The sequence below is a fragment of the Burkholderia sp. SRS-W-2-2016 genome, from assembly GCF_001931485.1.
GTDB lineage: Bacteria > Pseudomonadota > Gammaproteobacteria > Burkholderiales > Burkholderiaceae > Paraburkholderia.
The window spans coordinates 113,341-171,011 of the sequence record NZ_MSDV01000028.1 but is presented as its reverse complement, the minus strand read 5'-3'; the positions used below and the strand labels follow the sequence as shown (position 1 = coordinate 171,011).

Sequence of the window (57,671 nt, the reverse complement as noted above, 5' to 3'; positions counted from 1 at the left end):
TCCTTCACGTGGATCGCGAGCTTCACCACGTGATCGAGCGTCGCGCCGCCGGCGGCGAGAAAGCGTTGCAGGTTCTCGAACGCGAGCCGGACCTGTTCGGCCGGCGTCGCGGCCAGCTGGCCGCTTGCCGGATCCTTGCCGGCCAGCGCCGACGAGCACAGCAGATTGCCCATCCGCGCGCCGACCGGGATCGGGACCTTGTGCGCGAGACCGGGGACGTCGATGGATTCAGGCATGAGTTCTCCGTGGGAAAGCGTGAGCGCGGCTCAGTCCGCGCTGACGTCGAAAAAGTGGCGCGGCACCGACGCGAGGAATTCGGAAAAGCCGGTGGTGCCGGCCGGCACGTGCTGCAGCATCGCGGCGGCGGCCTTCGCTTCGTCGCCGCTCTGGATCGCGCGGGCGATCTCGAAGTGCTCCTGCAGCGAGCGCGCGATCTGGCCGCGGCTGCGCAGATCGGCGATCCGGTAGCGCTCCGAGCGGCGGCGCGCGAGGCGGATCTGTCCGGCCAGATACTGATTGCGGCTGCCTTCGTAGATCAGTTCGTGAAACGCCGCGTTGGCGAGCGCGTATTGCTCGGGGTCGCCGGCCACGGCCGCCTGCTGGCAGGTCATCAGCGATTGGTCGAGCTGTTCGCGCAGTTCGTCGCTCGCACGGCGCGCGGCGAAGCGCGCGCACAGCGCCTCGAGTTCGCCGATGTATTCGAGCATCGCGCGCACATTGGCGATCGACAGCCGCGCGACCGTGATCCCCTGGCGCGGCGAGATCACCACCAGTTCGCGCGCGGCCAGGTGTTGCAGCGCTTCGCGCACCGGCGTACGCGATACGTTGAAGCGCGCCGCGAGCGCGCGCTCGTCGATCAGCGCGCCCGGCGCCAACTTGCCCTGCTCGATCTCGGCCTGCAGCGTGGCGCGGATATCGCTCGCAAGACTCGCCCGGCCGGGAGCCGGCGCATCGGCCACGGGGGCCGGTGCCGCAGCGCTCGTGACAGGGAGGGCGGTTGCAGATTTCATCGCGAAGACCGGTCCGGTATGTGATTGGATGATAAAAATATACCAATGTGATTCGGTGGCATGCAACATAGGGTTTTTATTCAAGCCTAAATAGGTCACTGGTTTTTGTTGATGTGGGTCGCCTTGAGTCCATATGGATCAACGGTTTAGCGCGTTTTGCTGGCGCCGCAACGCGTTCGCCTGGGGAAAGTACTAGGGTGGTTTTGAGGGGGCTGGTGTATTGAGAAGCCGATTTGTGTATGCCAGAATGCAACGCATGTGCCCCGGAACGGGTGTATCGCTTCAGGGCTTCCGATCCACTCCATCGAGTCAGGCAAGATGAGCAAGACCTTTACCGAGATGGCTGGCGTGCGCTCCGTCGAGCGCGTGCTGAGGCCGAAGTCGATTGCGATCGTCGGTGCGTCCGCCGATCCGCGCGCGTTTGGCAACTTCGTACTGCAAAACCTCGAGCGCTTCGGCTATGCGGGCGAGATTCATCTGGTGTCGCGCAGCAGCACGGAGATCAACGGCCGCGCATGCGTGAGCAGCGCCGACGCGCTGCCGCAAGGCGTCGATCTGGCGGTGCTGTGTATTCCCGAAGCGGGCGTGCTCGACACGGTGCGCACGCTCGGCACGCTGGGCGCCGGCGCTGCGGTGATCTTCGCGTCCGGTTACGCGGAAGCGGGCGAGGCCGGCCGCGTCAAACAGGAAGAGCTGGCGCGTGTCGCCGCGGCCGGCGGGGTCGCGCTGATCGGCCCGAACTGCATGGGCTTTACCAATTTCGCGGACGGCGTGCCGGTCACCTTCGAAGCGGTCGCGCCGTATTCGAACGATGGCCGCCGCGGCGTCGGCGTGGTCGCGCAAAGCGGCGCGATGGCCGCCAATCTGCGCGATGCGTTCATGGGCCGCGGCCAGCCGCTGACCGCGACGGTCTCGACCGGCAACGAAGCGAACCTCGGCATCGAAGACTATCTGGCGTGGTTCATCGCCGATCCGCAGACCAGCGCGATCGCGATCTACGCGGAGCAGATCCGCCGTCCGCAACTGTTCCTGCAACTGGCGCGCGACGCGCGCGCGGCCGGCAAGCCGATCGTGATGCTGATGCCGGGCAAGAGCGCGCGGGCCCGCGAAGCCGCGCAATCGCATACCGGCGCGCTGGCCGGCGATCACGCGACCGCGAGCGTGCTGCTGGCGCGCGAAGGCGTGGTGGTGGTCGATTCGCTCGACGAACTGTTCGACACCACGACGATCCTCGCGCGCTTCCCGGTCCCGCCGGCGGCCGGCACCGCGGTGATGACGGCGTCGGGCGCGGTCAAGAACATCACGCTCGACTTCGCCGACGATATCGGCCTGACGCTGCCGCCGCTGAGCGAGGCGACGATCGCTAAGCTCACCGAACTGTTGCCCGACTACGCGGTGGCCGACAACCCGATCGACTACACGACGATCGGCGTGCGCAACCCCGGTCTGATCGGCGAGCTGATCGACACGGTGCTGGCCGATCCGAATATCGGCTCTCTGGTGCTGTCGATCATGGCTGGCCCGGCGATCGCGCAGCGCGACAAGGCCGAACACCTGGTGCCGGCGCTGGCGCGCGCAACCAAGCCGGCGGTGTTGACGGTGATGGGCGACGACAAGCCGCTCGAAGAGTTCTTCTCCGAGGCGATCGCCGCGAGCGGCGTGCCGCTGTTCCGTTCGCCGGACCGCGCGCTGCGCGCGTGTGCCCGGGTCGCCGCTTACGGCGAAGCGCTGGCGCGCGCCGGCCGCGCCCGCACCGATCAGCCGGTGGCGTTGCCGCTGCCCGGCGCGGTGCCGGCCAACGGCATCTTCGCGGAATACCAGGGCAAGGGCTGGCTCGCGCGCGCCGGACTGCCGGTGCCGGCGGGCGATCTTGCGAAGTCGCTCGAACAGGCGCTGACGATTGCCGAACAGATCGGCTACCCGGTCGTGCTGAAGGCGCAGGCGAGCGAGCTGCCGCACAAGAGCGACGTCGGCGGCGTGGTGGTGGGTCTGGCCGATGCGGCCACGCTGCGCGCCGGCTGGGACAAGCTGCATACCAGCGTCGCCGCGCAGCGTCCCGACCTGCAACTCGACGGCGTGCTGGTCGAGGCGATGGGCCCGCGCGGTCTGGAGCTGGTGGTCGGCGCGAAGCGCGACGCGGACTGGGGACCGGTGGTGCTGGTCGGACTCGGCGGCATCTTTATCGAAGTGCTGAAGGACGTGCGTCTGCTGCCGGCCGATCTCGCCGAGCAGGACATCGTCGTGGAACTGGGCCGTTTGAAGGCCGCCGCGATGCTGCACGGCGTGCGCGGCTCAGCAGCGGTCGACGTGCAGGCGGTGGCGCGCGCGGTCGCCGCGATCGGCGAGCAGATGCGCGCGAACCCCGTGCTCACCGAGATCGACGTGAACCCGCTGGTCGCCTATCCGGACCGCGTGCTGGCGCTCGACGCGCTGGTCGTGTGCGGCGCTGATGGTTCGGCTCACGGTTCCGCTCAAGCTCCCGCGCATCACTAAAGCACCCCAGACAGAGGAGACACAATCTGATGAAGCTCGAATTCTCTGCCGAGGATCAGGCCTTTCGCGCCGAAGTGCGCGAGTTCGTCAAACAGAACCTGGCGCCGCGTCTGAAACGCAAGGCCGAACTCGGTCTGCGTCTCGAACGCGACGACTATGTCGAGTGGTACACGCTGCTGTACGAGAAGGGCTGGATCGCGCCGTCGTGGAAGAAGGAAGACGGCGGCCCCGGCTGGACCCATGTGCAGCGCTATATCTTCGACGAAGAAACGCTGCTCGGCGGCGCGCCGCGGATCGTCGCGAGCGGCATCAACATGCTCGGCCCGGTGCTCAACGCATTTGGCACACCTGAACAGAAAGCCGCGTATATCCCGAAGATTTTGCGCAGCGAAACCTGGTGGGCGCAGGGCTTTTCGGAGCCGGGCGCCGGTTCCGATCTGGCCGCGGTGCGCACCACCGCGGTACTCGACGGCGATCATTTCGTCGTCAACGGTCACAAGGTGTGGACCTCGTACGCGCACTGGTGCGACATGATGTTTGCGCTGGTGCGCACCGACCCGGACGCGAAGCCGCAGGAAGGCATTTCGTTCCTGCTGATCGACATGCACGCGCCCGGCGTCGAAACCCGGCCGATCAGGATGCTCGAAGGCGGCACCGACCTGAACGAGGTGTATCTCGACAACGTGCGGGTGCCGAAGCAGAACCTCGTCGGCGAGCTGAACAAGGGCTGGACCTACGGCAAGTTTTTGCTGGGCCACGAGCGGACCGGCATTGCCGGTATCGGTTCGTGCAAGCAGCAACTGGAGCGGGCCAAACAGCTCGCGAAGCAGCAGGGTTTGGACAACGATCCGCTGCTGCAAGCGCGCATCAGCCGCTTCGAGACCGAGCTGATGGCGCTGGAATTCACCGGCCTGCGCATGCTCAGCGCGCATCAGTCGAGCCGCGTGCCGATGGTCGAGGCGCCGATGCTGAAGGTGCGCGGCACCGAATTGCGCCAGGGCATCTACGCACTGCTCGCCGATATCGCCGGCCCCTACGCGCTGCCGTTCGACGAGCACGCGCTGCTTGATGAAGCCGGCCACACAGGTCCGAGTCCCGATGAACTGATCGCGGTGGCGGCGAACTATTTCGACGCGCGCAAGGTGTCGATCTACGGCGGAACCAACGAAGTGCAGCGCAACCTGATCAGCCGCGCGTTCTTCAATGCTTGAGGCGAAAGACGAATATGGATTTTTCTCTGACTGAAGATCACGTCGCGCTGCAGGACGCAGTGCGACGCTTCTGCGACGGCGAGTATCCCGCCCATCGGCGCGGCGATGCGCAATCGCGCGAACTTGCGGCGAGCCGCCGCCAGGGTCTGGCCGAACTGGGCGCGACCGGTCTCGTGATCGGCGAGCAGCACGGCGGCAGCGGCTACGGCGCGGTCGAAACGATGCTGGTCGCGCAGGAACTGGGCCGCGCGCTCGGCGGCGCGGGCTGGCTCGCGAGCGGGCTGCCGGCCGCCGCGCTGCTCGGCGCGGCCGGCAGCGCCGCGCAGCAGGACCGCTGGCTCGCGCCGGCGGCGTGCGGCGACAAGCTGCTGGCGTTCGCGGTCGGCGAGGTCGAGTCGCGCTACGACGTCGCGCGCATCGCGGTGCATGCGAGCGAAACCGGCGACGGCTGGCGGATCGACGGCACCAAGACGATCGTGTTCGATGCCGCGGAAGCGGATGCGTTCGTGGTCGCCGTGCGGACCTCGGGGCAGCGCGGCGACCGGCACGGCCTGTCGTTGTTCGTGGTCGATGCGAAAGCCGCCGGCCTGCACCTGCGCCCGTTCGAAACGATCGATGCGCGCGAAGCCGCGCACGTGAGCTTCGATCAGGTTGCGGTCGGCAGGCAGGACCTGCTCGGCAAAGTTGGTGAGGCCTACGAACTGATCGAAGCCGCGCTCGACCGCGCCAATGCCGCGCTGGTCGCGGAATCGGTCGGCGCGCTCGAAGCGCTGCTCGATCACACCGCCGAACATCTGCGCACCCGCACGCAGTTCGGCGCGCCGCTCGCGAAATTCCAGGCGCTCCAGCACCGGATCGCCGACATGCTGATCGCGCTCGAACAGAGCAAGTCGATGGCCTGCGCGGCGGCGATGGCGGTCGACGGCACCGATGCCGACCAGCGCCGCCGTTTCGTGTCGGCCGCCAAGGCCTATGTCGGCGATGCGTGCCGCGCGGCCGGCGAATGGGGGATCCAGTTGCACGGCGGGATGGGCATGACCGAAGAGTGCCGCGCCGGCCACTACGCGAAGCGGATGTTCGCGATCAACCAGACCTACGGCGATGCGAGCTGGCATCTGCAGCGCTTCACCGAACTGCGCGTCGCGCGGGAGGCGGCATGAGCCTGAACGGAGCCGCTTATATCGTCGGCGCGTACGAGCATCCGACCCGCAAGGCCGATGATTTGTCGGTGCTGCGCCTGCATGCGGACGTCGCCAAAGGCGCGCTCGAAGACGCGGGCCTGACGAAAGACGACATCGACGGCTATTTCTGCGCTGGCGATGCGCCGGGTCTCGGCGCCAACACGGTGGCCGAATATCTGGGCCTCGAATTGCGCCACGTCGATTCGACCGAATGCGGCGGCTCGGCGCCGATCCTGCACGTCGCGCACGCGGCCGAGGCGATCAAGGCGGGCCGCTGCAACGTCGCGTTGATTACGCTCGCGGGCCGGCCGCGCGCGGCGGGCGCCGCGTTGTCGCTGAAGGCGCCGGACCCGGACGCGCCGGAAGTGCAGTTCGAACTGCCGTTCGGCCCGGCCACGCAGAACCTGTACGGGATGGTCGCAAAGCGTCATATGCACGAGTTCGGCACCACCAGCGAGCAGCTCGCGTGGATCAAGGTGGCCGCGTCGCATCACGCGCAGCACAACCCGCACGCGATGCTGCGCAACGTCGTCACGGTCGACGACGTAGTCAACTCGCCGATGGTCGCCGATCCGCTGCATCGTCTGGACTGCTGCGTAATGAGCGACGGCGGCGGCGCGCTGATCGTCGCGCGTCCGGAAATCGCGAAGCAGCTGAAGCGCCCGCTCGTCAAGGTGCGCGGCACCGGCGAAGCGCCGAAGCACGCGGCCGGCGGCAACATCGATCTGACCTGGTCGGCGGCTCGCTGGTCCGGCGCGGCGGCGTTCGCCGAGGCCGGTGTCGGCCCGAACGACATCAAATACGCGTCGCTGTACGACAGCTTCACGATCACCGTGCTGATGCAGCTCGAAGATCTCGGCTTCTGCAAGAAAGGCGAGGGCGGCCGCTTCGTGATGGACGGCAACCTGATTTCGGGCATCGGCAAGCTGCCGTTCAATACCGACGGCGGCGGCCTGTGCAACAACCATCCGGCCAATCGCGGCGGCGTGACCAAGGTGATCGAGGCGGTGCGCCAGTTGCGCGGCGAAGCGCATCCGGCCGTGCAGGTCCGCAATTGCGACATCGCGCTCGCGAACGGTATCGGCGGCGCGCTCGCGTCGCGCCATACCGCGGCGACGTTGATTCTCGAACGGGAGTAATAGATGAGCACCAATCAGCCGACAGCCGGCATACTCGATTCGGACCCCGAACGAATGGACAAGCCAGCCGATAAGCCCGCTGCGAAGAACCCCGCTGCGAAGAACCCCGCTGCGAACAACCCCGCCAAACCGCCCGCCGGTCCGCGCCGCATTCCCGCGCCGCGCGCGCTGCCCGAAGCGCTGCCGTTCTGGGAAGCGGCCAACGAAGGGCGGCTGTTGGTCAAGCGCTGCGTGGACTGCGGCGAAACCCATTACTACCCGCGCGACATCTGTCCGCACTGCCTGAGCGCGAACACCGAATGGCTCGACGCGACGGGTCTCGGCACGATCTATTCGTTCAGCCCGATGGGCAAGGACGAAGCGCGCTACACGCTGGCCTACGTGACGCTCGACGAAGGCGTGACGATGCTGACCAATCTGGTCGACTGCGATTTCGCGGCGCTCACGATCGGCCAGCGCGTCAGGCTGGTGTTCAAGCCGAGCGACGGCGGCTATCCGGTGCCGATGTTTACGCCGGCCTGAACCACAAGCAGGAGACGAACTGGTATGCCTACCGACTTCAAAGAACAGCACCAGCGACACGACCCGAAAAAAGGCCCGCTGTCGCGCTTCACGATCATCGACGCGTCGCGTGTGCGCGCCGGCCCGGCGGCGATGCGCGTGTTCGCCGACATGGGCGCGCGCGTGATCAAGCTGGAGATTCCGCCCGGCGCGCCCGGCGGCGACGACATGATCGGCGGGCGCAACCATAACCTCGCCGACTACGAGAACCTGCATCGCAACAAGGAAAGCCTGACGCTGAACATGAAGGACCCGGCCGGTCTCGCGATCCTGCACGACCTCGTCAAGCGCGCGGACGTGTTCATCGAGAACTTCCGCCCGGACGTGAAAGACCGCCTGGGCATCGGCTACGACGCCCTGCGCGAGCTGAACCCGCGGCTCGTCTACGCAAGCATCTCCGGCTTCGGCCAGGACGGCCCGTACGCGCGCTGGCCCGGCTTCGATTCGATCGCGCAGGGGATGGGCGGTCTGATGAGCGTGACCGGCAAGCCGGGCGAAGGGCCGATGCGGGTCGGCATTCCGATCGCCGATCTGTGCGCGGGGCACTTCTGCGCGCAGGCGATCATGACCGCGCTGCTCGAACGCGAAGCGTCGGGCGAAGGCCAGTGGGTGCAGACCTCGCTGCTCGAAGCGCAGATCGCGATGCTCGACTTCCAGGCCGCGCAATGGCTGGTGGATCGCAAGCTGCCGGAACAGGTCGGCAACGAGCATCCGCTGACGGTGCCGACCGGCGTGTTCGCGACGAAGGACGGCTATCTGAACCTCGCCGCGATCGGCAACGCGATGTTCGCGCGGCTGTGCGAAGCGATGAACCTGCAGCACCTGGTCGGTCAGCCCGGCTATGAATCGGACCCGGCGCGCGTGCAGAACCGCGACACGATCAACAAGGCGGTCGGCGAAGTGTTCCTCACGCGCAGCACCCGCGAATGGACCGAACTGCTGCTGAAGGTCGGCGTGCCGTGCGGGCCGATCTATCAGATCAACGAAGTATTCGACGATCCGCAGGTCCGCCACCTGGGCATCGCATGGCCGGCGACGGTGCCGGGCCGCGGCGAGGTGGCGTTCGTCGGCCAGCCGTTCCGGCTGTCGCGCTACCCGCGCGCGCAGTCGCCGCGGCTCGCGCCCGAACAGGGCGCGCAGACCCAGGCAATCCTGAACGAACTCGGCTACCCGGACGAGCAGATTGCCCAGTGGCGCGAGACCTTCGTGGTCTGACGCGCGGGCCGCAACACTACAAGGAGACAGACTCATGGCACGACTGGTCGCCGGATTCGGTTCATCGCACAGCATCATGCTGGTTTGCCAGCGCGAAGACTGGCAGCACGGTTTCAAGCAGGTCGACCCGAAGAATCCGCATTACTTCGACCGGCAGGGCAATCCCACCACCTACGCTCAACTGCTCGACAGCGCGCCGGCCGAGGCCGAGGCGATGGTCACGGACGAGAAGATGGGCGAGCGCTACGACCGCGTCGAGGCCGCGATGGACGAGCTGCGCGAACGGATTCGCGCGGCGCGCCTGGACGTCCTGCTGGTGGTCGGCGACGACCAGACCGAACTCTTTCGGACCACCAACAATCCGGCGTTCGCGATCTACTACGGCGACACGATCCGCAACGCGAAGCGCGACGAGGGCGCGTCGGACGGCTGGTACAAGAAGGCGCGGATGGCGCGTCAGGAACCGGACGCGGACCGCGACTATCCGGTCGACAGCCAGCTCGCGCGCTGGCTGATCCGCGGGCTGTGCGACCGCGATTTCGACATCGCCGCGATGGACGGTCTGGAGCGCGGCCAGTTCGAGGGCCACGCGTTCTCGTTCATTCACCGCCGCTATCTGCAGGACCTCGAACTGCCGATCGTGCCGGTCATCATCAACACGTTCGATCCGCCGAACCAGCCCACTCCGCGCCGCTGCGTGCAACTGGGCGCCGCGCTGCGCGAGCTGGTCGACAGCTATCCGGCCGATCTGCGCGTCGGCGTGTTGGCGTCGGGCGGGCTCAGCCATTTCGTCGTCGACGAAGCGCTCGACGAGTCGATCATCGACGCGATCCGCGCGAAGGACACCGCGTATCTGGCCGGACTCGATCCGCGCCAGTTGCAGGCGGGCAGCTCGGAAATCCGCAACTGGCTGATCGCGGTCGAGGCGTTGCAGGCGCTCGATCTGGAGTGGGTGTCGTACACGCCGGGCTATCGCAGCCCGGCGCTGACCGGCACCGGACTTTGCTTCGCGGCATGGAAGACGTTGGCCTGACGCGTAGCGAACACGCAGCGATCGCGCAACAACGCGCAATCAACGCCACCCGCCAAAGCACCCAACCTGATTCTTAAGGATAACTGTATGTCCGATAACAACGTACGGCGTCTGCGCCGGCTCGACTGCTGCGCGGTCTCCGATGCGCTCGACAAGCTCAAGCTCGCGGGTGTCGTCACCGGCCTGCCGCAGCGCTCGGGCGAAGGCCGCATCGCCGGCCGCGCGGTGACCGTCAAGCTCGGCGTCGGCGAACCGCCGCCGGGTCCACCCGTGCATCTGGGCTGCACCGCGGTGCTCGCCGCGGGCGCCGACGACGTGATCGTCGTCGAACAGCGCAGCGGCGTCGAAGCGGGCTGCTGGGGCGGTCTGCTGTCGCTCGGCGCGAAGGTGCGCGGCGTCGCCGGGATCGTCGCGGACGGCCCGGTGCGCGATATCGACGAAGCACGTGGCTATGGCTTGCCGGTGTTCTGCCGCAGCGTGACCGCGTTCACCGCGCGGGCCCGGGTGGTCGAGAAAGGCACCCAGGTGCCGGTGCAGATCGGCAACGCGACGGTCAATGCGGGCGACTACGTGCTCGCCGATCGCAGCGCGGTGATCTTTATCGGCGCGAACGACATCGAGCGCGTGCTGGACACGGCCGAGGCGATCGTCGCGAAAGAGGCGGCGATGGCCAAGGCGATTCTGGCCGGCACACCGATCAACGAAGTAATGGGCGGCAACTACGAGCACATGCTCAGGGACTGACACGACATGGAACACATCAATGACGCGAACGTCGAGCGGGCAGCCGCGCTCGACACCGCGACGCTCAGCGACGCGCTCGACAAACTCGGCATCGCCGGCCAGTGCTACCGGATCAAGCCGCGCAGCGGCGAATTCCGCATGAGCGGGCGCGCGTACACGCTGCAATACGGACCGGCCGCGAATCCGCCCGGCACGGTCGGCGACTATATCGACGACGTGCCGCCGGGCAGCGTGATCGTGCTCGACAACGGCGGGCGCGAGAACGCCACGGTATGGGGCGACATCCTGACCGAGATCGCGTACCGGCGCGGCGTGGCCGGCACCGTGATCGACGGCGTCTGTCGCGACGTCGCGCTGTGCACCGAACTCGGCTATCCGGTGTTCAGCAAGGATCACTGGATGCGCACCGGCAAGGACCGCGTGCAGGTCGAAGCGGTCAACGTGCCGGTCAATATCGGCGATGCGCGCGTGCAACCGGGCGACATCGTGCGCGGCGACGCCGACGGCGTGATCGTGATTCCGCGTCAGCACGAAGCGGCGGTGCTCGACGCGGCCGAGGCGATCGGTCATGCGGAAGAAGCGATTCGCGCGGCGGTGCGCGACGGCATGCGTCTGGACGAAGCGCGCAAGCAGTTCCGTTATCACCAGTTGCAAACGCGGGAAGCCCAGTCATGAAAGAACACGATGCAGCGAGCACGACGCGTCGCGAGTTCGCGCGGGTCGGCGGTGACGTAGTGGCGGCCGCGCGCGCGTTGCCGGCCGCGACCCTTCATGAGGCCGCGGGCAAGACCGGCGCGTTGCCGCCGGCGATCAAGCCGGTCGCGCCGGGCTTTCGCATTTGCGGGCCGGCGCTGACCGTGCATTCGCCCGGCGGCGACAACCTGTGGCTGCATCGCGCGCTCGATCTCGCGCAGCCCGGCGACGTGCTGGTCGTGCACACGAGCGGCGTGTACGAACACGGCTACTGGGGCGAAATCATGACCACCGCCGCGAAGTGCGCGGGTCTGGCCGGCCTCGTGATCGACGGTTGCGTGCGCGACGGCGACCTGCTGGAGCAGATCGGCTTTCCGGTGTTCGCGCGCGGCCTGTGCATTCGCGGCACCGGTAAGGACTACGGCGCAATCGGCTGGCTCAACGAAGCGGTGCTGATCGGCGACGTCGCGGTGCGCGCGGGCGACCTGATCGTCGGTGACCGCGACGGCGTGGTCGCGATCGAACGCGAACGCGCGGCCGCGGTGGTCGACAGCGCGCGGCAACGAGAAGCCGACGAGGCCCGCATCCTGACGCGCATCGAAGCCGGCGAAACCACGATGCAGGTCTACCACTTCCACTGAGCGACGACCATGACGCAGCCTGCTGAACATCCCACCGGCGACGCGCCGGAACTGACGATCGACGGCGCGATCGCGACCATCACGCTGCGCCGCCCCGGCGTCGCGAACCGGCTCGAACCCGCCGATCTCGACCTGATGCGCGGCTTCGTGCGCGACGTGAACGCGATGCGCGGCGTGCTGGTGCTGCGGATTCGCGCGCAAGGCAAGCACTTTTGCGCGGGCTTCAATATCGGCAGTCTCGCCGACAGCGGCGCGGGCGCGCGCTTCGAGGCATTCGTCGACGAACTGGAAGCGGCGCGGCCGGTGACGATCGCGCAGATCAACGGCGGCGTGTACGGCGGCGCGACCGACCTCGCGCTCGCCTGCGATTTCCGTCTCGGCGTGCCGTCCTGCCAGATGTTCGTGCCGGCCGCGCGGCTCGGTCTGCTGTTCTATCGCGGCGGGCTGCAACGGTACGTGTCGCGGCTCGGGCTGAACGTCGCGAAGAGGCTGCTGCTGAGCGCGGCCACCTTCGACGCGCAGCAGATGCTCGCATGCGGTTTTCTGGATCGCGTGATCGACAGCGAAGCTTTGCAGAGCGAAGCAAATCTGCTGAGCGCCGAACTCGCGACGATGGCGCCGCTCGCGCTGCTCGGCATGAAGAAACATCTGAACCAGATCGCGCGCGGCACGCTCGACGCGGCGCAATTCGCGCGTGACGTCGCGCAGGCCGACGCGTCGGACGATCTGCGCGAAGGTTCGCTCGCGTGGCAACAGAAGCGCCGGCCGGTGTTTACCGGCAACTGACGCAAACAACGCAATGCAGGTCGCGCAAAACAACCCCGCCGGCCAGTTGGGCCGATAACAGGAGACGGCATGCAGGAAGCGGATTACGTGGTGGTCGGCGCGGGTTCGGCCGGCTGTGTGGTGGCGAACCGGCTGAGCGAGGACCGCGAGGTGTCGGTTGCGTTGCTCGAAGCGGGCGGCGGCGACCATCATCCGCTCGTGCGGATGCCGGTCGGTTTCATGAGCGCGCTGCGCAAGCCCGAACTGACGTGGCAGTACGAGAGCGAGCCCGAGCCGTTTCTGAACGGCCGGCGCATTCCGATTCCGCGCGGCCGGTTGCTCGGCGGGTCGTCGTCGATCAACGGGATGTTTCATATTCGCGGCCATAGTCTGGACTTCGACGAATGGCGCGATCTCGGCTGCACCGGCTGGGGCTATGACGATGTGCTGCCGTATTTTCTGCGCTCGGAAAGCAACTGGCGTGGCAACGGTCAGTTTCATAGCGGCGACGGACCGTTGCAGATTCGCGCGATCGACGGCGAGCATCTGCTCGATGCGCCGCTGCGCGAAGCGGCCGCGCGCGCCGGGCATCGGGTGCTCGACGACTACGACGGCGAGCACGGCGAAGGGATCGCGCGCGGCGATGTCGCGATCGATGCGCGTGGGCGCCGTTCGAGCACCGCGCGCGCGTATCTGCATCCGGTACTGGCGCGCTCCAATTTGCAGCTTTTGAAGCACACGCTCGTGCATCGGATCGTCGTCGAGGGCGGTCGCGCAACGGGTGTCGAATTCAGCATCGGCGGCGGGCCGCTGCAATTTTTGCGCGCGCGGCGCGAGGTGATCGTTTGCGGCGGCGCGTATAACTCGCCGCAATTGCTGATGCTGTCGGGCATCGGCCGCGGCGCCGAGCTGCGCGAGCATGGGATCGGCGTGGTCGCCGATCTGCCGGGCGTCGGCCGCAACCTGGTCGAGCATCCGCGCATGATGCTGCAATACCGCGCGAGCCGGCCGGTCACGTTCACGAATCAGCTGCGCTTCGATCGCGCGAGCGCGTCGGTGCTGAAGTGGGCGCTGTTCGGCAAGGGCACGTTCGCGACGCAGATTTGCAGCGGCACCGTGCTGCTGCGTACCGATCCGGCGCTGCGGCGCCCCGACATCCAGCTGCTGTGCAATCCGGTGCGGCTCGACGCGAACCTGTGGTTTCCCGGCATCGTCAAGCCGAAGGAGCACAGCTTCTACATCACCGTGTGTCAGTTGCACGCGGCGAGCCGCGGTCACGTGAGTCTGCGCAGCGCCGATCCGCGCGACAAGCCGCGCATCGCGCTGAATCTGTTTTCCGATCCTGCGGACTTCGAAACAATGCGCAACGGCGTGCGGGCCGCGCGCGACATCTACCGGATGTCGCCGCAGGCCGAGCTGATCGACAAGGAAACGATCCCCGGCGCCGACGTGCTCAGCGACGATGCGCTCGACGCGGCGATCCGCGAATTCGGCGGCATTACCCACCATCCGGTCGGCACCTGCGCGATGGGTGGCGGCGCGGACGCGGTGCTGGATCCGCAACTGCGGGTGCGCGGCGTCGACCGGCTGCGGGTTGTCGACGCGTCGGTGATGCCGACGATTCCGGGCGGCAACACCAACGCGGCGACCGTGATGATCGGCGAGAAAGCCGCGGACCTGATTCGCGGCCGGACGCTGCGCGCGGCCGCACAACCCACCTCACTCGAAGCGACACTATGACTGCACATTCGAACGACCAGAACTTCGCGCAGGTGCGCGCGAGCGTGGACGCGTGGCTCGCGCGGCCATTGCAGATGCTGATCGACGGCCGCTGGCAGGCCGCGCATCAGGAAACACATCACGACGTGATCGATCCGTCGAACGGTCGCGTGATCGCGCGCGCCGCGGCGGGCACCGCGCACGACGTCGATCTGGCCGTACGTGCCGCGCGCCGCGCATTCGACAGCGGCCCGTGGTCCACCACGCGACCGGCCGAGCGCGCGAAGCTGCTGTGGCGGCTCGCCGATCTGCTCGATCAGCACGCGGACGAACTCGCGCTGCTGGAGACGCTGAACACCGGCAAGCCGTTGAGGATCGCGCGCGCGTTCGACGTCGCGCACGCGGCCGAATGCCTGCGCTACAACGCCGGCTGGGCGACCAAGTTCAACGGCGAAACGCGGCCGGTGTCGTTGCCGGGCGAATGGCACGCGTACACGCTGCGCGAACCGATCGGCGTCGCCGGGCTGATCGTGCCGTGGAACGTGCCGCTGCCGATGGCCGTCAGCAAGATCGCGCCGGCCCTCGCGGTCGGCTGCACGGTGGTGCTCAAGCCCGCCGAATTGACGCCGCTGACCGCATTGCGGCTCGCGGAGCTGGTCGAGCAGGCGGGTTTTCCGCCGGGCGTCGTCAATGTGGTGACCGGGCTCGGCGGCGAAGCGGGCCAGGCGCTGGTCGATCATCCGGGCGTCGACAAGATTTCGTTTACCGGCTCGACCGCGGTGGGCAAGAAGATTCTCGCGTCGGCCGCCGGCAATCTGAAGCGGGTGTCGCTGGAACTGGGCGGCAAGTCGCCGGTATTCGTGTTCGCCGATGCGGACCTCGAGCGCGCGATCGATGCGGTCGCGCGCGGCATCTTCGCCAATAGCGGCCAGGTGTGCGCGGCGGGCTCGCGGCTATTCGTGCAGCGCGCGGTATTCGATCGCGTGATCAGCGGCGTGGCCGAACGCGCGCGCAAACTGAAAGTGGGCGCCGGGATCGAACAGGACACCGAAATGGGTCCGCTGATTTCGGCGCAACAGCAACGCCGCGTGCTCGACTATATCGACGGCGCCGGCAGCGAAGGCGCGCAAATCGCGGCGGGCGGCCGTGCGTTGCCGCGCGACGGCTACTTCGTTGAACCGACCGTGCTGGTCGACACGACGCCCGCGATGCGCGCGGTCCGCGAGGAAATCTTCGGACCGGTGCTGACCACGCAGATCTTCGACGACGACACGCTCGAACAACTCGCGACCCGCGCGAACGACACCGATTACGGCCTGTCGTCGAGCATCTGGACCCGCGACATCTCGAACGCGCACAAGCTGGCGCGGCGCATTCGCGCGGGCAACGTGCGGATCAACGCGGCCGGCGCGCTCGATTTCGCGATGCCGTTCGGCGGCTACAAGCAATCGGGCTGGGGACGCGAGAACGGCCGCGAAGGGCTCGAAGCGTATACCGAGCTGAAATCCGTCGCCGTCGATCTGAGCGTTTAAGAGGACTAACCGGTGAAAAACGAACTCAATCCGTATGTGCGGCGCGTGCAACTGGGCGAAGTAGCGCCGCCGCCGATCTCGACCACGCTGGGCGGCCGGATCGTTTCGCTGGCCGCCGACGGCAGCCGGATCGAATGCGAGTACACAGCGGACGAACGTTTTCTGAATCCGGCCGGCCAGGTGCAGGGCGGCATGCTCGCGGCGATGCTCGACGACGTGACCGCGTGGCTCGTCACGGCGGCGCTCGCCGAACACGAACATTGCGCGACGCTGAATCTGAACACGTCGTTTCTGCGCGCGGCCGGACCCGGTCCGCTGCGCGGCACGGCGACGCTCGTGCGCAGAGGCAGAAATGTCTGCAACGTGGACGGGCAATTGTGGCAAGGGGACAAGCTGGTCGCGACTGCGTCGGCGGTATGCATGGTCGCGCGCGGCGGCGCCTAGCAGCATTTATTTCGTCGCAGGACGAAGCAACGCCGGCGTCGTGCGTATTTATCGGCGACGCCGGCACTCATGTTGAAAACCACTCCGGAGGAGACTCATGAACGTAGCGCGCGCAGGGAAACGGGTTGTACTGGCGGGATCGATCGCATTGGCTATCGGCGTGAGCGGCGGTGCGTTCGCGCAAACGCCGGCGGGCGGCGAGGCGGGTGCGAATGCGACGAATGCCGCGGTGCAGCCGGCGCCGTCCGCGTCGGCGCCGCTCAGCAAGGCGGAGCGTAAAGCGCAACGCAAGGCGGTGCGCAAGGAGGCGAAAGCGAAGAATGCCGCGGAACTGAAGCGGCTGAAGGATGCCGGTTATCAGCCGGGCCAGAACGATCCGAACTATCCGGAGAATCTGCAGAAGGCCGAGCGCAAGGCCGCGACTGCGCAGGGCGCGAGTCAGTAAAGTCGCCAAGTCAGTAAGTCGGTGAAGCGGGCGTCGGCGCGCGGGTGCGCGCGCCGCGCAATCGAATACCGCTAGCGAAAAAACTGAAGAAAGTACTGCCGGAAACTAGCAAGCCGCGTCCGCGGTTCTTGCCTCCGACGACATGGGCGCGGACGTCGTCACGCCCGCCGGCATTCTCGCTTCGGCGAGAACCCATGACCTGAATGCCATCGCATCGGCTCTATCCGTCACTGTGCGCGGATAAACGAGCCAGTAACTGTAGTCGTTCGGTATGACGATATCGAACGGCTGCACCAGACGTCCGGCTTGCAGATCGCTGGCCGCCAGCGTGAGTCTGCCCAGCGCGACACCTTGTCCGTCCAGCGCTGCCTGCAGAACGAACGACGCATCGTCGAATTTCAATCCGTAATCGAGATCCGCACCGACCACACCCGCGTGTTCGAACCAGACCCGCCATGCGGCTTTGGGCTCATCGTGCAGCAGGCGCACGCCGAGAAGATCGGCGGGATGCTTGAGAGGCGGGGCGCTGCGCGCGAATGCCGGACTGCACAGCGGGCTCAGCGTCTCGCGCGCGATCAGATCCGATTTCACCCCGGGCCAGCGTCCGAGTCCCGAGCGGATCCCCATGTCGAAGTTGTCGCCCGAACCATCCCAGAGCGAGAAGGAACTGGTCAATCGCAAGTCGACTTCCGGGTGAAGTGCGAGAAAGCGTCCCAGTCTCGGCACGAGCCAGCGCGAAGCGAACGACGGCAGCACGGTAATGCGCAGCGGACCGTCGGTACGCCGGCGCACCCGCTCGGTCGCCGCCAGCATCAGATCCAGCGCGCTGCCCAGGTCGCGCACATACGCCTTTGCCTGCGCAGTCAATTTCAGCGAGTGGCCTTTGCGCTCGAATAATCGAATTCCGAGCCATTGCTCCAGCAACCGGACCTGGTGACTAATGGCCGCCTGCGTCACGCATAACTCTTCAGCGGCGTGAGTAAAGCTCAGATGACGTGCGGCTGCTTCAAATGCTCGCAGCGCACCGAGGGGAGGAAGACGGCGCATGTCTCGATTATCCCAGCTTATCGAGTCCGTGAGAACACTTTGCAATGCACCGCAATGGAATTAGATCTAATAGCTGCTCCAGAAAGAGGGGCCACTATCTATTTTGTTTTCATTTTGCTCGATTGAAATTTGGAGACCTGCGTGACTGCTATTTCAAGAATCGTTAACGATCGCAATTTCGTCAAAGTCGAGCACCTCGGTTTCGATGCGTTATACATGAAACTCGAGGCATTCAATGCGGCCGGGTCCATCAAGATGAAGACTGCTCTCGGGATGGTGGACGATCTCGAGACGCAAGGGCGCATCGGGCCGCAGACGGTCCTGATCGAATCGTCGTCGGGCAGTCTGGGCGTGGCGTTGAGTGTGATCTGCGCGGAACGTGGTTACCGCTTCGTCTGTGTCGTCGATCCGAATGCGTCGCCCAGCAATGTGAAGGTCATGAAGGCGCTGGGCGCGGAGGTCGTCGTGGTCGATCGGCGCGATGCCAACGGCGGCTTTCTCGGTACTCGGATCGCATATATTCACGACGCGATTTCGCGAAATGCTAATTATCTGTGGCTGAATCAATACGCGAATCCGCAGAATCCCCGCGCGCACTTTCACGCGACAGCTCCTGCTATAGCAGAGGCTTTTGAATCCATTGATTATTTATTTGTCGGCGCGGGTACGACGGGCACGCTGATGGGTTGTGTGGAGTATTTCACGCAGTATCGGCCCGCCACAAAAATCATTGCCGTCGATGCGGTGGGATCAGTCACGTTCGGCGGCAATTCGGGGCCGCGGCATATTCCCGGACTCGGAACCAGCCGCCGTCCGGAGATCTTCTGCGCGGACGGTATTCACGCGCTCGAAATGGTTCGCGAGATCGACACGATTGCGATGTGCCGGTTCCTCGCGCGCTCGAACGGCATTCTTGCCGGCGGATCGACCGGCACCGTGCTGGCCGGCGTAATCGCCTGGCAAGACCGTATCCCCGCCGACGCGGTCGTGGTCGCGATCTCGCCCGATATGGGCGAACGCTATCTCGACACCGTCTACGACGACGAATGGGTGGCCAGCCGTTTCGGCGCCATACCCCAATGGTCGCTGCCTCTGAACCATAGCGCGCCGAGTAGAGCGCTTGCATGAGTTCACCGAGGCCAATCTTTCACTGATATACGGGGTAGTCATGTTTGACTTCAAGGTCATTCCGGGAACCGCTGTCAAAGCGGTATTGGCGGAGCACGCCGCGGCGGCGCTCGACGATGTTCAGGCCGCCTATCTGGCGCATCACGATCGACAGACGGTCAATCCGGACAGCTATTTTCTGCGGTTCCCGGACGCGCCGCGCGATCGCATCATCGCGCTGCCGGCGTCGATCGGTGCGGATATTCGGGTGGCGGGCATCAAGTGGATCGCCAGCTTTCCGCAAAACGTCGACAGGGGATTGCCGCGCGCTTCCGCGGTATTGCTGCTGAACGATCCGGCAACCGGCTATCCGTTTGCCTGCATCGAGGGAGCAATAATCAGCGCGGTGCGTACCGCGGCCTCCGCGGTGCTGGGTGCGTACTGGCTCAACGGATGCCGGCGTACCGCTGGAACCGTTGCGTTCGTCGGGGCCGGCGTGATCGCACGCAATATCTATGACATGTTCGAGGCGGACGGGTGGACGTTCGACGAAGTCCTCGTCCACGATACGGACTCGGCTTCGGCTGTCGCGCTGGGCGCACACGTGAGGATGCGGGTGCGCAATACGAAGGTTGCGATTGCGGACAGCCTGGAGGACGCACTGAACGCGGACGTGGTTGTGTTCGCGACGAACGCGTCATCGCCGTATGTTCATAGGCCGCAGGGTTTCTCGCCGCGGCAGACGATTCTCAACATCTCGCTGCGCGATCTCGCACCGGAACTCATTCTTTCGGCCTTCAACGTGTTCGACGATGTCGATCATTGTCTGAAGGCGGAAACGTCGCCGCATCTCGCGGAAAAATTGTGCGGCGACCGCCGCTTCGTCGGCGGCACGCTTGCCGCACTGATACGAGGCGAGATCAAGCGCGATTCGACGAGGCCAGCGGTGTTTTCGCCGTTCGGAATGGGCATTCTCGATCTGGCGTTGGGCCGGCGCGTCTACGACAAGGCATGCGCGCGTGGTCTCGCGATCGACGTTCCGGGCTTTTTCGGGGAGACGTCGCGATGGTAGCTGTCGCTCAATTCGGCAAGCGGGTGCCGCGTTTGAACGTCGGCATTATCGGTCTCGGTTCGCGTGGTCTGAGCGTGCTCGAACGTCTGATTACGCTCTCGCGTCATCTGCGAGGGCGCGAGGTCCGGGTCTGCATTTTCGAGCCCGGCGAATTGGGCACAGGTGCGCACGGAACTTGCCAGCCCGACTATCTGCTGCTCAATACCATTGCGGGGCAATTGAGCATGTTCCCCGACACCGCCGCGATCAACGCGCCCGATGAGCGCACCGGCCCGAATCTGTATGAATGGTGCCGCGACCGCGGGCTTCGGATTGGCACGGATGGATTGCCATGCAGCGCTGGCGGCCGGCCGGTCGAGCCGACCGATTTTCTGCCGCGGCGAATTCTGGGCGAGTACTTGAGCTGGTTCTACAGCGAAATCGCGAAAGATCTGCCGTCGAATCTGACGCTGGTCTTTTATCGTCAGCCGGTGGTCAGCGTCACGCGTGACGCCGTAAACGACGGCTTCGTGCTGCGTACTTCCGCGGGCGCGACGGAGCACGCAGACCGTGTGTTTCTGACCGTCGGTCACGCAGCACGTTTGCGCGACCGCGACACCAGCGACCGGACAGTCGTCGATCCCTATCCGCTGCCGTCCGCACTAAAGAACGTTGGGCCGAACGAGACGGTCGGCGTGGAAGGTCTCGGGCTGGCGGCGATGGATGTCGTTGCGGCGCTCACGCAGGGGCGAGGCGGACGATTCGAGCGCGGCGCCGACAACGCGGTCCGTTATCAAGTCTCGGGCCGTGAGCCTCACGTTGTCCTCTTCTCCAGGAGCGGGATCCCGTTTCGCGTGCGTCCGGTCGCCGCAACCAACACGCGTCGGCATCGGCCGATATTCATCGGCGCGCAAACGCTGGGCGAACTCCGCGCCCACGCGCCCGCCGGTCAATTGGATTTCGAGCGCGATCTGCTGCCGTTGATGCGCGACGAGATGCGTGCGGCGTTTTATCTCGCCTGCGTGACGCGTGACGATGAGCGGCGAGCACAAGCCGTTGCCGATGCACTGGCCGTGGCGTATTCGCTCGGCACCGTTGAAGGCGCATTCGCCGCGCTCGCGGCACGCTACGGCGCGTACGACCCGGACGAATATCTGCTGACCGAGGTGCCGGAGTCGCTGTCCGGCGCGGACTATGTGCGTTGGGTTCGCGCGTTTATCGAGGCGGACCTTGAGGAAGGGCGGCTGGGTGTGCCGGCGAGCCCGCTGAAGGCGGCACTCGAAGTCTGGCGCGATTTGCGCGATGTGCTTCGCGCGGCTGTCGATCATGGCGGCCTGACGCGTTCATCCCGACAGGTCTTTTACGGCCGGTATGCGGCGCTCGTGAATCGCCTGGTCGCGGGACCGCAGAAAGAGCGTCATGAAGAACTTCTGGCGTTGATGGATGCCGGCATTGTGGAGATCGTGCGGGTCGACGGTAGCGGACCGGTATGGCGAGAGAACACCGAACGCTTCGAGCTGGCATCCGGTCAGCCGGGCGAGAAGCCGGTGTGGCTGGACCGGCACATCGTCGCGCGGATCGCCGCAAGCGGTCTCGACGAACCGGGCCGGCAACCCATTGCTTCGATGGCCGACGCGGGACTGCTGCAACCGGTCGATCCTGAAGCGGCGCTGTCCGGCATCGCGATCGACGCAGGCGGTCATCCACTCGATGCGCACGGCGCGCCCGTTGGCGGTCTCTGGATTCTGGGGCCGGCCGTGGAGGGCGCCACTTACTACAACCATTACGTGCCTTCGGGCGGCGCCTATTCGCGCGCGTTGTCTGACGCGCATCAGGCGGTGTGGGAATGCCTCGGTCTCGATCGGACGCAGGCCGCCGCGTGTGGCGAGGCGGCATGAGAGTGCGCCGATTGAAAGAACTGCTTGACGGGATACACGAGGCGGCGCGCTGACGTTTCCGCTGCACGGTATTTCGATACATCACACGACAAAACTTTTACGACGAGAGGCCAATAAGAAATGCTGATTCTTTCATTCAAGGGCGGTCACGACGGTACGCTCGCCGCAATCGATAACGGCAAACTCCTGTTTTCACTGGAGGCGGAAAAGGATTCTTTTCCACGCTACGACCGCATCACGCCCGAACTCGTCACGTTGGCGGCGCAGCGGCTCGACCGGATTCCGGACGCAATCGCGATCAGCGGCTGGGTGAAGGGCTTTCACTCGGTCGAGCGGCAGACCGAGGCCGGGTACTACGGATGGGACAAGTCCGGCGTTCGGCATCGAAGCCAGAACTTCATGGGCAAGGAGGTCACGGTATTTTCGTCGACTCACGAGCGCTCGCACATTCTCGGCGCATATGGGATGTCGCCCTATTCGCAGGGCGAACCGGTTTACTGCCTCGTGTGGGAAGGCAATATCGGCGATTTCTACGAGATCGATGCCGACGTCGTGGTTCATCACATTGGCCGGGTGCTGACCGATCCGGGCAATAAGTACTCGTCGCTATTCATGATCGGCGACCCGGGTTTTCCGCCTATCAAGGGGCATTTCCGCTACGAGGACGCCGGCAAGCTGATGGCGCTGGCCGCCTATTCCGACCGGGCGCCGGCGAGCGCGGACGAGAAGAAGCTGATCGACACGATCCTCGGCGCCGATGGTCTGCTGCTCGGGCGGCCGAAGGACTCTTATGACTGGAGTCCGTTCTATAACGTCGGGGTGGCATCGACCGCATTCAAGAATCTTGCGGGCAAGTTCAGCGACGAGTTGTTCGAGCGCTTTCATACCTTCGCGCGGCAACACCTGACCAAGGGATATCCGTTGCTGATTTCCGGCGGCTGCGGACTGAATTGCGACTGGAACACGAGTTGGGAGGAGTCGGGTCTGTTCGAGAGCGTATTCGTGCCGCCGTGTCCGAACGATTCGGGTTCGGCGATCGGCACGGCGATCGACGCACAGCACTTTCTGACCGGCGACGCGAAGATCGAATGGAGCGTCTATGCCGGAGACGAGTTTCAGGAAGACGTCGCCGGCGTTCCGGACGGCTTCTCCGAGTATCCGCTCGACCTGGGCGCGCTCGCGCAGTTTATCGAGTCCGGCAACGTCGTTGCATGGGTACAGGGGCGCTACGAAATCGGTCCGCGCGCGCTTGGGCACCGCTCGATTCTCGCCGCGCCGTTCAGCGTCGAGACGACAACGCGACTGAACCGGATCAAGAATCGCGAAGACTACCGTCCGATCGCACCGCTGTGCCTCGAAGAAGACGCGGCCGCGCTGTTCGGCCGCGAGCGTCCGTCCCCCTACATGCTGCATTTCAGCCGCGTGCGTGACGAGTCGCTGAAGGCGATTACTCATGTCGACGGCAGCGCGCGCGTGCAGACGGTTTCGCGTGGATCGACGCCGGAGCTTTACGACCTGCTGAAGGCATTCAAGCAGCAGACCGGTTATGGCGTGCTGTGCAATACGTCGCTGAACTTCAACGGGCGGGGATTCATCAATCGCACGAGCGATCTTGCGGAGTACTGCCGGGATCGTGAGCTGGATGGCTTCGTGGTCAATGACCGCTTCTATCTGGCGCAGGGGCGTGCGTTCGGTACGCTGCGCAGCACGGCGCTGGACGCGACTGCGGCGGTTGCGGCGTAGGTAGGGATCGGAGACATCGGACGCCACGGTTCGGGTTGAGATCGTGGTGTCCGGCGGCGCATATTTAAACACGCTTGATTAAACACGCGTGACACACAGAGAAAACAATGATAGCGCTTGAAGTGTGGATGCTCATTCTGGGCTTTTCCGTACCAATGATTATCAGCCCGGGACCGGGCAACACCGTACTTGCGACCGCGGGCGGGAAGTTCGGCGTACGCGGCACGCTGCCGTTTCTGGCCGGCTTCGAACTGGCGAATCTGTTCTGGTGCCTCGTATATGGCTTCGGGTTGAGCCGCGTACTGATCGAGTATCCGCATCTGCGCATGGTGCTGAAGTGGGCGGGCATTCTCTACACGCTGTACCTCGCGTACGGATTTTTCAGATCTTCGTCGCTGAAAGAGCAGCAGGACATCAGGAAACTGACCGCGCTGGATGGCTTCCTGTCGGTGTCGCTGAACCCGAAGATCCACTCGATGATCTTCGTGCTGTTCTCCCAGTTCCTGACGCCCACCGTGCCGCTTTATGTGCAGGTCTTACAGATATCGGTCGTATTCACGATCCTGTGCGTGCTGTGCCATCTGCCGTGGATTTATGGCGGGCAAGTCATTTTCGATCGCGTCAAAAGCGAGCAGTCGATGAAGATTCAGGGCATTGTCTTCGGCGTCTGCATGGTGCTGGTGGCGGTGCTGCTGGCGATTTCGGAGTAGCGCTGTTTCCGCTGGAGAAAGGGTAGCGAAACGCGGCTCGATGCCGCGTTTCGCTGACTCTTCAAACTTTCACGGCAACTTCCACATCTCCGGCGGGCAGAGTAACGCTGACCCCCAGTTCACTTTCTTCCACCGCCAACCTGCTCGCATCGCGCAAGCTCCGCCATTGCCGCAACACCAGCCGCAACGGACCCTGTATGCGCTCGCCGCTAATACGCAGAGTGCTACCTTGACGACTTACGCTCACTTGCGTAACGGCGGCTCCGCTCAAATCCCGCAACGTCGCCATAGCCGTTTCGCCGTCGCCGAGTTCGAACAGATGCAGTTCGCTGCCGGTCGTGTAGTCGTAATCCGGTCGCTGATTTTCAGTGCCGAGCGCCATTAGCGTATTAGGCCGCACATAGAGCGGCAGGCTCATGAAATCGTGCCGCTCGCGCAGCCAGCGTCCACCGTCGCGCACTTCACCGCTGAATAGATGCGTCCAGCGTCCCGGCGGCAGATAGAAATCCACCTCACCGATCGCATTGAACACCGGCGCGACCAGCAGCGCGTCGCCGAGCAGATACTGCCGGTCCAGATAATCGCAGGCGGGGTCGTCCGGAAACTCCAGCAGCATCGCGCGCAGCATCGGCGTACCGGATTCGGTCGCGTCGAACGCGGCGTCGAACAGATACGGCATCAGGCGCGATTTCCATTCGGTGAAGTGGCGCACCACGTCGACCGCTTCATCGTCGAACAGCCAGGGCACCCGATACGACTTGCTGCCATGCAGCCGGCTATGGCTCGACAACAGGCCGAACGCGCACCAGCGCTTATACACGTCCGCCGGCGCGGTATGTTCGAAGCCGCCGATATCGTGACTCCAGAAACCGAACCCGCTCAGCCCCAGCGATAGCCCGCCGCGCAGCGTCTCCGCCATCGATTCGTAAGTCGCGCTGCAATCGCCGCCCCAATGCACCGGCAACTGCTGGCTGCCGACCGTGCCGGAGCGCGCGAACACGACCGCTTCGCCTTCGCCGCGCGCTTCGCGCAACACGTCGAACACTACCTTGTTGTACTGGTAGCTGTAGAAGTTGTGCATCTTCTGCGGATCGGAGCCGTCGTGATAGACGACGTCGGTCGGAATCCGCTCGCCGAAATCGGTCTTGAAGCAGTCCACGCCCATGTCCAGCAGACGCCGTAAGTGCCCCGCGTACCATTGCGCGGCGGCCGGATTGGTGAAGTCGACGATCCCTTGCCCCGGTTGCCAGCGGTTCCATTGCCACACGTCGCCGTTCGGCTTGCGCAGCAGATAGCCTTTCTCCATCCCCTCGGCAAAGAGCGGCGACGGTTGCGCGATATACGGATTGATCCACAGACAGATCTTCAGGCCGCGCGCTTTCAGTCGCGCGAGCATCCCGCGTGGATCGGGAAAGGTCTCGCGGTTCCATTCGAAGTCGCACCAGTGGAAAGCCTTCATCCAGAAGCAGTCGAAATGGAAGACGTGCAACGGAATACCGCGCTCCGCCATCCCGTCGATGAAATGATTGACTGTCGCTTCGTCGTAACTGGTCGTGAACGACGTGGTCAGCCACAGACCGAACGACCACGCGGGCGGCAAAGCGGGGCGGCCGGTCAGACGCGTGAAGCGGTCGAGTACCTGTTTCGGCGTGGGGCCGTCGATCACGTAGTACTCGAGCTTTTCTCCGGCGACGCTGAATTGCACCTTCGCGACTTTCTCGCTCGCCACCTCGAACGAAACGTTCTCCGGGTGATTGACCAGCACGCCATAACCGCGATTGGTCAGATAGAACGGCACGTTCTTGTATGCCTGTTCGGTGCCGGTGCCGCCGTCGCGATTCCAGCTTTCGACCACCTGGCCGTTCTTGACGAACGCGGTGAAGCGCTCGCCGAGTCCATAAACGTTTTCGCCGACGCCGAGATCGAGCCGCTCGAACATGAACGGCGCGTCGCGCTGATTCGCATCGTTCAGATGACCGGCGGCGCGAAAACCGCTGCCGGTGATGCGTTGGCCGTCGCGCAGAAAATCGACCGCGAAGTCGCCGCTTCTGGCGATCCGCACGGTGAGCGAACCGCTGGTCAGGCTTGCTTCGTCGGCCGTGTTGCTGATCTGTACCTGCACGTTCTCGCGGGTCAGCGCGAAATGCGGGCCGATCTCGCGGGTGCCGCGAAAATGCTCGAGGGTCACGCCGATCACGCCGCTTTGCGGCGAAAAGAACCGCCATGTCAGCAGTCCCGTATCGAGCTGGCGTTCGCGGCTCGATACGTCGCGCGGCGCCGCATGCACGAGCAGTTCGTCGCCGCGCGCCTCGACGCTATGCAGGGCCGCCGAGTACAGCACGTCCAGGCCGTCGCGGATCAACCAGTTGCCGTCGCTGATTTTCATACCAGGGTTCTCATCGCGGGGTGGGTTCGCTTATCTCGAAGCGAACGACAAAGAAATCCCCGCACGCGGCACGCAGGATGCGCGGCGTGGTGCGGGTTCGGTTGCTGTTTGAAGCGCCGGGTAGGCCAGCGCCGTTCTAACGGTGCCTAACGTTACGAAATAGCTTCTATAGCGCTCGCTCGCTGGTGCGGTCGAACACGTGGACATGCTCGGCGGCGATCTCGACGCGCACCGCGTCGCCGCTGCGCAGATCGGACACGCCACCGTGCGAGACCAGCACCGTCGCATCGACGCCATCGAGCCGCAGCGACGCGAAGCTCATCGAACCCGTGGTCTCGACGCCGTCGACCAGCGCGCGCAAACCGCGTGCATCGTGCTCATCGCGTTGCAAACGCAGATGTTCGGGCCGCAGACCGAGCCACACCGCGGTGCCCGGCTGCAACGTGCGGCCCAGCGCGAGCGTTTGCTTCAGGGCGCCACCGAACTGCGCGCTGCACCCGTCGGCAGCAATCTCAGCTTCGATGAAATTCATCGACGGCGAGCCGATAAAGCCCGCGACGAACTTATTCGCAGGCCGGTGATACAGGCTCAGCGGCGCGCCCTGTTGTTCGACCTGGCCCGCGCGCAGCACGACGATGTGATCGGCCATCGTCATCGCCTCGATCTGATCGTGCGTCACGTACACCGAGGTCGCGTGGAGCCGCTCGTGCAGCTTGCGGATTTCGGAGCGCATATGCACGCGCAGCGCGGCATCGAGATTCGACAGCGGCTCGTCGAACAGAAACACCTTCGGATTGCGTACGATCGCGCGCCCCATCGCGACGCGCTGCCGCTGGCCGCCGGACAACTGCCGCGGCATCCGCTCCAGCAGATGCGCTAAGCCGAGCGTATGGGCGACGCCGTCGATGCATTCGCGGATCGCTTGCGGCGCACTGCGCCGCAGGCGCAACGAATACGACATGTTCTTCTCGATGTTCATATGCGGATACAGCGCATAGCTCTGGAACACCATCGCGACGTCGCGCTTGCGCGGCGGCACGTCGTTGACGACCTGGCCGTCGATGCGCAGCGTGCCGCCGGTGCTCCGTTCGAGACCGGCGATGGTGCGCAGCAAGGTCGACTTGCCGCAGCCCGACGGCCCGATCAGCGCGACGAACGCGCCTTCGGGCACGCGGATGTCGATGTCCTTCAACACCTGCACGGGTCCGTAACTCTTGCTCAGACGCTCGATCTGAATACGATCCACAGCGGTTCTCCGGCCGGCGTGCGCCGGCAAAAACGGTTGCGTTACTTGAGCGCGCCGGCGGTGAGACCGGCGACGATCCTGCGTTGCAGCAGCATGAAAGCGATCAGCACCGGCGTGACGAAGATCGCCGAGTAACTCATGATCCCGATCCAGTCGATCTTGGTTGCGCCGACGAACGCGGACAAACCGACGGTCGCGGTCTGATACTGGTCGTCGAGAATCAGCGAGCGGGCGTACACGTATTCGCCGAACGATTGCAGGAACACGAGGATCGCCGACACCAGAATGCCGTTGACCGCGAGCGGCAGAATCACGCTGAAAAAAGCCCGCATCGGCGACGCGCCATCGACGAGCGCCGCGTCGCGCAACTCGCGCGGCACCTGCACGAAGCTCGGCCGGCACAGCACGATATAGAACGGCAGCGTTTTGGTGATCTGCGCGATCACCACCGCGAGACGCGGCGTTTCGAGCAGGCCGAGGCTTTTGAACGCGGTGAAGATCGGCGTAACCATCAGGCTCGACGGCAATGCCTGCAAGATCAGCACCGCGAAGATCGCGCCGCTGGTCCAGCGGTTCTGCACGAACGCGAGCGCGTAGGCCGCGCCGGTGCCGACGAATACCGTGACCGCGACGGTGCCGCTCGCGGTCACCAGCGAATTCCACAGGAAGTTGCCCATCCCGCGTTCGGTGAATACCTGCCACAGCTGCGAGGCTGGATGCTGCGGCCAGAACGTCGGCGGATACTGGAACATCTCGCTCGCGCTCTTGAATACGGTGATGTACATCCAGTACAGCGGAAACATATAAAGCGCCGTCGCGCACAGCGCGATCACGAACAGCACGTAGCGCTTCATGTCAGACCATCCTTTCGTTGCGTGTGGAGCGCACGTAGATCACCGCGACGATCAGCACGAGGATCAGCATCAGCGTCGCGACCGCGGAGCCCGCCGACACCTCGAAGGTTTGCAGCGACAACTGCCACGACCAGAACTGCGCGACCTGCGATGAATTCGCGGGACCGCCCTGAGTCAATGCGGCGATCAGATCGAACTGCTGCATCGTCATGATCGCGCCGAGAGCGATCACCGCGCCGAGCGTCGCTTTCATCATCGGCAGGGTGATGCCGGTGAAGCGTTGCAGCGGATTCGCGCCGTCGAGTTCGGCCGCTTCATACAGGTCCTTCGGAATCGCCGCGAGTCCGACCGACAGCAACAGCATGTTGAACGGAACGCCGAGCCAGACGTTCGCGAGGATCACCGCATACAGCGACCACGCCGGGTCCGACAGCCAGAAAATCTTGTCGTGCAGCAGATGCAGCCGCATCAGCACATGATTGAGCACACCGTAATCGCCCGCGAAAATCAGCTTCCAGATCACGCCGACTACCAGCCCCGGCATGATCCAGCCGGCGAGAAACAGGCCGCGCATCACGCTCGCGAACGGAAAATCCTGCGCGAACAGCAGCGCGAGCAGAAAGCCGATCACCACCTGGAACGTCAGCGAAAGGCCGACGAACAACACCGTATTGACGAGTACCTGACGCGCTTCCGGCCGGCCGAATACATCGCGGTAATTGGCGAGCCCGACGAACGGCCGCAGCAATGTGGCCGGCGCCATCAGATCGACCTGCTGGAACGACAGCACGATGTTGTAGATCAGCGGCAAGCCCGCGAATACCAGCAGATACAGCAGCGCGAAGACGGCCAGCGAAACCTCGAAGGCATGCGCGCGCGGCAGGCGGCTCAGTAGTGTGTTCATGGCGTTTGATCCGGCGGGGACGACAGCGGCCGGCCGGACCCTCCGAGAGGCTCCGGCGCAGCCGCGCGCGGCGAGGTGCGTGCTGAAACGGTGGCTAGTGGGCGATGCCCTGCACGGTCTGACCGGCGGTGTTCATCGCCTGGGCCGGGGCGGCCTGATGCGTGAGCACCGATTGCATCGCGTCGGAAATGGCCTTCGAGACTTTCGGCCATTGCGGGTTCGGACCGCGTGCGCGCGCGTATTCCATCTGCTCGTTGAAGGCCTTATACGCTTGCGGCCATTTCGGATTCTGCGTGTCGGTGTCTTTCGACGGCGGCAGCATCCCGAACTCGTTCCAGTCGCGCCCGCGTTGCGAGTACATGTATTCGAGGAACTGGAATGCGGTATCCGGATTTTTCGCGCTGCGCAGAATCGCGTGGTTCTGCTCGCCGAGTGCGGACGCGCGTGCGCCGCCGGCCTTTTCGGTCGGCAGCAGCGCGACGCGCCACTTGAACTTCGCGCCTTTTTCGACCGCGTTCAGTTCCCACGGGCCGTCGATATTCATCGCCGCATTGCCGTTGACAAAAGTCGCCGCCGCTTCGGACTGGGTGTGCGTGAGCGTATCGGGCGACGCAACCTTCGCGTCCATCAGCTTCTGCCAGAACGCCGCCGCGCGCGCCGCGCCCGGATCGTTCAGACGATCCCAGTCGGCGCCGGTCGCCTGAATGAACGGCAGGAACTGGAACACGCCTTCTTCGTTATTGATCGCGGAAAACGCGAGACCGTAGACGTTGTGCTGCGCGTCGGTCAGCTTCTTCGCGTCCGCGTACAACTCGTCCCAGGTTTGCGGCGGACGGTTCGGATCGAGCCCGGCCGCCTTGAACATGTCCTCGTTGTAGTACAGCGCGAGCGTGTTGGTGCCGCGCGGAATCGCGTACACCTTGCCGTTCCAGCTCGCGTTCTTCAGCGGGCCGGGGAAGATCTGCTTCGTGTCGATTACTTTCGACTTCGCCAGGTACGGCGAAAGATCGAGCAGCGCGTTCTTCGATGCGAACATCGCGGTATTCGGGTTGTCGATCGGCACGACGTCCGGCGTGCTGCCGGACATGACCGCGCGCATCGTTTCGTCGTTGAGCGCCGCGAAGCCGACCTTGCGGATCTGCAGATGAACGTCCGGATGAAGTTTGGCGAACTCCTGCGCCATCTTCTCGGTGTAGTTGTCCGGCTCGTCGACGGCCCACACGGACAGCGTGGCCGCGTGCAATACGGTGCAGGAAAGCGACAGGGCCAGGCCGAATGCCGCGGACGCGGCGCGTAGCTTCTTCATGCTGTCTCCGTTTTCGCGCGATGCCGCCACGCTTGTCTCAGGTTTGTTCGGGTTATTTATCGGGCCGGCGTTGGAACTGTCGTTGAGCGTTTTTGCATCGGTGAACACCGTGCAGCGCAGTCATCCGGCGAGTTTCCGGAAACGTTTCCGGAACGGGGTGATATTTGCTTGCGGCGAATGGCGTGTCAAGGCGCCGGCAAATATCGCAATGCGTGTTGCCGGATTCCGCAATGGGGTTAATGCGGGGGGAGGGAGCTGGTCGTGTGTAGAGGACGGTGCGGGGCGTGACGCTCAGCCGTCGCCAGCCTCGAACACCGCGGCATCGCTGTCGCGCTCACGCAGCGTCAGCGGCCACAGCCCCGGTTCGAGCGCGGCGCGATAGGTGTCGGCCAGATCGGGGAATTGCGCGAGCAACGCTTTCGCGAGGTGCTGACCGAGTGCATAAGCATCGAACGTGAAGCCGGTCAGACGGGGCGCGAGGTATTCCGACAGTTCGCCGGCCAGCACGCCGCCCGAGATCGCCAGATCGCGCCCGGGCGTCTTGCCGAGTTCGTACAGCTTGCGGTACGCGCCGTTCGCCATGCAGTCGCTCTGGAACATCAGCGCGCTCGGCGCTTGCGCGAGTTGCAGCAGTTCTTCGGTGATCAGATAGCCGCCGCGCTCGGACAACTGGTTGCGCCGCACGTAGTCGTCGGGCGCGGCGAGGCCGTGGCGCGACATCGCCCGGCGCCATGCGCGCAGATAGACGTGCGCCTGCATCGCATCGTTATCGGGAATGCCGAGACCAATGCGCCGATGGCCGAGCGCCGCCAGCCGCGCGACGCCCGCTTCGGCGGCCGATTCGAAATCGAGGTCGAGCCACGGATGCTGGCCGCCCGATTCGCTGCGGCCCAACGCGACGAACGGGAAATTGCGGCTCGCCACATAGTAGAGCCGCTCGTCGTGATGGCGGGTGCCGGCGAGGATCACGCCGTCCACGTGACGCCGGTCGACGATGCGCCGCAAGCGCGCGAATTCGTCGTCCCATGACTCGCTCGCATACATGACGAGGTCCATCCCATGCTGCGCGAGCACCGATTGCAGGCCGTCGGCGAGCTTCATGAACACGCCGAGCGTGTACTTCTCCTCTTCGCGGCGCATCGGCAGCATCAGTCCGACGATGTCGAGCCGCCCCTTGCGCAGGCTCTCGGCCGATTTGCTCGGCGCGTAGCCGTGCCGCAACGCGGCGGCGCGCACCCGCTCGCGGGTTTCGGCGCTGACTTCGTCGCTGTCGTTCAGCGCGCGCGAGATGGTCGAGACGGAAAGATTGAGTTCGCTCGCGAGTTGTCGGATACCCATGCGCTGGTCTGGCCGGAAATGAAATCCGGCCAAGCTTATCAAACTGGCGCGCGGATGCTGGGGGTGATTGCGGATATTCGCGGCACCGATTTCACGACGGTCAATCCCGTGCGGCCGGGCGCGGTTGCCAGCCGGTCAGGATCGCGCGACCGGTGTTGCCGCTCAGTAGCCGGTTCGACGGTGCATGGATCTGGCTGCACAGCACGTTGCGATGGTGCCGCTCCAGCGCATTGGCCCGTGCGAGTCCATGATTGCCCGCTAGTTCCAGTGCAATATCGACCGCTTTGATTGCATTGTCGATCACCGTCTGCTTGACGGTGCCGGCAAGCGAATCCGGCGCGCTGCCGTGGTCCAGCGCGGCGCTCGAACTCTTCAGCAGCCAGTCGCTGGTTTGCAGCAGCAGTTCCAGCTCGCCGACGCTCTGCTGGATCGTCGGCAGACCGGCGAGCGGGACGCCGCCGAGCGAATTGGGCCGCCTCTCGTTGAGAAACCGTACCAGCCAGTCCCGCGCCGCGCGCGCGGCGCCATCGTAGACGCCGGCGATCAGCGTGAAATACCAGGCCGTGCTATGCGGATTGCGCTGCAAGCCGAGTGCCGCCGGCTTCAGCGCCACCACGTCGGCTAGCGGCACGGCGACGTCGCTCAATAGCACGTCGTGGCTGATGCTGGCGCGCATGCCGAGCGGATCCCATGTCTCGACGATGCGCACGCCGGGCGCATCTCGCGGAATCAGGAACTGGCCGAGGCGCGGTTCGGCTTCGTCGGTGCGGGCCAGCACGCTGATCCATGACAGCAGTGTCGAGCCGGTCACATACAGCTTGTGGCCCGACACGCGCCAGTAGTCGCCATCGCGCCGCGCGATCGTATCCGGCAGCCCGCCGTGCGACGGCGAGCCGAGCCCGGGTTCGACCTGCGCGGCGTTCAGGAGCGCCGGACCGGTCGCGGCGGAGCGGGAAAGCCGGCGCGCGAGATGCGACGGCCACTCGTCGCGCCCCTCGCGCTCGGCATGAACGATCGCCGCGTGCTGGCTGTAGTGCATTGCGAGGATCAGCGCCACAGACGGATCGCCATAGGCGATCTCGCGCACCACCGCGCTGGCGGCGGCGAGCCCGGCGCCGTGGCCGCCGTCCGCCGTCGCGACCACCAGCCTGAGCAGATCCGCGTTCTGCAATGCGTCGAACTGCGCGGCCGGCGCCTCGCCGGTGCGATCGTGATGTGGGGCGAGTTGCTCGAACTCGCGAGCGAGCGCGGCAGCCCGCTGGCTCCATGCGGTAATCCGCGACGCGTCGTGCGTCGCTTCGAATGTTTGAACTGTCGTCATCACGCGCTCACCGAGGCGGCAAAGGCCGGCGGCGCGACGAAGCCGCCATAGGCGGTTTCGAACGCATGCGCGAACGCGATCGTGGTGCGATCTTCCAGATACGCGCCGACCGCTTGCGCGCTGACCGGCAGACCGTCGTCGCCGAGGCCGAGCGGGAAGCTCGTCGCGGGCAGGCCAGGCAATACCGGCAGGCCGGCCCAATAAAACAGCTCGAAAAACGGTACGTCGCGCACACCGTCCGCATAAGCGACCGGATAGCTGCGTTCGTCTTTCGGTACCTGATGGCCATGTTCGAACGCGGGCGTCGGCGCGACCGGGGTCACCACCACGTCGAATTCGGCGAACAGCTTTTCCCACGCGTGACGCAGCACGTAGCGCTGTTCGTTGGCCTTGAGCCATTCGCGATGGGACAAGGCCGGCGCGCGCAGATGCGCGGCTCGCGCGCTGTGGTCGTCGGGATGCAGTGCGTCGAGCTGCTTGAGCGACCGCGGGCTCAACGGCGGCGGCTCCGCCAGCGAGGAGCCGGAGAGTGTTCTGAACAACGCGTGCGAGACGCTCAGGTCCGGCAACAGGCCCTCCGGCAAATCGGCTGCGCGGGTAACCCGGGTGCCCTGCGCGCGCAGCCGTTCGACCAGGCGTTCGACCACCCAGCGTTCCGACAGACTCGCTTCGGTGCCCGGCCATGCGTCGAGCACCAGTACGCGGAACGCTCGCAGCGCGGTTTGCCGCGCCGGCGGCAGCGTCAGACGCCACCCTTTGGCGGCGAGCGGTTCGCGATTGACGAGCAGATCCAGCGCGAGTTCGAGATCGAGCGCGCTGCGGGCGAGCGGCCCGGCGACGCTCAGGTCGCGGTCGGCGATCCGGCCGCCCGGTGCGCCGGTGCCGCGCATCGGGACGATTCCATAGCTCGGCTTGTGTCCGAATACGCCGGTGAAATGCGCAGGGATCCGAATCGATCCGCCGATGTCCGAGCCGAGTTCGAGTGCGACGTAGCCTGCCGCCAGCGCCGCGGCCGAACCGCCGGACGAGCCGCCCGGCGAGCGCGCCGGATCCCACGGATTGCGGGTCACGCCGTACACGTCGTTGTAGCTCTCCAGATCGGCGTTGGCGAGCGGCACGTTCGATTTGCCGACGATCACCGCGCCCGCCTCGCGTAACGCGGCGACCGCGAGTGCATCGCTGGTGGCGCGGTTCTGCGCGTGGCGCGGATCGCCGCCGCTCGTCACCAGTCCGGCGACATCGAACGATTCCTTGACCGTGATCGGTACGCCGAGCAGCGGCTTGCGCTGACCGCGCGCGAGCGCCGCGTCGGCCTCGCGCGCGGCGCGGCGTGCGCCCTCGACGTCGCGCACCGCGAGCGCGTTCAGCGCGCCATCGAAGTGATTTATCCGCGCCAGCAGATGTTCGAGCAGATCGACCGCCGAGACGCGGCCATTGGCGAGCGCGCGGGCTTGCTCCCGGGCGCTCGCGAACGTGAGCGTGTCGAGTAGGGCTGGCGCGTCTGTGGCAATCGCAGTGTCGGTGGCAGTGGCAGTGTCGGGAATGGCGGTCATAGGAGCGATAGCGAGGGAGTCAGGAAACGCCGGAGTTGTGGCGGCAATGCGCCGGCCGTCGGTCGATGCGCTGAGTCAGCTTGCACATGCCGTTGTGGAGATCGAGTAGATCACGGCGCTATCCGGATCGCCAACCAACGAATCATGCTAAGTAATTCGCTTCGAGCAGCCAGCTGCATGACGGTGCGAGCGCAAACGATTGAAATGGATTCCTGACTATTCGCGAATGCCCGCCGACGCGCATTTCAGAATCACGCATATAAATAGCTCGATTCACTGGTTTTGCGTGCGCGAGCCGGTCCCTATACTGATCCGTCACTTCGGCACGCGCGCTGCGCGCCTGCCGGTTCGATTTTCCGAACTGCCGGATCCGCGACGATCCGCGCGTATTTACAAGGACTCGATGCATGCAGGTCTCACAACACAATCCGGTGCGCGCACAACTGGACGCGGCGCTCGCCGCGCTGCCGGCGCTCGCGCAGGCCATCGGCGAAGACGCCGCGCAGCGTGAAGTGCGGCGCGAGTTGCCGTTCGACCGTTTTGGCCTGTTTCGCGAATCGCGCCTGAGCGTGCTGCGCTTTCCGCTCGAATGGGGAGGCCTTGGCGGTTCGCTCGAAGATCTGTTTCAGGTGATCGCCACGCTCGCCGCGCATGAATCGAATGTCGCGCACGCATTGCGGATTCACTACGACCTGACCGAGCAATTGTTGTTGTCGCCGCGTTCCGCGTTCAATGACCGGCAGATCGAACGGATTCGCGACGGCGCGATTTTCGGCGGCGCGTCGACCGAACTCGGTACGTCGCGCCCGGGCGAGATCGTCACGAAGCTGGTGCGCGACGGCGAGCACTTTCGCGTGACGGGCAGGAAATACTATTCGACCGGCACTGCGTTTTCCGACTATGCGCGCATCAACGTGCAGGACGAGAACGACGAAAAAGTGTCGATCGTGATTCCGGTGTCGCGCGCAGGCCTGAGCGTGCTCGACGACTGGGACGGGATGGGCCAGCGCATGACGGCGAGCGGCAGCCTCGTGCTGGAAAACGTCCAGGTGTTCGCCGACGAAGTCGCCACGCGCGGCTATACGAGCCTCGCCGGCCGCCATGGCAGCGCGGTGCGGCAATTGCATCTGGTGTCGGTGGCGGCGGGGATCGTGCGCAACATCGTCGCCGATGCGCGCCGCTACGTCACGCAATACGGCCGGCCGGTGCTGCACAGTCCCGCGCCGTCCGCGCGCGAAGACGGCTTCGTGCAGCAGGTGGTCGGCGAGCTGGCCGCGCACAGCCTCTCCATCGATGCGCTGATCGCCAGCAACGCGCGCACCCTCGACCGCTCGGCGCAGGCGATCCACAGCGGCGCGGCGGACGCCGAGAACCGCGTGCTCGAAGGCGCGCTGACAACGGCCAAGACGCAGCTGGTGGTCAGCAAGCTCGCGCTGCACGCGGGCGAGCGTCTGTTCGAGATCGGCGGCGCGTCGGCAACCGGGCGCGCGCATAACTTCGACCGTCACTGGCGCAATCTGCGCACGATCTTCAGCCACAATCCGTTGCTGCACAAAGCGCGGGTGATCGGCGATTACGAGTTGAACGGTGTGACCACGCATCTGACCGAAGGGCGCGTGTTCTGAACGGCGGGCGGCTGCTCTGAAGCGTCGTAGCGTGTGCGGCAAAAGACATCCCGATCCGTCGCCGGATCGGGATGTTTCGTTTTAGAACGTGTGCTTGATGCCCGCCGACACGGCGACCTGCCGGTTCGTCGCGGACGGCGTCAGGTAGCCGATCGCCGCGACCGCCGGACGCCCGAGTGAATCGGTGCCGCTCGCGTGCTGGAACGCGCCGGTCACATAAAGGTCGGTCGCTTTCGACAGCGAATACGCGGCGCCGAGATTGACCTGCTCGTACTTCGCGCCTTCCTTGCCGTTCACGCTGCCGCCCGACGTGTAGTCGAACGAAGTGCCGAAGCGCAGGAACGCCGTCGCCTGATAACGCAGGCTCGCGCTGATCGTGCCGAGCACCGCGGTGCCGCTGTAGTTCAGCGTATTGAGCGCCGGATTCGCGCCGAGCCCGCGGTATTGGGTATTCGAATACGCGAGGCCGAAGACCGCGCTGCCCGCCGTATAGGTGCCTGCGACCGACACGGTCTGCTGCGTATTGGCCGACGCGAAGCCCGCGATCGCCGGATTCGATTCGGCGGCGCTGGCCGAGCCGGCGGAGCCGAGGTTATTGCCGGTGCTGCTCGCATTCGGGTTGGTGCCGTACAGCGACGTATTCGGATTGCGCGCATTCAGAATCGATGCGGCGAGCGCGAACGATCCGCCGGTATAACTCGCGCCGAGTGACCAGTACTGGTTCTGCGTGACATTGCCGGCCACGCCGCCGAGGCTGTATAGGCCGGCGAAGCGCAAGCCCCCGTAGGTGTCGGACAGATACTTGAGCGAGTTGTTGATACGGTGCGTGAAGTTCAGATTGTTGTAGTCGGCGGGGTGGATCGACAGATTGCCCCAATACCATGCGTAGATCAGCGGCGACACGAGTTCTATCTGCGCGTCGCCCTGGCGGCCTAACGTGAAGGTGCCGTATCGCGGTGCGGTGACACCGACGTACGCCTGGCGGCCGAATAGCGCGCCGCCTTGCCCGAGCGAGCCATTGGCAATGCTGAAGCCGCCTTCGAGCGCGAAGATCGCGTTGACCTGATTGCCCAGATCCTCGGTGCCTTTCAGGCCCCATCGGCTCGACGAAAGCCCCGACGTGCCGTTGTCGAACACGCCCACCTGCGCGCCGCCGCGCGGCCGGCCGGATGCGGAGGTCGCAGCGGTTTGCGCATTGTTCACGTAAGTGACGTTGCCGGTCACGATCCCATACAGCGTGACGCTGCTTTGAGCGCTTGCCGTGCCGATCATCAGGGAAGAAATGCTGAAAGCGAAAAGCAGTTTTTTCATAGGTGTTCGAATCTTTGCCGGTATGAGTCCGGAGAAGTGACGGAGGGAATGGAGCGATATCTGTCGCAGCCGGCGTGAACGATAAGCAGATCCGAATGGCGAAACAAACAATCAAAACCGATATCGATTTCGGCGATTTATTGCGAAGAAACGCTGTCGCGCCAATCGATTGGCAATAGTGGCGAGTACCGGCAATACATTTTCAATCCTTAATTGATTCGTACTGGCGGTGCCGTCGGATCAGTCGTCGTGGTGGCTGTCACAACGCGTGAAATCGCGCTGTTCGTATGCATTGGTAAGGCGCTCGGCGTGCGCCGCGTGGGAAATGTCGTGCGTGTGCAACAGATGAAATACGCAACGGGCGTTTGCGTTGCGTGAAAAGAAATCGCCTTCGTCCGCCACATGCTTTGCATATGCCTAACCATTGGTTCTATTAGCGCAGTTGCGCCTTTATCGTAAGCGCTGCACGGGCGACGCCGCGTGCCCGACAACTCTTCTCGCAGGCCGCCGCGTTGCGGCCGAAGCACAGATACAAGGATCTGACTCACATGGCAGGGCTCAATCGCCGCGACTTTCTGCTTTCCTCCGGCGCCGCGCTTGCGGCCGCCGGCCTGCCGGCGCTCGCCTTCGCGCAAGGCAGCACCGGCACCCGCGCGGCGCCCAAGCGCGGCGGCACGCTGAATATGCTGATCAATCCCGAGCCGCCGGTGCTCGTGTCGATCTTTCAGACCACCGGGCCCGCGCTCGTCGCGAGTTCGAAGGTACTCGAAGGGCTGCTCGCGTACGACTTCGATCTGCGCCCGAAGCCGCAACTGGCGACAGCCTGGTCGACCAGCGCCGACGGGCTGCAATACCGCTTCACGTTGCGCGAGAACGTTCGCTGGCATGACGGCCAGCCGTTCACGTCCGCGGACGTCGCGTTCTCGATCGATTTGCTGAAGTCGATTCATCCGCGTGGCCGCAGCACCTTCGCGAACGTCACGCGGGTGTCGACGCCGGACGCTCGCACCGCGGTGATCGAATTGTCGAAGCCGGCGCCGTATCTGCTGAAGGCGCTATCGGCCGGCGAGTCGCCGATCGTGCCGAAGCATCTGTACGCATCGGGCGATCCGCTCAGCAATCCGCACAACAACGCGCCGGTCGGCACCGGGCCGTTTCGCTTCAAGTCGTGGACGCGCGGCGCGAATATCGTCTACGAACGCAATCCGGACTACTGGGACGCCGGCAAGCCGTATATCGACGCGCTGGTGCTGAAGGTGATTCCCGATGCCGCCGCGCGCTCCGCGGCATTCGAAACCGGCGCGCTCGATCTGGGCGGCGAAAATCCGGTGCCGCTCACCGATCTGCCGCGGCTCACGCAATTGCCGCAACTGACGGTCGAAACGCGCGGCTACCGCTTTCTCGAACCGCTGTCGGAGATCGACTTCAATTTGCAGCATCCGATCCTGAAAGACCTGCGGGTGCGTCAGGCGATCGCGCACGCGATCAATCCGCAGGTGGTGCTGCGCACGGTCGCATACGGCTATGCGGACCTGTCGCCGACGCCGATCACGCCGGGCTCGCCGTATCACGACGCGAAGCTCGCCCCGTACGCATTCGATACCGCCGCCGCCGAACAACTGCTCGACGCGGCCGGCTATCCGCGCAAGGCGGGCGGCGTGCGCTTCAGTCTCACGCACGACTTTCTGCCGTACGGCGACATGTATCGCCGCCAGGCGGACTACGTGAAATCGGCGCTCGCGCGCGTGGGCATCGACGTGACGGTGCGCTCGCAGGACTTGCCCGCGTTCCTCAAGCGCGTCTATGCGGACCGCCAGTTCGACTTCAGCAGCATCGGCGTGAATACGCTGTTCGATCCGAGCGTCGGCGTGCAGCGGCTGTACTGGTCGCGCAACATCCGCCCCGGCGTGCCGTTCTCGAACGCGCCGCATTACAGCAATGCCGAGGTGGACCGCCTGCTCGAAAGCGCCGCGATCGAAACCGATGAGAACAAACGCGTCGTGCTCTATCAGCAATTCCAGCAGATCGTCTATCGCGATCTGCCGATTCTGAATCTCGTCGCCCCGCGCATGGTCACGCTCGCGAACCGGCGGGTGCATGACCACACGGTGTCCGCGCAAGGCCTCGAAGGCAATCTGGCAGACGTTTATCTGAGCGCATGAGTGAGCGCATAACCGAGTGCATAACGGAGCGAGACGATGAGCCGAAGTTTGCGTTTTGCCGCGATTGCGCGGCGTACCGCGTGGCAGGCGTTGCCGACCGTAATCGGCATCGTGATCCTGAACTTCTTTCTGCTGAAGCTGATGCCGGGCGACGCGGCCGACGTGCTGGCCGGCGAGTCCGGTTCGGCGACCGTCGAAACGATGCAGGTGTTGCGCGCGAAGTTCGGTCTCGATCAGCCGGTGCTGCAGCAGTTGTGGTCGTATCTCGCGCATCTGACGCATTTCAGTCTCGGCTATTCGCCGCGCTACGACATGCCGGTAATGCAGCTGATTCTGTCGCGGCTGCCCAATACGTTGTTGCTGATGGGCGTCGCGCTGTCGTTCGCGATCGTCGCGGGCGTGGCGCTCGGCGCGGTGATGGCGCATTGGGCCGGCAAGTGGCCGGACCGCGTGCTGTCGGTGTTGGCGTTGCTGTTCTACTCGACGCCGGGCTTCTGGATCGGCCTGCTCGCGATCGTGCTGTTCTCGGTGCATCTGGGCTGGTTGCCGAGCGGCGGCAATCTCACGCTCGGCGTACAACTGCACGGCTTCGCGTACTTCGTCGACGCGCTCAGGCACGTGCTGCTGCCCGCCGCGACCCTGTCGACCTTCTTCGTCGCGATCTACGCGCGGCTCACGCGCGCGGCGATGCTCGAAGTGCAGCGCCAGGATTTCGTGCGCACCGCGCAGGCGAAGGGCCTGCATCCATGGCGCGTGACGGTGCGTCATGTGCTGCGTAACGCGTTGATCCCGCTGACGACGATCGTCGGCATTCATTTCGGCACGCTGCTGGGCGGCGCGGCCGTCACCGAAACGGTGTTCAGCTGGCCGGGGCTCGGCCGGCTCGCACTCGATGCGGTGATGGCGCGCGACTTCAGCGTGCTGCTCGGCGTGCTGCTGCTGTCGTCGATGCTGGTGATCGTCGCCAATCTGCTCGTCGATCTGGTGCAGGCGTGGCTCGATCCGCGCATCGCGTAGGCGGTATAGGTGGCGTAGCGGCATAGGTGGCATAGCGGCTGATCGAAGCGCGCATCGCGCGTCGCGCCACGCGTTTTTTCACAGAGAGATCACATGGCTTCCGACTCTTCGAATCTGATTTCGCCGCAGGGCGAGCCTCGCGCATCGAGCTGGCGCCGCCAGTTGGGCGGCACGCTGTTCGGCTCACGCTTCGGCACGCGCCGTGGCACAGCTGCGGGCGAGCCCGCACACCCGTCACAGCGGCCGGCCGGACGCGGCGTGTGGCGCGCACTGGTGCGCAATCCATCCGCGCTCGCGGGGCTGGTGTTGCTCGCGGCCTTCATCGTGCTGGCGCTCGCCGCCGGCCATCTGTTTCCGGACGACCCGCTCGACATGGTGGCGGCGCCGTTCGAATGGCCGGGCAGCGATCCGCAATACCGGCTCGGCACCGATTCGCTCGGGCGCGACGTGGCGGCGGGCATCGCGCACGGCACCCGCGTGTCGCTGCTGATCGGCGCGAGCGCGGCCGGCATCGGCCTCGTGATCGGCACGCTGGTCGGCGCGATTGGCGGCTTCTTCGGCGGCCTGGTCGATGATGTGCTGGTGCGGATCACCGAACTGTTCCAGACCGTACCGTCGTTTTTGCTGGTGATCGTGATCGTTGCGATCGGCCATCCGAGTGTGACGATCATCGCGCTCGCGATCGGCATCGCGTCATGGCCCACCGTCGCGCGAATCGTGCGGGCGGAATTTCGCAGCCTGCGCCGCTCGGACTTCGTGCTGGCCGCGCGCAGCCAGGGCTTCGGCAACACGCGGATCATCTTCGGCGAGATCCTGCCGAACGCATTGCCGCCGGTGATCGTCACCGCGTCGGTGATGGTTGCGAGCGCGATCCTGATCGAATCGTCGCTGTCGTTTCTCGGCATGGGCGACCCGAACGTGGTCAGTTGGGGCGCGATGATCGGCGCGGGCCGCGATTCGCTGCGCACTGCCTGGTATCTGACCGCGGTGCCCGGTGCTGCGATCGTGCTGGCGGTGCTCGCGCTGAACCTGCTCGGCGACGGTCTGAACGACGCGCTCAATCCGCGCCTGCGCGAACGAAGCTGACAGCAACCCGAAAGCGGCCGCGCTGCTCGCGCGGCCGGCAACGTAATCGAGGAGTCCCCTTTGGCCAATCTGCTTGAAGTACGCGATCTGCGCGTGAGTTTCGGCGCGCACGAAGCGGTGCGCGGCCTGAGTTTCGATATCGCGCAAGGCGAGACGCTCGCGCTCGTCGGCGAATCGGGGTGCGGTAAATCGGCGACCGCGCTCTCGCTGATGCGTCTCGTGCCGGCGCCGGGCCGCGTGAGCGGCAGCCTGCGCTTCGACGGCCGCGAACTGCTCGACCTGTCGCCGCGTGAGGTGCGTGAGATGCGCGGCCAGCACATCTCGATGATCTTTCAGGAGCCGATGACCTCGCTCAATCCGGTGTTGTCGATCGGCGCGCAGATCGTCGAGACGTTGCGCCAGCACGAGGGTCTGTCGAAAGCGGCGGCGTTCCAGCGCGCGGTCGAACTGCTCGATCTCGTGCAGATTCCGGAGCCGCACCGGCGCGTGCACGACTATCCGCACGAGTTGTCGGGCGGTCAGCGGCAGCGCGTGATGATTGCGATGGCGGTGGCCTGCCGCCCGCGTCTGTTGATCGCCGACGAGCCGACCACCGCGCTCGACGTGACGATCCAGGCGCGCATTCTGGAATTGCTCGACGGCTTGCGGCGCGAACTGTCGATGTCCTTACTGTTGATCACGCACGACCTCGGCGTGGTCGCGCAGCACGCCGACCGGGTCGCGGTGATGCTGGCGGGCGAGAAGGTCGAGGAGGCGCCGGTGGCGCGGCTCTTCACGCAGCCGCAGCATCCGTATACGCGCGGCTTGCTGGGCGCGTCGCTGAATCTGGCGGACGATCTGCACTATCGCGGCTGGAAGCTGCCGGAGATTCGCCATGGATTCGGGGCGGACGGCCGGCCGTCGTTTACCGTGCTGCCGCGCTCGGCGCGCACCGAGCCTCCAGTAGCGGCGGCCGTTCCCGCGGCGCCGGCGCACGCCGGCGCACCGTTGCTCGAATTGCGCGACCTGCGCGTCGAGTATCCGCGGCGGCGCGGCCACGCGGCGTTGCCGGCGGTCGAGCGCGTGTCGCTGAGCATCGCGCGCGGCGAGACGGTCGGCCTTGTCGGCGAATCGGGCTGCGGAAAATCGACGCTGTCGAAAGCGATCCTGCGGCTGGTGCCGGCGGCGGCCGGCGCAATCCGCCTGCGCGGCACCGATCTCGTAGCGCTCGGCGAACGCGAATTGCGGCCGTTGCGACGCCATGTGCAAATGGTCTTTCAGGATCCCTATGCGTCGCTCAATCCGCGCCGCACGGTGGCCGAGATTCTCGATACCGTGCTGGTGGTCAACCGGATCGGCAACGCGCAGCAGCGGCGCGCGCGGATCGCCGCGATGCTGGACCGCGTCGGCTTGCCGAACAGCGCGCTGGGCCGCTATCCGCACGAGTTCTCCGGCGGCCAGCGGCAGCGCATCGGGATTGCGCGGGCACTGGTGCTCGAACCGGATCTGCTGATCTGCGACGAACCGGTGTCCGCGCTCGACGTGTCGATCCAGGCGCAGATTCTGAATCTGCTGGTCGATCTGAAGCGCGACCTCGGGCTCGCGTATCTGTTCATCTCGCACGACCTGTCGGTGGTGCGCTATATCGCGGACCGCGTGCATGTGATGCAGGCGGGGCGGATCGTCGAGACCGGCGACCATCGCGAGATCTGGCGCGCGCCGCGGCATCCGTACACGCGCACGCTGCTCGACGCGATTCCGGGCCGCACGTTCGACGACGCACGGGCGGCGTGATCGCCCCAAGCCGGATGCGCTGCCGCCGGGCGTTCCCGGCGCAGCGCATCGAGCCGGGCACGCGCAGCTAGCGCGGTGTCATAGCGCGCGTTATAGACAAGCAAATCCAGAACAAGCGCCGCCCGATCCAACCGGCGGCGCTCGCCCAACAATCAGCCCTTCGGTTCGATCCAGGTGTCGGAGAAATCGCCGGCGGTCAGATCGATGCTGTTGTTCAGGTTATGCACGCGGCTGTGATACACCTGCAACGCCGGCACGGTGACGAGCGGCAGCACCGGCAGCTCGCGGCCGACGATCTGCTGAATCTGCCGGAACGCGGCCGCGCGGCGGGCCTCGTCGACGTCGATCGCGGCGGTGCGGAACAGCTCGTCGACTTGCGGATTCTGGTAATGCGATGCGTTGATCCAGATCAGCGGATGCTTGACGCCGTCGGACCAGTAGATGCGCTGCACGCCGACGGTCGGGTCGTACAGGCGCCCAAGGCCATTCAGATTCAGATCGAACTCGCGCGCCGTGTAAGCGCGGCGCAGATAGGTCGGCAGATCGCCGTCGAGGATCGTCGCCTTGATGCCGATGCGCGCCAACGCCGCGCGCAGATACTCGGCCGCGCGCCGGAAATCCGCGCCAGTGATGTAATTGATCTTCACTGCGAAGCGTTGGCCGTCGGCCTGCTTCGGATAGCCGGCGGCATCGAGCTGGCGATTCGCGGCGTCCACGTCGAACGGGTAGTGGAACGTGCTGTCGTCGTAATAGCTCGACAGCACCTTCGGCACCGGCGAGTCCACCAGGCTCGAGCGCCGGTAGAACACGTTGTCGCGGATGAAGTTGCGATCGATCGCCTGGGCGATCGCCTTGCGCACTTCGGCTTTCGCGAGCACCGGGTTGTCCAGGTTGAATTCGAGGAAGGCCGCGTTGTTCAGATACGCGTCGTAGCTGTCGTCGATCTTCAGGTGCGGCAGCTTCGCGAGGCGGCCGAGATCGGCGAGACCGATATTGGTGGCGGCATCGACCTCGCCGGTTTCCAGTGCGGCGGATATCGCGCCCTGGTCGGGAACGATCCGGTAGATCACCCGGTCCAGATACGGCGCGCCCGCGCGCCAGTAATTCGGATTCCTGCGCAGACTGACATGACTGCCGCGCACCCACTGATCGAACACGAACGGACCGGTGCCGACCGGCGCGCCCGGATTCGGGCTACTCAAAGGATCGCCGTCGCCGTAGCGATGCTGCGGCACGATCGGCAATTCCGCCGACGACAACGCTTTCAGGAAGTACGGCGTGGGCTTGCCGAGCACCACGACGGCGGTCAGCGGATCGGGCGTGTCGACCCGTTCGACGTTCGCGAGCGTGATGCGCCCGCGCGGGCCGAGGCGTTTTTGCGTGAGGATCGAGTAGCGCACGTCGGCGGACGTGAAAGCCTCGCCGTCGTGCCACTTCACGCCCGGCCTGAGCCGGAACGTGTATTGCAGGCCGTCGGCGCTGGTGCTCCACGCGATTGCCAGCAATGGCTGCGGATTGAACTGCGCGTCGTAGCGCAACAGTCCCTCGGTGATTTTGGCGCTGATGTTGCGGATCACCGTGTTGGTGTCGAGCAGCGACACCAGCGACGGCGGCTCCTGCTGCACCGCGTAGGTCAGCGTGCCGCCTCGCGTCGGCGTCGCTGCGCTGCCGGCCGATGGACTGGCCGATGCGCCGGTTGTTGCGCCGGCTGTTGCGCCGGCCGCGGCGGCATGCGCGAGCGGCCCCGCGGCGCCGAGCGTGCCGGCCGACAGCATCGCGAGCGAACGTTGAATGAAATCCCGCCGATCGACGCTCATCGCGACACCTGTGCCGGCCATGCGCGGCCATCCTGCTCCGTGCCATGCCGCGCGAGGCGCCCGAAGAACGGATGCCCCGGATCGTTGAAACCCGGCGTGGACGGATGCCCGCTCGTCACCAGCGAGTCGACGAAGGCCTCGTCTTCCGCGTTCAGCCGGTAGCCGAGCGCCGGCAGATAGTCCTGCCATTGCGCTTCGGTGCGCGGACCGGCAATCGTCGAGCTGATGTAGCGGCTATTGAGCACCCACGCGAGCGCGAACTGGCCGGCCGTCAGTCCGCGAGCCTGCGCATGTTCGTGCACCCGCCGCGCCAGTTCGATCGACTCGGGCCGCCACTCGGTCTGCTGCAGACGGCGATCGCTGCGACCCGCGCGGGTGTCCGCGCCCGGCGTCGCGCCCGGTTCGTATTTGCCGGTCAGCACGCCGCGCGCGAGCGGGCTGTACGAGATCACGCCGAGCCCGTAGCGGTGCGCCGCGGTGAGTTGTTCGGCTTCGGCCTGGCGGTTCGCGATGTTGTACAGCGGCTGGCTGACGATCGGCGCATCGAGCCCGAGCGCCTGCGCGGTATGGCTGAACTCGGCGATCCGCCACGCGCGGTGATTCGACAGCCCGTAGTAGCGCAGCTTGCCGGCGCGGATCAGATCGTTGAGCGCGCGCACGGTTTCTTCGACCGGGGTTTGATGATCCTCGCGATGCAGGTACAGCACGTCGAGGTGGTCGGTGCCCAGCCGCCGCAGGCTCGCCTCGACCGCGCGCTGGATATGTTTGCGCGATGCGCCTCGCGCGTTCACGTCGCGCTCGTCGAGCGGGTTCGCGAACTTGGTGGCGAGCACCCAGCGCTCGCGCTGCGCGGCGATCGCGCGGCCCACCACGCGCTCCGATTCGCCTTTGCCGTAGACGTCGGCGGTGTCGATCGAATTGACGCCTTGTTCGAGCGCCTGGTCGATGATGCGCGCGGCGGTGGCTTCGTCGGTCGGGCCGCCGAACATCATCGTGCCGAGCGTCAGTGTCGAGACCTTGATGCCGCTACGGCCGAGTTGTCTGTATTCCATGTGAGTGCAGTTCCGTCAGGGTGTGGGTTGAAATCGTTTTAGCGTTGCAGCCAGACGTCGGCGAAACTCGCCGATACGCCGTCGGGGCCGCTCGTATGGTTGTGGACCGCGCGTGAGTACACGGTCAGGTATTGCGGCGACACGAGGTTGAGATCGGGCAGGTCGCGCTCCAGAATCCGCTGGATCTGCGAGAACAGCTGTTTGCGTGTGGCCTCGTCGGTTTCCTCGGCCGCCTGCGCGAACAGTTGATCGATCCGCGGATTGCTATAGTGCGAACCGTTCGTGAACGGCACGCCGCGGCGGAAGTTGTCGCTCGTATACAGCCGCGCGACACCGACCACCGGATCGAACAGATTGCTCATCCCATTGATCGAGAAATCGAAATCGCGGTCGGTGTAGATCCGCTTCAGATACGCGGGCAAGTCCTGGCTGCGCACAGTGACCGCGATGCCGACTTTTGCGAGCGCCGATTTCACGTAAGCCGCGGTGCGGGTGGGCAGATCGCCGATCGGCAGCGGATCGACCGTCAGCGCGAAGCGGGTGCCGTCGGCCTTGCGCGGGTAACCGGCCGCGTCGAGCAGCGCGTTGGCCCGCTCCACATTGAACGGATACGGGTTGGGCGCCGGATCGTAGTACGGGTTCGACGCAATGATCGGACTCGCGAGTGGTGTCGCGTAGCCGTAGAAGATCACCTTGCGGATCACGTCGCGATCGATCGCCGACGCGATCGCCTGGCGGACCTGAAGATTTTTCAGGACCGGATTGTCGAGATTGAATTCGATGCGCGTGACGCCGGCCTGGAATTCATAGCCGCGCGAGTCGAGTGCGAGCTTCGGGTTGTTCTTCAGCCGCTCGAGGTCGGATAGCGGAACCGGCGTATCGCCGCTCAGATCGACGGAACCGTCTTCGAACGCGACCGTGCGCGCGGCCGGATCGGTGATGATCTTCACGACGATCCTGTCGAGAAAAGGCTTGCCTTTGTCCCAGTAGTCGTCGTTGCGCGTGTATTCGATGTAGCTGCCGCGCACCCATTTGACGAAGCGGAACGGCCCGGTGCCGATCGGTGCGTTATTGACCGGGTTGGTCAGCGGGTCGGTGCCTTCGTACAGATGCTTCGGCACGATCGGCGTTTCCGACGACGAGAACGCCTTGATCAGATACGGCGCCGGCTTCGACAGCGTGATGACGACCGTATACGGATCGGGCGTGGCGATGCCGGTGACGTTCGCGAAGGTGGTTTTGGCGCGCGGGTGAACCTGCCTGAGCGTTTGCAGCGAATAGGCGACGTCCGCGGACGTGAACGGCTGGCCGTCGTGCCACTTCACGCCGTGACGCAAGTGGAACACGTACTTGCGGCTGTCGTCGCCGATCTCCCATGAGGTCGCAAGCGATGGCTTCGGCTGGAATTTGAAGTCGTAATCGAGCAGTCCTTCGACGACTTTCGGGCTGACCTTCAGCACATTGGTCGCGGTGGTCGCGAGATCGACGAGCGCGGTTGGCTCCGGGGTGACGACGAAGTTCAGCGTGCCGCCGCGTTGCGGCGTCTGTGCAATTGCGTAAGAGCCGGACAGGGCGATCAGCAGCGCGGCGCCGAGCTCGAGCGCGCCGCGCAACAAGACGGCGCCGCGGCGGCGCGGCGCCGCCTGCGAGGTGACATGAGTCATCGTTCGGTTGGGTAGGAAGAGAGCGGGAAGAACTACGCGTCAGAGCGCGGCCGGCTCCGCTGCCTCACGGCGCGCTAGCGCGGCACGCAAAGGCGCGGGATCGATCCATGCGTCGAAATCGAAGTCGGCCGGAATGAAACCCGACTCGAACAGGAACTGCTTGAAACCGGCGAGCGCGGCCAACGCTTGCGGGTCGAGGCCGATCTGCAATTGCCGGTGCAGTCCGCCCGGATACGCGCGCTGTACCCAATGTTCGGCGCTGCGGGTTTCGCGGGCCACGTACTGCGCGACCTCGCCGGGGTGGCGTTGCACCCAGTCGCCGGTGTCGAGCGTGCGCGCAAGTACCCGTTCGACCAGATCCGGGCGCTCGCGCAGCAATTGCGCGTCGACCGTCAGCGGTCGCGGCGTGCCGTTGTTCGCGTGTAGCAGCCGGTTCGGCTGCGCGCCGATCTCCACGAGAATCTTTGCGTTCAGCAGGTTCGCGATATCGAGCCCGGTCGCGCCCTTCACGAACACGACGTCGGCTTCGCCGCGCAGCAGGGCCGCGGCTTCACGGGCGAATTCGTGCGAGCGCTGCGCGTCGAGCCAGCTCGCGAGCGGCGCATCGGCGGCGGATTTGGCGTCTTCGAGACCACGCGGCGTATGTGCCAGATCGACCAGTTCGACGTCCGCGAGCGCGCCGCCCAGCGCACCGAGCAACGAGCCGAAGCCGCGCAACGCGGTCGCCCGATGAAAATCGACCACGCTCGCGCGGGTATTGAGCGGCAGTCCGAAGCGTCGGCCGGTCAGTGCGTCGGCGCTCGCATCGAGTTGCCGGTCGAGCGTAATCAGCGCCTGGAATTCGTCGACCCAGCTCAGGCCGATCAGCCGCGTATCGCTGCCTTGCGAGCGCGCCCACAGCGCGGGAATATTGCCGCCCTGACGAAACGACCACGGCTGCGTGTGGGTGAAATGCGAGCGGCGGATCGCGACGTCGTCGGCGTCCTGTAGTGCCTTCACGTCGATGCCGTCGGCGGCGAATTCCTCGTCGAGCCAGCCTTTCTGCGCGGCGATGCCGAACGGAGTGGGGGCGGGGCAGCGGGTGTACCAGAGTCGGCTCATGCGTTTCACCATGAAGTGGAAAGAGAACGGGACTTCGAATGCACGCTCAAAGTCGCAGACCGGCTTCGCGCAACAGCGGCAACACGCGTGCGCCGAAGAAGTCGAGGTCCGGCTGGAAATCGAAAAAGCTCAATTGCACGCCGTCGATCCCGGCCCGATGCAGACGCACGATGTAGTCGGCCACCTGCTGTGGGGAGCCGACGATCGAGATGTTGCCGCCGACCGCGCGCGCGGCCGCCTGATTGCGCTGCTCGGCGTTGCCGCGCCATGCGTGCGCGTCGCTTTCGAAGCGTTGGAAGCTGCCTTCGTCGCCGTGCGCGACGATTGCGTCGCGATAGGCGAGCGCTTCCGCGGCCGTTTCGCGGCAGATCACCATCGGATTGATCAGCGTGCGGATCTTGCGGCCGTGCTTCGCGGCGGCGGCTTTCACGCGCGCGGTGTGGGCGGGTAACGCGGCGAGCGCGGCTTCGATTTCCGAGCCGGCAGGGCTGGTGATGAACACCACGTCCGAGTAACGCGCGGCGAACTCGATACCGGCGTCCGAGCCGGTCGCATTGACGAGCAGCGGGCGGCCGAATTGCGGCTTGGGCGTGACGAACGCCTTGTCGAGCTTCCAGCTCGACAGCAACGGCGCGAAGCTGAAGTTCTCCGGTTGCGCCCACAGCTGCTGGACTGCCTCGAGAAACTCGCCCGCCAGTTCATAGCGGCGGTCGTGTTCGATCCGGTGCCAGCCGAACATCTCGTGTTCGATCGCCCGATGGCCGGTCACCACGTTGATGCCCCAGCGGCCTTTCGAAATGTGATCGAGCGTCGCGCAGAACTTCGCGAAATGCAGCGGATGCCACGGGCCGTACAGCACATGGCTGGTGGCGACGAGGATGATTCGTTCGGTGCGCGCGGTCATCGCCGCGAGCGACATGAACGAGTCGAGCGCCTCGCCGTTGAACACGCCGCCATAGCCGCCTTTGGGCAGCCATTGCGACAGCGCGAATACCAGGTCGAAGCCGAGGCTCTCGGCTTTCTGCACGAGCGCGAGGTTGTAGTCGAAATTCCAGTCGGTGCTGCGCGGCAGCGTCGACGCGCTCCAGCCGCCGGCCTGAATCGGCAGGAACAGGCCGAGCAGCAGCGGCTGTTCGAGCGCGCGGGCTACCGGCGAGGCGGAAAAGTCGGCGGGCGAGCGTACTGGCACGAATGGGGTGGCGTCGGGAGACTGCGTCGACGCTTGCGGTTGGGCGGCGAAGAGGGTTTCGGTCACGATGAGGGTCGGTCGTTGGACGTAGAGGGATTGACGGCGGTGTTCCGCTGCGCGCCGAGCCTTGAAAACTTACCGGCAACTCAACCCATCGGACAACGAACAATAATTTCTATCGTTATCTGCTTGCGTGCGCGACATGCGGTGGAAATGACGCACACGTGTAAGCAAAGCAGAATCGCTTGGTTCGTGTGCGGACGGCGGCTGGCTATCCTGTGCGGCGTATCCGTATCGTTCAACTCACCGCTCAATCCGCTCAATCCGCTCAATCGAACCACCGACACATGACGACGCTAAACGAGTACCTCGTACAGAAGCGCGCGGCCTGGCTAGCCAAACGCGAAGCCGCGCGCAACGATCCGGATCTGAACGCCAACCGGCTCAAGGCCAATGTGCGCGCGTTAGGGCGCAGCGGCGTGCGCGAAATCCGCATTCGAGATTTTCAGGTGATCAGCGACAGTCCCGCCGATTTCGCCGGCTACAACCTCGGGCCCGCGTCGCCTGAATTGCAGCTCGGCGTGCTCGGCAGCTGCCTCACGCACATCACGCTGATCCAGGCCGCTGAGCGCGGCCTGCGAATCGATTCGATCGACGTGGAAGTCACCGGCGACCAGCATCCGCTCGCGCAGCAGCCGGGCTTCGAGCACATCCCGATCTTTCCGCACAACATCCGCTACACGCTCGACATCGTCTCGCCCGAGCCGGCCGCCGCGATTCGCGCGCTGCATGAAGCGGTGGAGGCGGTGTGCCCGATTTACAACCTGCTGAAGAACCCGCAGGTGATCGCCGGCGAATTGCGCCATGTCAGCGTGGCCCGCGCGCCCGGCGAGTCGGCGCGGCACCTGGTAACCGCTTCGGCAAAATAATAAGGATCCCGATGAGAACGACTTACGGCGTACGCGCGCGCCTGCTCGGCGCGCTACTGGTCAGTGCGTGGCTTGCCGGCGTGCCCGCCGGCGCGAGCGCCGCGCCCGCCAGCGGCGGCACGTTGACCTGGCTGGTGACCCCGGAACCTGCGTCGATCGTCCCGTTGACCACCACCGCCGGCGGCAATGCGGAGATCGGACCGAAGGTGGTTGAAGGCCTGCTGACCTATGACCCGAATCTGAACCCGAAACCGTTGCTGGCAACCTCATGGACGGTCAGCCCTGATGGGCTGCAATACCGTTTCAATCTGCGTCATGACGTGAAGTGGCATGACGGCAAGCCCTTTACTTCCGCCGACGTGGCGTTTTCGATTCTGACGCTCAAGCAGGTGCATCCGCGCGGCCGCAGTACCTTTGCGAATGTGACCGACGTGAAGACGCCGGACCCGTATACCGCGATCGTCGAGCTGTCGAGGCCCGCGCCGTTCCTGCTGACCGCGCTCGCGGGCAGCGAGTCGCCGATCATTCCGAAGCACCTGTACGAAGGCACCGATATCGCGACGAATCCGTACAACAGCGCGCCGGTCGGCACCGGACCGTTCGTGTTCAAGTCGTTCGCGCACGGCAGCGATATCGTGCTCGAACGTAATCCGGACTACTGGGACAAGCCCAAACCCTACGTCGACAAAATCATCGTGCGCTTTCTACCCGATGGCGCCGCCCGCGCCGCGGCGCTCGAGTCCGGCGCCGCGAATCTGGGCGATCAGGCGGTGCCGCTGTCGGACGTGAAGCGCTTCAGCTCGCTGCCGAACTTCAACGTGGATACGACCAACTGGGCGTACAACAGCAACCATCAGCAGCTGATCTTCAACCTCGATACACCGGTTCTGAAGGACAAGGCGGTTCGCAAGGCGATCTCGCAGGCGCTCGATGTCAACGCGCTGAATCGCGTGGTCTGGTACGGCTATGGCCAGGTGTCGGCGGCCGCGATCGGCACAGCGAACACGAAGTATCACAACGCCGCTATCCACTACTTCCCGTACGACGTCGCGCAGGCCAATGCCGCGCTCGATGCGGCCGGCTACAAACGCGGCGCGGACGGCAAGCGCTTCAAATTGCGACTGCTGTACAACCCGTTCCAGGACCCGCGCGCGGCGGATTTCGTGCGCCAGTCGCTCGCGCGCATCGGCATCGACGGCGAGATCGAAAGCTACGACTTCGCGACCTACGTGAAGAAGGCCTACACCGATCGCGCGTTCGACATCACGCTCGAAGCATTGTCGAACACGTTCGATCCGACCGTCGGCGTGCAGCGGGTGTTCTGGTCGAAGAACTTCAAGATCGGCCTGCCGTTCTCGAATGCCGCGCATTACTCGAACCCGGAAGTCGACCGTCTGCTGGAAGCGGCCTCGGTCGCTACCGACGATACCCAGCGCCGCCAGTTGTTCCTGCAGTTCCAGCAGATCGTGCACGACGATATTCCGTCGATCGAGTTCGGCGCGAATCCGAACATCACGATTGCGGCGAAGAAGGTGAAGAACTATGCGCCGGGCGGCGAGGGGATACGAGGCAACTTTGCCGACCTGTACATCGAGCGCTGAAGACAAAGGAAGCCTACCCAATGAGCCGAGATCTTCATTTGCACACACCATGAGCCAACGTAAAGGACATTTGCGCCTCGGCGCCTTTCTGTACCCGACCGGCCATCACATCGCCGCGTGGCGTCATCCGGACGCGCACGCGGCGGCGGGCCGCGATTTCCGTCACTACGCGCGGCTTGCCCAGGCTGCCGAAGCGGCGAAGTTCGATCTGATCTTTCTCGCCGACGGCTCGGGCACGCGCGGCGACAACGTCGACTTTCTGAGCCGCACCGCGCACAGTTACGTCGCCCAGTTCGAACCGCTCACGCTGCTGTCGGGGCTGGCCGCCGTGACCGAGCGCATCGGCCTCGTCGGCACCGCATCGACGACGTTCAACGAGCCTTATCACATCGCCCGCAAATTCGCGTCGCTCGATCACATCAGCGGCGGGCGGGCCGGCTGGAATCTGGTCACGTCGTCGAGCGCGCACGAGGCGAAGAACTTCGGTTTCGACGAACATCTCGCGCATGCGCGCCGCTACGAGCGCGCGACCGAATTCGCGGAAGTGGTCGAGGGACTGTGGGACAGCTGGGACGAGCACGCGTTCGTGCGCGACAAGACCGGCGGCCGCTATTTCGATCCGGACAAACGTCACGTGCTCGACCATCGCGGCGAATTTTTCAACGTGCGCGGCCCGCTGAACGTCGAGCGTTCGCCGCAAGGGCGGCCGGTGCTCGTGCAGGCGGGGTCGTCGGAAGCGGGCAAGGCGCTGGCGGCGCGCACCGCCGAGGTGATCTTCACCGCGCAGCAGACGCTCGAAGACGCGGTCGCGTTTTACGCGGACGTGAAGGGCCGCCTCGCGCAGTACGGCCGCGACGCGGATGATCTGAAGATCATGCCGGGCGTGATGCCGATCGTCGGCGCGACCGAGCGCGAGGCGCAGCAGAAATTCGCCGAGCTGCAGGCGCTGATCGATCCCGCGGTGGGTCTGTCGCTGGTGTCGGGCCTGACCGGCGGCTTCGATCTGTCCGGCTATCCGCTCGACGGACCGATTCCCGAACTGCCGGAAACCAATGCGAGCAAGAGCCGCCAGTCGCTGACGCTGGAACTCGCGCGGCGCGAGAACCTGACGATCCGCGAACTGTATCTGCGGGTAGCCGGCGCGCGCGGGCATTGGCAACTGGTCGGTACCCCGAAGCAGATCGCCGATGCGCTCGAAGAACGCTTCGTCAACTACGGCGCCGACGGCTACAACGTGATGCCGGCATTGCTGCCCAATAGTCTCGACGACTTCATCGAACTGGTGCTGCCGGAATTGCGGCGCCGAGGCCTGTTTCGCGACGAGTACGAAGGTCGGACGCTGCGCGAGAACCTCGGCTTGCGGCAGCCGGTGTCGCGCTACCAGCGCGAAGCTGTGACCGCCTGACCGATAGCCCCCCACGTATGTGATGCGGCGAGCGCCGCGAAGGAGATCAACGATGAGTGCAGTCGCTGTGACCGACCAGGCAGAACTCCAGATCAGCCCGCTGTCCGCGCATATCGGCGCGGAAATCGGCGGCGTGGATCTGACCCGGCCGCTCGACCCGAAGCAGATCGCGGCGATCCGCGCCGCGCTGCTGAAGTGGCGGGTAGTGTTTTTCCGCGAGCAGTTTCTGAGTCACGAGCAGCACGTGGCCTTTTCCGCGCAATTCGGTGAACTGACGGTCGGGCATCCGGTGTTCGGTCATGTCGAAGGGCATCCGCAGATCTATTCGATCGCGAAGTTCCGTCAGGCGACCCGCTTCGAGGGCCAGCCTCTGTTGCGGCCGTGGACCGGCTGGCACACCGACGTGACGGCCGCCGTCAATCCGCCGTTCGCGTCGATCCTGCGCGGCGTGACGATTCCGCCGTACGGCGGCGACACCCAATGGACCAATCTGGTGGCCGCCTACGACAAGCTGTCGGAGCCGCTGCGCAGGTTTGTCGACGGACTGCGCGGCGTGCATCGCTTCGCCGCGCCGCAAGGGGTGCAGGGCACCGCTTCGTTTGCATCGGCGGTCGAGCAGCACACGCTCGTCAGCGAGCATCCGCTCGTGCGCGTGCATCCGGAAACCGGCGAGCGCGCGCTGTATGTGAGCCCGGGATTCCTGAAGCAGATTTCCGGCGTGACGCCGCGCGAAAGCCAGTTGCTGCTCGAATTGCTGTGGGAGCACGTGACGCGGCCGGAATTCACGGTGCGCTTCAAATGGGAGCCGGGCAGCATCGCGTTCTGGGACAACCGCACGACCGCGCATCTCGCGCCGACCGATATTTTCGATCTGGAGTTCGACCGGCAGTTGTATCGCACGACGCTCGTCGGCGATGTGCCGGTCGGGCCGGACGGGCGCGCGTCGGTGTCGTTGCAGGGCTCGCCGGTCGGCGCGGCGGCCGCGGTCGCGCTGAATTGAATGGCAGGGATTGCGCCGGGGCTCGAACGGGCCCGGCGCGCGAGCGCGGCGCGGTATCGAATTGCGCGCGCCTCGGCGGATATCGCCGGCCGTCATATCGTTAGTCCGAATCGGCTTTGAAGCGCGCGCGGACACTGCCTATACTCGGACGCTCGTCATCGATCCAGCCGCCCGTCGGCCCCAGCATGTCGCGACAATCACCTCCATCACCCCAATCGCCTATCAGTCAGGACTCCCAACGCGAGCCGAACAGCGCGCCGTCCGGTAACCAGTCGAAGCAACCCGCTTCCCCGCGCCGGCGCATGCTCGGCGCGCTTGCATTAACCGCGCTGGCCGCCCGCAACGTGAAGGCCGCGACGCTATTGCAACCGCTCGCCGTCGATCCATGGACGCAAACGCCGGGCGCGCCAGTTCTCGACCACCCGTATGGACTGCCGTCGCCGCACGAGGCGAACGTAATCCGGCGCGCCGCGCGAGCGTGGCCGATGCCGGGCGCCGCGTCGTCGCTGACGCCGCTCGCCGATCTGCACGGTTCGATCACGCCGAATGGCCTCGTCTACGAACGCCATCACGCCGGCGTGCCCGACATCGATCCGGACGCGCACCGTCTGGCGATCCACGGTCTGGTGCGCGAGCCGAAAATCTTCACGATGGACGATTTGCTACGGCTGCCGTCGGAGTCGCGGATTCATTTTCTCGAATGCTCGGGCAATACCGCGAGCGAATGGAAAGGGCCCAGCGGTTTGCCGGTGCAGATCACGCACGGACTGCTGTCGTGCTGCGAATGGACCGGCGTCCGGCTATCGACGCTGCTCGAAGCGGTCGGCGGTGTCGCCGCGACCGGCGATGGCGCCGCGCCGCAATGGCTGCTCGCCGAGGGCGCGGACGCCGCGGCGATGACCCGCAGTTTGCCGCTCGAGCGGATTGTCGATCGCGCGCTGGTCGTCTATGCGCAGAACGGCGAACGGCTGCGGCCGGAGAATGGCTATCCGCTGCGTTTGCTGGTGCCGGGGTTCGAAGGCAATACCAACGTGAAGTGGCTGCGCCGGCTCAAGATCGTCGCCGCGCCGTTGCAGACGCGTGAGGAAACGTCGAAATATACGAGCTTGCTGCCCGATGGCCGGGCCCGTCAGTTCGCGTTCGAAATGGACGCGAAGTCGGTGATCACGCGGCCATCGGCGGGGCAGCGGCTTAGCGTGCACGGCTTTTATCCGATCGTCGGAATCGCGTGGTCCGGACGCGGCGCGATTCGTAAGGTCGAGGTCTCCACCGACGGCGGCGCGACGTGGCAGGCGGCACGGCTCGACGAACCGGCGCGCGATCGCGCGTTGACGCGCTTCGAGGCGGGCTTCGTGTGGAACGGCGCGCCGACCGCGATCCTGTCGCGCGCAACGGACTCGACCGGCTACGTGCAACCGACCCGCGAGGCGCTCGTCGCCGCGCGCGGACTGAACTCGAACTATCACTACAACGGCATTCAGCAGTGGCGCATCGAAGCCGATGGGAGCGTGAAAAATGCGTAAGCGTATGCGGTTCGTTTTGCCTGCGCCGTCGCGAAGGGTGACGAGACTATTCGCGGCGCTCGTGTTTGGCGGCCTGCTCGCCGGTTGCTCGTCGTCGTTGGATTCGACCCACGCGGCGCAGTCCGC

At 65.3% G+C, this 57,671-nt stretch carries 48 protein-coding genes (2 of these 48 only partly in view); 31 read left to right on the top strand and 17 right to left on the bottom strand.

The window, feature by feature from the left end; all coding sequences use genetic code 11:
* Together BTH42_RS14695 and BTH42_RS14690 are read right to left on the bottom strand one after the other, a co-directional pair.
* On the bottom strand, positions 1-236 hold the 5' portion of the coding sequence (locus tag BTH42_RS14695; protein ID WP_075300526.1) for a RidA family protein. The gene continues 142 nt to the left of window position 1, outside the view; only the first 236 of its 378 coding nucleotides appear in the window; it begins with the start codon at positions 234-236; its stop codon lies beyond the left edge, outside the window.
* Between the two features lie 30 nt (positions 237-266).
* Complete coding sequence (locus BTH42_RS14690) at positions 267-1,010, bottom strand: GntR family transcriptional regulator (protein ID WP_178392170.1); 744 nt, start codon at positions 1,008-1,010, stop codon at positions 267-269.
* 318 nt (positions 1,011-1,328) lie between these two features.
* On the opposite strand from BTH42_RS14690, the gene BTH42_RS14685 reads away from it, so the two are divergent.
* From BTH42_RS14685 to BTH42_RS14615, 15 genes are all read left to right on the top strand, one after another.
* Complete coding sequence (locus BTH42_RS14685; protein ID WP_075300522.1) at positions 1,329-3,503, top strand: acetate--CoA ligase family protein; 2,175 nt, start codon at positions 1,329-1,331, stop codon at positions 3,501-3,503.
* A gap of 29 nt (positions 3,504-3,532) precedes the next feature.
* On the top strand, positions 3,533-4,714 hold the full coding sequence (locus BTH42_RS14680; protein WP_075300520.1) for an acyl-CoA dehydrogenase family protein: 1,182 nt from the start codon (positions 3,533-3,535) through the stop codon (positions 4,712-4,714).
* Between the two features lie 14 nt (positions 4,715-4,728).
* Positions 4,729-5,874: an acyl-CoA dehydrogenase family protein gene (locus tag BTH42_RS14675; RefSeq protein ID WP_075300518.1), complete on the top strand. Its 1,146-nt coding sequence runs from the start codon at positions 4,729-4,731 to the stop codon at positions 5,872-5,874.
* The gene (locus tag BTH42_RS14670) at positions 5,871-7,034 is read left to right on the top strand and encodes a thiolase domain-containing protein (RefSeq protein WP_075300516.1); all 1,164 of its coding nucleotides are present in this window, start codon (positions 5,871-5,873) and stop codon (positions 7,032-7,034) included. The genes BTH42_RS14675 and BTH42_RS14670 overlap by 4 nt, the downstream gene beginning before the upstream one ends.
* A 54-nt stretch (positions 7,035-7,088) precedes the next feature.
* Entirely contained in the window at positions 7,089-7,556 is a 468-nt protein-coding gene (locus BTH42_RS14665) for a Zn-ribbon domain-containing OB-fold protein (protein ID WP_083654804.1), read from the top strand.
* 24 nt (positions 7,557-7,580) lie between these two features.
* On the top strand, positions 7,581-8,810 hold the full coding sequence (locus BTH42_RS14660) for a CaiB/BaiF CoA-transferase family protein (protein ID WP_075300514.1): 1,230 nt from the start codon (positions 7,581-7,583) through the stop codon (positions 8,808-8,810).
* Positions 8,811-8,844: 34 nt separating this feature from the next.
* Positions 8,845-9,843 carry a protocatechuate 3,4-dioxygenase gene (locus BTH42_RS14655; RefSeq protein WP_075300511.1) on the top strand — a complete coding sequence of 333 codons (999 nt, stop codon included), beginning with the start codon at positions 8,845-8,847 and terminating at the stop codon, positions 9,841-9,843.
* Positions 9,844-9,930: 87 nt separating this feature from the next.
* Positions 9,931-10,587: an RraA family protein gene (locus BTH42_RS14650; protein ID WP_075300509.1), complete on the top strand. Its 657-nt coding sequence runs from the start codon at positions 9,931-9,933 to the stop codon at positions 10,585-10,587.
* 6 nt (positions 10,588-10,593) lie between these two features.
* Positions 10,594-11,262, top strand: a complete 669-nt coding sequence (locus BTH42_RS14645; RefSeq protein WP_075300507.1) for an RraA family protein — start codon at positions 10,594-10,596, stop codon at positions 11,260-11,262.
* On the top strand, positions 11,259-11,921 hold the full coding sequence (locus tag BTH42_RS14640; RefSeq protein WP_075300505.1) for a 4-carboxy-4-hydroxy-2-oxoadipate aldolase/oxaloacetate decarboxylase: 663 nt from the start codon (positions 11,259-11,261) through the stop codon (positions 11,919-11,921). Before BTH42_RS14645 ends, BTH42_RS14640 begins: the two co-directional genes overlap by 4 nt.
* 9 nt (positions 11,922-11,930) lie before the next feature.
* Entirely contained in the window at positions 11,931-12,707 is a 777-nt protein-coding gene (locus BTH42_RS14635) for an enoyl-CoA hydratase/isomerase family protein (RefSeq protein ID WP_075300503.1), read from the top strand.
* 69 nt (positions 12,708-12,776) lie between these two features.
* Positions 12,777-14,426, top strand: coding sequence for a GMC family oxidoreductase (locus BTH42_RS14630; RefSeq protein WP_075300501.1), 1,650 nt, complete (start codon positions 12,777-12,779; stop codon positions 14,424-14,426).
* Positions 14,423-15,937, top strand: a complete 1,515-nt coding sequence (locus BTH42_RS14625) for an aldehyde dehydrogenase (protein ID WP_075300499.1) — start codon at positions 14,423-14,425, stop codon at positions 15,935-15,937. Before BTH42_RS14630 ends, BTH42_RS14625 begins: the two co-directional genes overlap by 4 nt.
* A 12-nt stretch (positions 15,938-15,949) precedes the next feature.
* The gene (locus BTH42_RS14620) at positions 15,950-16,381 is read left to right on the top strand and encodes a PaaI family thioesterase (RefSeq protein WP_083654803.1); all 432 of its coding nucleotides are present in this window, start codon (positions 15,950-15,952) and stop codon (positions 16,379-16,381) included.
* 97 nt (positions 16,382-16,478) lie between these two features.
* Positions 16,479-16,826, top strand: coding sequence for a hypothetical protein (locus BTH42_RS14615; protein ID WP_075300497.1), 348 nt, complete (start codon positions 16,479-16,481; stop codon positions 16,824-16,826).
* 105 nt (positions 16,827-16,931) lie between these two features.
* On the opposite strand, the gene gcvA is transcribed toward BTH42_RS14615, so the two are convergent.
* Positions 16,932-17,873, bottom strand: a complete 942-nt coding sequence (gcvA, locus tag BTH42_RS14610; RefSeq protein ID WP_075300495.1) for a transcriptional regulator GcvA — start codon at positions 17,871-17,873, stop codon at positions 16,932-16,934.
* 141 nt (positions 17,874-18,014) lie between these two features.
* Between gcvA and sbnA the strand changes: the two genes are divergently transcribed.
* The 5 genes from sbnA (at position 18,015) to BTH42_RS14585 (ending at position 24,382) form a co-directional block, all read left to right on the top strand.
* The gene (sbnA, locus tag BTH42_RS14605) at positions 18,015-19,001 is read left to right on the top strand and encodes a 2,3-diaminopropionate biosynthesis protein SbnA (protein WP_075300493.1); all 987 of its coding nucleotides are present in this window, start codon (positions 18,015-18,017) and stop codon (positions 18,999-19,001) included.
* Positions 18,994-20,052: a 2,3-diaminopropionate biosynthesis protein SbnB gene (gene sbnB / locus BTH42_RS14600; RefSeq protein WP_256702032.1), complete on the top strand. Its 1,059-nt coding sequence runs from the start codon at positions 18,994-18,996 to the stop codon at positions 20,050-20,052. The genes sbnA and sbnB overlap by 8 nt, the downstream gene beginning before the upstream one ends.
* On the top strand, positions 19,992-21,929 hold the full coding sequence (locus BTH42_RS36005) for an FAD/NAD(P)-binding protein (protein WP_083654801.1): 1,938 nt from the start codon (positions 19,992-19,994) through the stop codon (positions 21,927-21,929). Before sbnB ends, BTH42_RS36005 begins: the two co-directional genes overlap by 61 nt.
* A 120-nt stretch (positions 21,930-22,049) precedes the next feature.
* On the top strand, positions 22,050-23,672 hold the full coding sequence (locus tag BTH42_RS14590; protein ID WP_075300487.1) for a carbamoyltransferase C-terminal domain-containing protein: 1,623 nt from the start codon (positions 22,050-22,052) through the stop codon (positions 23,670-23,672).
* A gap of 107 nt (positions 23,673-23,779) precedes the next feature.
* Complete coding sequence (locus BTH42_RS14585; RefSeq protein WP_075300485.1) at positions 23,780-24,382, top strand: LysE family translocator; 603 nt, start codon at positions 23,780-23,782, stop codon at positions 24,380-24,382.
* A gap of 61 nt (positions 24,383-24,443) precedes the next feature.
* On the opposite strand, the gene yicI is transcribed toward BTH42_RS14585, so the two are convergent.
* The 8 genes from yicI to BTH42_RS14545 form a co-directional block, all read right to left on the bottom strand.
* A complete protein-coding gene (gene yicI / locus BTH42_RS14580; protein ID WP_075300483.1) occupies positions 24,444-26,768 on the bottom strand; it encodes an alpha-xylosidase in 2,325 nt (774 codons plus the stop codon).
* Positions 26,769-26,934: 166 nt separating this feature from the next.
* Entirely contained in the window at positions 26,935-28,014 is a 1,080-nt protein-coding gene (locus BTH42_RS14575) for an ABC transporter ATP-binding protein (RefSeq protein ID WP_075300481.1), read from the bottom strand.
* 41 nt (positions 28,015-28,055) lie between these two features.
* The gene (locus tag BTH42_RS14570; protein ID WP_075300479.1) at positions 28,056-28,868 is read right to left on the bottom strand and encodes a carbohydrate ABC transporter permease; all 813 of its coding nucleotides are present in this window, start codon (positions 28,866-28,868) and stop codon (positions 28,056-28,058) included.
* A gap of 1 nt (position 28,869) precedes the next feature.
* Positions 28,870-29,772, bottom strand: a complete 903-nt coding sequence (locus tag BTH42_RS14565) for a carbohydrate ABC transporter permease (protein WP_075300477.1) — start codon at positions 29,770-29,772, stop codon at positions 28,870-28,872.
* A 94-nt stretch (positions 29,773-29,866) separates the two neighbouring features.
* Positions 29,867-31,078 (bottom strand): sugar ABC transporter substrate-binding protein, encoded by a 1,212-nt coding sequence (locus BTH42_RS14560; protein ID WP_075300475.1) that lies wholly within the window; start codon positions 31,076-31,078, stop codon positions 29,867-29,869.
* Positions 31,079-31,369: 291 nt separating this feature from the next.
* Positions 31,370-32,416 (bottom strand): substrate-binding domain-containing protein, encoded by a 1,047-nt coding sequence (locus BTH42_RS14555; protein WP_075300473.1) that lies wholly within the window; start codon positions 32,414-32,416, stop codon positions 31,370-31,372.
* A gap of 100 nt (positions 32,417-32,516) precedes the next feature.
* Entirely contained in the window at positions 32,517-33,737 is a 1,221-nt protein-coding gene (locus tag BTH42_RS14550; RefSeq protein ID WP_075300470.1) for an acyl-CoA dehydrogenase family protein, read from the bottom strand.
* Positions 33,737-35,290 carry an amidase gene (locus BTH42_RS14545; RefSeq protein WP_083654800.1) on the bottom strand — a complete coding sequence of 518 codons (1,554 nt, stop codon included), beginning with the start codon at positions 35,288-35,290 and terminating at the stop codon, positions 33,737-33,739. The genes BTH42_RS14550 and BTH42_RS14545 overlap by 1 nt, the downstream gene beginning before the upstream one ends.
* Before the next feature lie 407 nt (positions 35,291-35,697).
* On the opposite strand from BTH42_RS14545, the gene BTH42_RS14540 reads away from it, so the two are divergent.
* Positions 35,698-36,915, top strand: coding sequence for an acyl-CoA dehydrogenase family protein (locus BTH42_RS14540; RefSeq protein WP_075300468.1), 1,218 nt, complete (start codon positions 35,698-35,700; stop codon positions 36,913-36,915).
* An 81-nt stretch (positions 36,916-36,996) separates the two neighbouring features.
* Here BTH42_RS14540 and BTH42_RS14535 read toward each other — a convergent pair whose 3' ends face one another.
* On the bottom strand, positions 36,997-38,226 hold the full coding sequence (locus tag BTH42_RS14535; protein ID WP_075300466.1) for a porin: 1,230 nt from the start codon (positions 38,224-38,226) through the stop codon (positions 36,997-36,999).
* A gap of 548 nt (positions 38,227-38,774) precedes the next feature.
* Between BTH42_RS14535 and BTH42_RS14530 the strand changes: the two genes are divergently transcribed.
* The 4 genes from BTH42_RS14530 (at position 38,775) to BTH42_RS14515 (ending at position 44,264) form a co-directional block, all read left to right on the top strand.
* Positions 38,775-40,388, top strand: a complete 1,614-nt coding sequence (locus BTH42_RS14530; protein WP_075300464.1) for an ABC transporter substrate-binding protein — start codon at positions 38,775-38,777, stop codon at positions 40,386-40,388.
* 36 nt (positions 40,389-40,424) lie between these two features.
* Positions 40,425-41,405 carry an ABC transporter permease gene (locus BTH42_RS14525; RefSeq protein ID WP_075300462.1) on the top strand — a complete coding sequence of 327 codons (981 nt, stop codon included), beginning with the start codon at positions 40,425-40,427 and terminating at the stop codon, positions 41,403-41,405.
* 93 nt (positions 41,406-41,498) lie between these two features.
* Positions 41,499-42,491, top strand: a complete 993-nt coding sequence (locus tag BTH42_RS14520; RefSeq protein WP_075300460.1) for an ABC transporter permease — start codon at positions 41,499-41,501, stop codon at positions 42,489-42,491.
* 60 nt (positions 42,492-42,551) lie between these two features.
* Positions 42,552-44,264, top strand: a complete 1,713-nt coding sequence (locus BTH42_RS14515) for an ABC transporter ATP-binding protein (RefSeq protein ID WP_075300458.1) — start codon at positions 42,552-42,554, stop codon at positions 44,262-44,264.
* A 152-nt stretch (positions 44,265-44,416) separates the two neighbouring features.
* Here the strand turns inward: BTH42_RS14515 and BTH42_RS14510 are convergent, their stop codons facing one another.
* From BTH42_RS14510 to BTH42_RS14490, 5 genes are read right to left on the bottom strand one after another with little or no spacing between them, the layout of a single operon-like run.
* Positions 44,417-46,081, bottom strand: a complete 1,665-nt coding sequence (locus BTH42_RS14510) for an ABC transporter substrate-binding protein (RefSeq protein WP_075300585.1) — start codon at positions 46,079-46,081, stop codon at positions 44,417-44,419.
* The gene (locus tag BTH42_RS14505; protein WP_075300456.1) at positions 46,078-47,133 is read right to left on the bottom strand and encodes an aldo/keto reductase; all 1,056 of its coding nucleotides are present in this window, start codon (positions 47,131-47,133) and stop codon (positions 46,078-46,080) included. The genes BTH42_RS14510 and BTH42_RS14505 overlap by 4 nt, the downstream gene beginning before the upstream one ends.
* Positions 47,134-47,171: 38 nt before the next feature.
* Positions 47,172-48,797: an ABC transporter substrate-binding protein gene (locus BTH42_RS14500; RefSeq protein ID WP_075300454.1), complete on the bottom strand. Its 1,626-nt coding sequence runs from the start codon at positions 48,795-48,797 to the stop codon at positions 47,172-47,174.
* 39 nt (positions 48,798-48,836) lie between these two features.
* Entirely contained in the window at positions 48,837-49,898 is a 1,062-nt protein-coding gene (locus BTH42_RS14495) for an ABC transporter substrate-binding protein (protein ID WP_075300583.1), read from the bottom strand.
* A 46-nt stretch (positions 49,899-49,944) separates the two neighbouring features.
* Positions 49,945-51,153 carry an LLM class flavin-dependent oxidoreductase gene (locus tag BTH42_RS14490; protein ID WP_075300452.1) on the bottom strand — a complete coding sequence of 403 codons (1,209 nt, stop codon included), beginning with the start codon at positions 51,151-51,153 and terminating at the stop codon, positions 49,945-49,947.
* 281 nt (positions 51,154-51,434) lie between these two features.
* Between BTH42_RS14490 and BTH42_RS14485 the strand changes: the two genes are divergently transcribed.
* From BTH42_RS14485 to BTH42_RS14460, 6 genes are all read left to right on the top strand, one after another.
* Positions 51,435-52,016, top strand: coding sequence for an OsmC family protein (locus BTH42_RS14485; protein ID WP_075300450.1), 582 nt, complete (start codon positions 51,435-51,437; stop codon positions 52,014-52,016).
* Positions 52,017-52,027: 11 nt separating this feature from the next.
* Complete coding sequence (locus tag BTH42_RS14480; RefSeq protein ID WP_075300448.1) at positions 52,028-53,617, top strand: ABC transporter substrate-binding protein; 1,590 nt, start codon at positions 52,028-52,030, stop codon at positions 53,615-53,617.
* A gap of 49 nt (positions 53,618-53,666) precedes the next feature.
* Positions 53,667-55,022 (top strand): LLM class flavin-dependent oxidoreductase, encoded by a 1,356-nt coding sequence (locus BTH42_RS14475; protein ID WP_075300446.1) that lies wholly within the window; start codon positions 53,667-53,669, stop codon positions 55,020-55,022.
* Between the two features lie 52 nt (positions 55,023-55,074).
* Entirely contained in the window at positions 55,075-56,022 is a 948-nt protein-coding gene (locus BTH42_RS14470; protein ID WP_075300444.1) for a TauD/TfdA family dioxygenase, read from the top strand.
* A 302-nt stretch (positions 56,023-56,324) separates the two neighbouring features.
* The gene (gene soxC, locus BTH42_RS14465; RefSeq protein ID WP_075300442.1) at positions 56,325-57,545 is read left to right on the top strand and encodes a sulfite dehydrogenase; all 1,221 of its coding nucleotides are present in this window, start codon (positions 56,325-56,327) and stop codon (positions 57,543-57,545) included.
* Positions 57,546-57,549: 4 nt separating this feature from the next.
* Positions 57,550-57,671 carry the 5' end (the start) of a c-type cytochrome gene (locus BTH42_RS14460; RefSeq protein WP_372237265.1) on the top strand. It continues 490 nt past the right edge of the window, so only the first 122 of its 612 coding nucleotides appear in the window; its start codon is at positions 57,550-57,552; the stop codon falls past the right edge of the window.

Excerpts from the sequence above, each read along its gene's own strand:
- BTH42_RS14540 (WP_075300468.1), top strand. The coding sequence starts at position 35,698 with ATGCAGGTCTCACAACACAATCCGGTGCGCGCACAACTGGACGCGGCG.
- BTH42_RS14510 (WP_075300585.1), bottom strand. The coding sequence starts at position 46,081 with ATGAGCGTCGATCGGCGGGATTTCATTCAACGTTCGCTCGCGATGCTG.
- soxC (WP_075300442.1), top strand. The coding sequence starts at position 56,325 with ATGCTCGGCGCGCTTGCATTAACCGCGCTGGCCGCCCGCAACGTGAAG.
- BTH42_RS14505 (WP_075300456.1), bottom strand. The coding sequence starts at position 47,133 with ATGGAATACAGACAACTCGGCCGTAGCGGCATCAAGGTCTCGACACTG.
- BTH42_RS14665 (WP_083654804.1), top strand. The coding sequence starts at position 7,089 with ATGGACAAGCCAGCCGATAAGCCCGCTGCGAAGAACCCCGCTGCGAAG.
- BTH42_RS14690 (WP_178392170.1), bottom strand. The coding sequence starts at position 1,010 with ATGAAATCTGCAACCGCCCTCCCTGTCACGAGCGCTGCGGCACCGGCC.
- BTH42_RS14585 (WP_075300485.1), top strand. The coding sequence starts at position 23,780 with ATGATAGCGCTTGAAGTGTGGATGCTCATTCTGGGCTTTTCCGTACCA.
- BTH42_RS14520 (WP_075300460.1), top strand. The coding sequence starts at position 41,499 with ATGGCTTCCGACTCTTCGAATCTGATTTCGCCGCAGGGCGAGCCTCGC.
- BTH42_RS14615 (WP_075300497.1), top strand. The coding sequence starts at position 16,479 with ATGAACGTAGCGCGCGCAGGGAAACGGGTTGTACTGGCGGGATCGATC.
- BTH42_RS14565 (WP_075300477.1), bottom strand. The coding sequence starts at position 29,772 with ATGAACACACTACTGAGCCGCCTGCCGCGCGCGCATGCCTTCGAGGTT.
- BTH42_RS14640 (WP_075300505.1), top strand. The coding sequence starts at position 11,259 with ATGAAAGAACACGATGCAGCGAGCACGACGCGTCGCGAGTTCGCGCGG.
- BTH42_RS14495 (WP_075300583.1), bottom strand. The coding sequence starts at position 49,898 with ATGAGCCGACTCTGGTACACCCGCTGCCCCGCCCCCACTCCGTTCGGC.
- BTH42_RS36005 (WP_083654801.1), top strand. The coding sequence starts at position 19,992 with ATGCGCGCGTGGTCTCGCGATCGACGTTCCGGGCTTTTTCGGGGAGAC.
- BTH42_RS14660 (WP_075300514.1), top strand. The coding sequence starts at position 7,581 with ATGCCTACCGACTTCAAAGAACAGCACCAGCGACACGACCCGAAAAAA.
- BTH42_RS14650 (WP_075300509.1), top strand. The coding sequence starts at position 9,931 with ATGTCCGATAACAACGTACGGCGTCTGCGCCGGCTCGACTGCTGCGCG.
- BTH42_RS14500 (WP_075300454.1), bottom strand. The coding sequence starts at position 48,797 with ATGACTCATGTCACCTCGCAGGCGGCGCCGCGCCGCCGCGGCGCCGTC.
- BTH42_RS14550 (WP_075300470.1), bottom strand. The coding sequence starts at position 33,737 with ATGACGACAGTTCAAACATTCGAAGCGACGCACGACGCGTCGCGGATT.
- BTH42_RS14480 (WP_075300448.1), top strand. The coding sequence starts at position 52,028 with ATGAGAACGACTTACGGCGTACGCGCGCGCCTGCTCGGCGCGCTACTG.
- BTH42_RS14560 (WP_075300475.1), bottom strand. The coding sequence starts at position 31,078 with ATGAAGAAGCTACGCGCCGCGTCCGCGGCATTCGGCCTGGCCCTGTCG.
- BTH42_RS14470 (WP_075300444.1), top strand. The coding sequence starts at position 55,075 with ATGAGTGCAGTCGCTGTGACCGACCAGGCAGAACTCCAGATCAGCCCG.
- BTH42_RS14680 (WP_075300520.1), top strand. The coding sequence starts at position 3,533 with ATGAAGCTCGAATTCTCTGCCGAGGATCAGGCCTTTCGCGCCGAAGTG.
- BTH42_RS14630 (WP_075300501.1), top strand. The coding sequence starts at position 12,777 with ATGCAGGAAGCGGATTACGTGGTGGTCGGCGCGGGTTCGGCCGGCTGT.
- BTH42_RS14485 (WP_075300450.1), top strand. The coding sequence starts at position 51,435 with ATGACGACGCTAAACGAGTACCTCGTACAGAAGCGCGCGGCCTGGCTA.
- BTH42_RS14655 (WP_075300511.1), top strand. The coding sequence starts at position 8,845 with ATGGCACGACTGGTCGCCGGATTCGGTTCATCGCACAGCATCATGCTG.
- BTH42_RS14545 (WP_083654800.1), bottom strand. The coding sequence starts at position 35,290 with ATGACCGCCATTCCCGACACTGCCACTGCCACCGACACTGCGATTGCC.
- BTH42_RS14635 (WP_075300503.1), top strand. The coding sequence starts at position 11,931 with ATGACGCAGCCTGCTGAACATCCCACCGGCGACGCGCCGGAACTGACG.
- BTH42_RS14590 (WP_075300487.1), top strand. The coding sequence starts at position 22,050 with ATGCTGATTCTTTCATTCAAGGGCGGTCACGACGGTACGCTCGCCGCA.
- BTH42_RS14675 (WP_075300518.1), top strand. The coding sequence starts at position 4,729 with ATGGATTTTTCTCTGACTGAAGATCACGTCGCGCTGCAGGACGCAGTG.
- BTH42_RS14685 (WP_075300522.1), top strand. The coding sequence starts at position 1,329 with ATGAGCAAGACCTTTACCGAGATGGCTGGCGTGCGCTCCGTCGAGCGC.
- BTH42_RS14530 (WP_075300464.1), top strand. The coding sequence starts at position 38,775 with ATGGCAGGGCTCAATCGCCGCGACTTTCTGCTTTCCTCCGGCGCCGCG.
- BTH42_RS14535 (WP_075300466.1), bottom strand. The coding sequence starts at position 38,226 with ATGAAAAAACTGCTTTTCGCTTTCAGCATTTCTTCCCTGATGATCGGC.
- yicI (WP_075300483.1), bottom strand. The coding sequence starts at position 26,768 with ATGAAAATCAGCGACGGCAACTGGTTGATCCGCGACGGCCTGGACGTG.
- BTH42_RS14645 (WP_075300507.1), top strand. The coding sequence starts at position 10,594 with ATGGAACACATCAATGACGCGAACGTCGAGCGGGCAGCCGCGCTCGAC.
- BTH42_RS14525 (WP_075300462.1), top strand. The coding sequence starts at position 40,425 with ATGAGCCGAAGTTTGCGTTTTGCCGCGATTGCGCGGCGTACCGCGTGG.
- gcvA (WP_075300495.1), bottom strand. The coding sequence starts at position 17,873 with ATGCGCCGTCTTCCTCCCCTCGGTGCGCTGCGAGCATTTGAAGCAGCC.
- BTH42_RS14475 (WP_075300446.1), top strand. The coding sequence starts at position 53,667 with ATGAGCCAACGTAAAGGACATTTGCGCCTCGGCGCCTTTCTGTACCCG.
- BTH42_RS14625 (WP_075300499.1), top strand. The coding sequence starts at position 14,423 with ATGACTGCACATTCGAACGACCAGAACTTCGCGCAGGTGCGCGCGAGC.
- BTH42_RS14670 (WP_075300516.1), top strand. The coding sequence starts at position 5,871 with ATGAGCCTGAACGGAGCCGCTTATATCGTCGGCGCGTACGAGCATCCG.
- BTH42_RS14555 (WP_075300473.1), bottom strand. The coding sequence starts at position 32,416 with ATGGGTATCCGACAACTCGCGAGCGAACTCAATCTTTCCGTCTCGACC.
- BTH42_RS14570 (WP_075300479.1), bottom strand. The coding sequence starts at position 28,868 with ATGAAGCGCTACGTGCTGTTCGTGATCGCGCTGTGCGCGACGGCGCTT.